Origin of the sequence: uncultured Ruminococcus sp. (genome assembly GCF_934476685.1) — a bacterium.
In the GTDB taxonomy this organism is placed as follows: Bacteria; Bacillota; Clostridia; order Oscillospirales; family Ruminococcaceae; genus Hominimerdicola.
The window spans coordinates 57,282-114,952 of record NZ_CAKSNX010000003.1 but is presented as its reverse complement, the minus strand read 5'-3'; the positions used below and the strand labels follow the sequence as shown (position 1 = coordinate 114,952).

The 57,671-nt window shown below is 44.0% G+C and carries 48 protein-coding genes (2 of these 48 cut by a window edge); 16 read left to right on the top strand and 32 right to left on the bottom strand.

Annotated features, from left to right (window positions below):
• Both Q0E19_RS04965 and Q0E19_RS04960 read right to left on the bottom strand, forming a co-directional pair.
• Nucleotides 1-426: the start of a hypothetical protein gene (locus Q0E19_RS04965; RefSeq protein WP_294407948.1), read on the bottom strand. It extends 444 nt beyond the left edge of the window; only the first 426 of its 870 coding nucleotides appear in the window; it begins with the start codon at nt 424-426; the stop codon falls past the left edge of the window.
• Nucleotides 419-970: an RNA polymerase sigma factor gene (locus Q0E19_RS04960; protein WP_294407946.1), complete on the bottom strand. Its 552-nt coding sequence runs from the start codon at nt 968-970 to the stop codon at nt 419-421. Before Q0E19_RS04960 ends, Q0E19_RS04965 begins: the two co-directional genes overlap by 8 nt.
• 324 nt (nt 971-1,294) lie before the next feature.
• Between Q0E19_RS04960 and Q0E19_RS04955 the strand changes: the two genes are divergently transcribed.
• Nucleotides 1,295-2,107 (top strand): Mrp/NBP35 family ATP-binding protein, encoded by an 813-nt coding sequence (locus Q0E19_RS04955; RefSeq protein ID WP_294407945.1) that lies wholly within the window; start codon nt 1,295-1,297, stop codon nt 2,105-2,107.
• 71 nt (nt 2,108-2,178) lie between these two features.
• On the opposite strand, the gene argF is transcribed toward Q0E19_RS04955, so the two are convergent.
• From argF to Q0E19_RS04890, 13 genes are all read right to left on the bottom strand, one after another.
• On the bottom strand, nt 2,179-3,096 hold the full coding sequence (argF, locus tag Q0E19_RS04950) for an ornithine carbamoyltransferase (RefSeq protein WP_294407943.1): 918 nt from the start codon (nt 3,094-3,096) through the stop codon (nt 2,179-2,181).
• Between the two features lie 37 nt (nt 3,097-3,133).
• Nucleotides 3,134-4,312, bottom strand: a complete 1,179-nt coding sequence (locus Q0E19_RS04945) for an aspartate aminotransferase family protein (protein ID WP_294407942.1) — start codon at nt 4,310-4,312, stop codon at nt 3,134-3,136.
• A gap of 40 nt (nt 4,313-4,352) precedes the next feature.
• Nucleotides 4,353-4,748, bottom strand: coding sequence for a hypothetical protein (locus Q0E19_RS04940; protein ID WP_294407940.1), 396 nt, complete (start codon nt 4,746-4,748; stop codon nt 4,353-4,355).
• A gap of 218 nt (nt 4,749-4,966) precedes the next feature.
• Nucleotides 4,967-5,824 (bottom strand): acetylglutamate kinase, encoded by an 858-nt coding sequence (gene argB, locus Q0E19_RS04935; protein ID WP_294407939.1) that lies wholly within the window; start codon nt 5,822-5,824, stop codon nt 4,967-4,969.
• Between the two features lie 33 nt (nt 5,825-5,857).
• Nucleotides 5,858-6,490: a hypothetical protein gene (locus tag Q0E19_RS04930; protein ID WP_294407938.1), complete on the bottom strand. Its 633-nt coding sequence runs from the start codon at nt 6,488-6,490 to the stop codon at nt 5,858-5,860.
• 23 nt (nt 6,491-6,513) lie between these two features.
• The gene (argJ, locus tag Q0E19_RS04925; protein WP_294407937.1) at nt 6,514-7,800 is read right to left on the bottom strand and encodes a bifunctional ornithine acetyltransferase/N-acetylglutamate synthase; all 1,287 of its coding nucleotides are present in this window, start codon (nt 7,798-7,800) and stop codon (nt 6,514-6,516) included.
• Between the two features lie 36 nt (nt 7,801-7,836).
• Entirely contained in the window at nt 7,837-8,307 is a 471-nt protein-coding gene (locus Q0E19_RS04920; RefSeq protein ID WP_294407936.1) for a prolyl-tRNA synthetase associated domain-containing protein, read from the bottom strand.
• Between the two features lie 5 nt (nt 8,308-8,312).
• Complete coding sequence (locus Q0E19_RS04915) at nt 8,313-9,659, bottom strand: glycoside hydrolase family 3 N-terminal domain-containing protein (RefSeq protein WP_294407934.1); 1,347 nt, start codon at nt 9,657-9,659, stop codon at nt 8,313-8,315.
• Between the two features lie 32 nt (nt 9,660-9,691).
• Nucleotides 9,692-10,639, bottom strand: coding sequence for an N-acetyl-gamma-glutamyl-phosphate reductase (gene argC / locus Q0E19_RS04910; RefSeq protein WP_294407933.1), 948 nt, complete (start codon nt 10,637-10,639; stop codon nt 9,692-9,694).
• A gap of 29 nt (nt 10,640-10,668) precedes the next feature.
• Entirely contained in the window at nt 10,669-11,124 is a 456-nt protein-coding gene (locus Q0E19_RS04905; RefSeq protein WP_294407932.1) for a hypothetical protein, read from the bottom strand.
• 19 nt (nt 11,125-11,143) lie between these two features.
• A complete protein-coding gene (argH, locus tag Q0E19_RS04900; protein ID WP_294407930.1) occupies nt 11,144-12,523 on the bottom strand; it encodes an argininosuccinate lyase in 1,380 nt (459 codons plus the stop codon).
• 93 nt (nt 12,524-12,616) lie between these two features.
• Entirely contained in the window at nt 12,617-13,054 is a 438-nt protein-coding gene (locus Q0E19_RS04895; RefSeq protein WP_294407929.1) for a pentapeptide repeat-containing protein, read from the bottom strand.
• Nucleotides 13,055-13,095: 41 nt separating this feature from the next.
• The gene (locus Q0E19_RS04890) at nt 13,096-14,328 is read right to left on the bottom strand and encodes an argininosuccinate synthase (RefSeq protein ID WP_294407928.1); all 1,233 of its coding nucleotides are present in this window, start codon (nt 14,326-14,328) and stop codon (nt 13,096-13,098) included.
• 392 nt (nt 14,329-14,720) lie between these two features.
• Between Q0E19_RS04890 and Q0E19_RS04885 the strand changes: the two genes are divergently transcribed.
• Nucleotides 14,721-15,293 (top strand): flavin reductase, encoded by a 573-nt coding sequence (locus Q0E19_RS04885; RefSeq protein WP_294407926.1) that lies wholly within the window; start codon nt 14,721-14,723, stop codon nt 15,291-15,293.
• 60 nt (nt 15,294-15,353) lie between these two features.
• Here Q0E19_RS04885 and Q0E19_RS04880 read toward each other — a convergent pair whose 3' ends face one another.
• Together Q0E19_RS04880 and Q0E19_RS04875 are read right to left on the bottom strand one after the other, a co-directional pair.
• Nucleotides 15,354-15,986, bottom strand: a complete 633-nt coding sequence (locus Q0E19_RS04880; protein ID WP_294407924.1) for a helix-turn-helix domain-containing protein — start codon at nt 15,984-15,986, stop codon at nt 15,354-15,356.
• Nucleotides 15,987-16,176: 190 nt separating this feature from the next.
• Nucleotides 16,177-17,523 (bottom strand): citrate/2-methylcitrate synthase, encoded by a 1,347-nt coding sequence (locus Q0E19_RS04875; protein WP_294407923.1) that lies wholly within the window; start codon nt 17,521-17,523, stop codon nt 16,177-16,179.
• Nucleotides 17,524-17,844: 321 nt separating this feature from the next.
• On the opposite strand from Q0E19_RS04875, the gene spoIID reads away from it, so the two are divergent.
• Entirely contained in the window at nt 17,845-18,813 is a 969-nt protein-coding gene (spoIID, locus tag Q0E19_RS04870) for a stage II sporulation protein D (protein ID WP_294407921.1), read from the top strand.
• A gap of 65 nt (nt 18,814-18,878) precedes the next feature.
• Here spoIID and Q0E19_RS04865 read toward each other — a convergent pair whose 3' ends face one another.
• From Q0E19_RS04865 to Q0E19_RS04820, 10 genes are all read right to left on the bottom strand, one after another.
• Nucleotides 18,879-21,077, bottom strand: a complete 2,199-nt coding sequence (locus Q0E19_RS04865; protein ID WP_294407920.1) for a right-handed parallel beta-helix repeat-containing protein — start codon at nt 21,075-21,077, stop codon at nt 18,879-18,881.
• A 668-nt stretch (nt 21,078-21,745) separates the two neighbouring features.
• The gene (locus Q0E19_RS04860) at nt 21,746-22,492 is read right to left on the bottom strand and encodes a YebC/PmpR family DNA-binding transcriptional regulator (RefSeq protein ID WP_294407918.1); all 747 of its coding nucleotides are present in this window, start codon (nt 22,490-22,492) and stop codon (nt 21,746-21,748) included.
• A gap of 64 nt (nt 22,493-22,556) precedes the next feature.
• Nucleotides 22,557-22,946, bottom strand: coding sequence for a ribonuclease III domain-containing protein (locus Q0E19_RS04855; RefSeq protein WP_294407917.1), 390 nt, complete (start codon nt 22,944-22,946; stop codon nt 22,557-22,559).
• Nucleotides 22,947-22,958: 12 nt separating this feature from the next.
• Nucleotides 22,959-24,236: a GTPase ObgE gene (gene obgE, locus Q0E19_RS04850; protein ID WP_294407916.1), complete on the bottom strand. Its 1,278-nt coding sequence runs from the start codon at nt 24,234-24,236 to the stop codon at nt 22,959-22,961.
• Nucleotides 24,237-24,265: 29 nt separating this feature from the next.
• Nucleotides 24,266-24,877: a hypothetical protein gene (locus Q0E19_RS04845; RefSeq protein WP_294407915.1), complete on the bottom strand. Its 612-nt coding sequence runs from the start codon at nt 24,875-24,877 to the stop codon at nt 24,266-24,268.
• A gap of 69 nt (nt 24,878-24,946) precedes the next feature.
• The gene (rpmA, locus tag Q0E19_RS04840; RefSeq protein WP_294407914.1) at nt 24,947-25,228 is read right to left on the bottom strand and encodes a 50S ribosomal protein L27; all 282 of its coding nucleotides are present in this window, start codon (nt 25,226-25,228) and stop codon (nt 24,947-24,949) included.
• Between the two features lie 47 nt (nt 25,229-25,275).
• Nucleotides 25,276-25,596 (bottom strand): ribosomal-processing cysteine protease Prp, encoded by a 321-nt coding sequence (locus tag Q0E19_RS04835; RefSeq protein WP_294407912.1) that lies wholly within the window; start codon nt 25,594-25,596, stop codon nt 25,276-25,278.
• Nucleotides 25,596-25,907: a 50S ribosomal protein L21 gene (gene rplU / locus Q0E19_RS04830; RefSeq protein WP_294407911.1), complete on the bottom strand. Its 312-nt coding sequence runs from the start codon at nt 25,905-25,907 to the stop codon at nt 25,596-25,598. Before rplU ends, Q0E19_RS04835 begins: the two co-directional genes overlap by 1 nt.
• A gap of 156 nt (nt 25,908-26,063) precedes the next feature.
• Nucleotides 26,064-27,431: a DNA repair protein RadA gene (gene radA / locus Q0E19_RS04825; protein ID WP_294407909.1), complete on the bottom strand. Its 1,368-nt coding sequence runs from the start codon at nt 27,429-27,431 to the stop codon at nt 26,064-26,066.
• 31 nt (nt 27,432-27,462) lie between these two features.
• Nucleotides 27,463-28,092, bottom strand: coding sequence for a GNAT family protein (locus Q0E19_RS04820; RefSeq protein ID WP_294407908.1), 630 nt, complete (start codon nt 28,090-28,092; stop codon nt 27,463-27,465).
• Between the two features lie 122 nt (nt 28,093-28,214).
• Between Q0E19_RS04820 and glpK the strand changes: the two genes are divergently transcribed.
• The 5 genes from glpK to Q0E19_RS04795 all read left to right on the top strand — a co-directional run bounded on the left by glpK (nt 28,215) and on the right by Q0E19_RS04795 (nt 38,456).
• Nucleotides 28,215-29,735: a glycerol kinase GlpK gene (glpK, locus tag Q0E19_RS04815; RefSeq protein ID WP_294407906.1), complete on the top strand. Its 1,521-nt coding sequence runs from the start codon at nt 28,215-28,217 to the stop codon at nt 29,733-29,735.
• A 179-nt stretch (nt 29,736-29,914) separates the two neighbouring features.
• Nucleotides 29,915-32,122, top strand: coding sequence for a polyphosphate kinase 1 (ppk1, locus tag Q0E19_RS04810; RefSeq protein ID WP_294407905.1), 2,208 nt, complete (start codon nt 29,915-29,917; stop codon nt 32,120-32,122).
• A gap of 188 nt (nt 32,123-32,310) precedes the next feature.
• Nucleotides 32,311-34,050: an ABC transporter ATP-binding protein gene (locus Q0E19_RS04805; protein ID WP_294407904.1), complete on the top strand. Its 1,740-nt coding sequence runs from the start codon at nt 32,311-32,313 to the stop codon at nt 34,048-34,050.
• 70 nt (nt 34,051-34,120) lie between these two features.
• Nucleotides 34,121-35,812, top strand: a complete 1,692-nt coding sequence (locus tag Q0E19_RS04800; protein ID WP_294408076.1) for an ABC transporter ATP-binding protein — start codon at nt 34,121-34,123, stop codon at nt 35,810-35,812.
• Between the two features lie 208 nt (nt 35,813-36,020).
• Nucleotides 36,021-38,456, top strand: a complete 2,436-nt coding sequence (locus tag Q0E19_RS04795; RefSeq protein WP_294407903.1) for an EAL domain-containing protein — start codon at nt 36,021-36,023, stop codon at nt 38,454-38,456.
• An 89-nt stretch (nt 38,457-38,545) separates the two neighbouring features.
• Here Q0E19_RS04795 and Q0E19_RS04790 read toward each other — a convergent pair whose 3' ends face one another.
• The 4 genes from Q0E19_RS04790 to Q0E19_RS04775 form a co-directional block, all read right to left on the bottom strand.
• On the bottom strand, nt 38,546-38,791 hold the full coding sequence (locus Q0E19_RS04790; protein ID WP_294407902.1) for a TIGR03905 family TSCPD domain-containing protein: 246 nt from the start codon (nt 38,789-38,791) through the stop codon (nt 38,546-38,548).
• 43 nt (nt 38,792-38,834) lie between these two features.
• Nucleotides 38,835-40,007: a malic enzyme-like NAD(P)-binding protein gene (locus tag Q0E19_RS04785; protein WP_294407901.1), complete on the bottom strand. Its 1,173-nt coding sequence runs from the start codon at nt 40,005-40,007 to the stop codon at nt 38,835-38,837.
• Nucleotides 40,008-40,086: 79 nt separating this feature from the next.
• On the bottom strand, nt 40,087-40,959 hold the full coding sequence (locus Q0E19_RS04780; RefSeq protein ID WP_294407900.1) for a PHP domain-containing protein: 873 nt from the start codon (nt 40,957-40,959) through the stop codon (nt 40,087-40,089).
• Nucleotides 40,960-41,134: 175 nt separating this feature from the next.
• The gene (locus Q0E19_RS04775) at nt 41,135-42,106 is read right to left on the bottom strand and encodes an RluA family pseudouridine synthase (protein WP_294407899.1); all 972 of its coding nucleotides are present in this window, start codon (nt 42,104-42,106) and stop codon (nt 41,135-41,137) included.
• Between the two features lie 186 nt (nt 42,107-42,292).
• On the opposite strand from Q0E19_RS04775, the gene uvrB reads away from it, so the two are divergent.
• The 8 genes from uvrB (at nt 42,293) to Q0E19_RS04735 (ending at nt 56,138) form a co-directional block, all read left to right on the top strand.
• Nucleotides 42,293-44,263 carry an excinuclease ABC subunit UvrB gene (gene uvrB, locus Q0E19_RS04770; protein WP_294407898.1) on the top strand — a complete coding sequence of 657 codons (1,971 nt, stop codon included), beginning with the start codon at nt 42,293-42,295 and terminating at the stop codon, nt 44,261-44,263.
• Nucleotides 44,264-44,291: 28 nt separating this feature from the next.
• Nucleotides 44,292-47,114, top strand: a complete 2,823-nt coding sequence (uvrA, locus tag Q0E19_RS04765) for an excinuclease ABC subunit UvrA (protein ID WP_294407896.1) — start codon at nt 44,292-44,294, stop codon at nt 47,112-47,114.
• 60 nt (nt 47,115-47,174) lie between these two features.
• Nucleotides 47,175-47,741 carry a site-2 protease family protein gene (locus tag Q0E19_RS04760; RefSeq protein WP_294407894.1) on the top strand — a complete coding sequence of 189 codons (567 nt, stop codon included), beginning with the start codon at nt 47,175-47,177 and terminating at the stop codon, nt 47,739-47,741.
• A gap of 116 nt (nt 47,742-47,857) precedes the next feature.
• Nucleotides 47,858-48,142: a hypothetical protein gene (locus Q0E19_RS04755; RefSeq protein WP_294407893.1), complete on the top strand. Its 285-nt coding sequence runs from the start codon at nt 47,858-47,860 to the stop codon at nt 48,140-48,142.
• Nucleotides 48,143-48,169: 27 nt separating this feature from the next.
• Nucleotides 48,170-49,582 carry a helix-turn-helix domain-containing protein gene (locus tag Q0E19_RS04750; protein ID WP_294407891.1) on the top strand — a complete coding sequence of 471 codons (1,413 nt, stop codon included), beginning with the start codon at nt 48,170-48,172 and terminating at the stop codon, nt 49,580-49,582.
• A 180-nt stretch (nt 49,583-49,762) separates the two neighbouring features.
• Nucleotides 49,763-52,207: a cellulase family glycosylhydrolase gene (locus tag Q0E19_RS04745; protein WP_294407890.1), complete on the top strand. Its 2,445-nt coding sequence runs from the start codon at nt 49,763-49,765 to the stop codon at nt 52,205-52,207.
• A gap of 146 nt (nt 52,208-52,353) precedes the next feature.
• Entirely contained in the window at nt 52,354-54,336 is a 1,983-nt protein-coding gene (locus Q0E19_RS04740; RefSeq protein WP_294407888.1) for a cellulase family glycosylhydrolase, read from the top strand.
• 167 nt (nt 54,337-54,503) lie between these two features.
• Complete coding sequence (locus Q0E19_RS04735; RefSeq protein WP_294407887.1) at nt 54,504-56,138, top strand: class I adenylate-forming enzyme family protein; 1,635 nt, start codon at nt 54,504-54,506, stop codon at nt 56,136-56,138.
• A 79-nt stretch (nt 56,139-56,217) separates the two neighbouring features.
• On the opposite strand, the gene Q0E19_RS04730 is transcribed toward Q0E19_RS04735, so the two are convergent.
• Nucleotides 56,218-57,671 carry the 3' portion of a heavy metal translocating P-type ATPase gene (locus tag Q0E19_RS04730; RefSeq protein ID WP_294407886.1) on the bottom strand. Its footprint extends 1,114 nt past the window's final position, so only the last 1,454 of its 2,568 coding nucleotides appear in the window; its start codon lies off the right edge, out of view — the gene reads right to left on this strand; the stop codon is at nt 56,218-56,220.

Genomic DNA, 57,671 nt, shown 5'->3' with positions numbered 1-57,671 from the left:
ACCGTAAGCGGTGTAATCCTCCTTGTATGCAGCCGTCGAGGTGCTGCTGAGTTCAAGGGAAGAGTAGTTCAATATCTCATCGGGGTCTATCTTTATGCTTTCGGAAGAGTTCGTTCTGTTATTGCTGCCGTCAAAGTCTGCGGCGGAGTTTTCTTTTCCTGTTCTGAGGTTTTCGCTCATGTGTACTGCACCCACAGCTATAACTATTGCAGCGGCAGCCGCCGTCATTGCTGTGAAAATGCTTTTCTTTACATTTGCCTGTTTAACATTCGTCCTGCTGTAAGTTATGTTCGGCTGCTGAGCCGAAACGTTTTCCTTTTTGTCTATCTCGCTTTCGATCCTGTTCCACAGCTTATCCATATCGGGTGCAGTATCATGGATATGCTGTTTGTATTGATCTTTTATATCTTTGATATTTCTAGCCATAAATACTGCCCTCCTTTACTGTATGTTTAAGCTTTGAAATAGCTTGTCGGTATTTCCACGTTACAGTACCAAGAGGTTTTCCCAGCGTTTTGCTTATCTCTTTAAATGTAAGCTCAAATCCCAGCCGCAGATTTATTATCTCTTTCTCGGCAGGGTCAAGTGTATCGAGAGCCTGTTTAAAGCTTATGCCGCCGATGACTTCATCATCTGTGAGCCTGCTGTCCGCCTGCTCCTCATGGAAAACCTCGTCGTCGTCAAGTGTATAGCTTTCGTGCTTTCGTTTCCTCAGAAAGTCGATAGCCATATTCCTTGCCATTACTGTTAAGTATCGTTTATGTCCGCTGCCTTGGCGGTACATACCTGCGGTCTCCCACAGCCTTAAGAAGAAATCCGATGTAAGATCCTCAGCGTCCTGAGGACTTTTCACCACGCTCAGCATTTGCTGATATATCAGCCTGCCGTAAGCGTTGTATATCTCCCTAAGACCGTTTTTGTCATTGTTCAGGATCAGCTGTATCCTGAAGTCGAACTCATTGTCGGTCATTAGCCTTCACACCCTTCGATATTTTATATACGTTTCTGACTGTGCGATTTTATGGCGAAATACTGTACAAATTTTTCGATTATATTTTGTGTAGTATCAACAAACCACAAAAGTCAGAATTTTTAATAATTATAGCATATTTTCTGCCATTTTGCAAATTTTGCAGATGTCTGCTTAAAGTTTCCCTCGCTTGACTATATTATAATAAAGTGATATAATTAAAGCAACACCGCATGATCCTTGTGCGGTGCTGCTTTGATAACAATAATGCCGCATAGATTTGTCTTAACTGTTTTGCGGCTTACCGAAAGGAATGTATTTTTTATGAGCGAATGTACACACGATTGCTCCAGCTGCTCCTCAAACTGTTCTCAGCGCAGCAGAGAGAGTTTTCTTGCGGCTCTTAACCCGCAGTCCAGCGTGAAAAAGGTCTATGCGGTTATGAGCGGAAAGGGCGGAGTTGGAAAGTCGCTGGTGACAAGTATCCTTGCCGTCCTTGCACAGCGCAGCGGCAAACACGCAGCTATCCTTGACGCAGATATCACAGGTCCGTCTATACCAAAGGCTTTCAATATCCATGAAAGAGCCGTTTCCACAGATGAGGGACTTATCCCTGCCACAAGCAAAAGCGGTATCGACGTGATGTCGCTTAATCTTCTGCTGGAAAATGAAACTGACCCTGTTATATGGAGAGGTCCCGTTATCGCAGGGGCTGTAAAGCAGTTCTGGACAGATGTTATATGGAAAGATGTTGACTATATGTTCGTTGATATGCCTCCTGGAACGGGCGATGTTCCGCTGACAGTGTTCCAGTCATTGCCTGTTGACGGAATAATCATTGTTACCTCTCCGCAGGAACTTGTTTCGATGATCGTTGAAAAAGCTGTCCATATGGCAGATATGATGAATATACCTGTTGTGGGTATAGTTGAGAATATGTCATATTTTGAATGTCCCGACTGCGGAAAGAAGCACAGCATTTTCGGTGAGAGCCATATTGATGAGCTTGCCGCAAAGTTCAAGATACCGAGCGTTTCAAAGATCCCTATCGACAGCAGTCTTGCCCAGAAGGTAGACGCAGGTCAGATAGAGCTTTTTGACGGCGGCTGGCTTGATTCACTTTCCTCAACTCTTTAATAAATGAATACCGCAAAAAGAAAACCTCAGCAGGTCATATGATCCGCTGAGGTTTGTTTATATTGTAATTATTATTCCTTGTTGTCTGACATTACCTTGACCATAACAGCCTTCTGAGCGTGAAGTCTGTTTTCAGCCTCTTCAAAGATCTCATTTGCGTGAGCCTCGAATACCTTTTCTGTGATCTCTTCCTCACGGTGTGCAGGCAGGCAGTGCTGAACCATAGCGTCGCTCTTAGCCACAGCCATGATATCATCATTTATCTGATATCCTGCGAAAGCGATCTTTCTCTTTTCAGTTTCAGACTCTTCGCCCATTGAAGTCCATACGTCTGTGAAGAGAACGTCTGCGTCCTTTGCAGCCTCAAGCGGCTTGTCTGTCATAGAGAACTTGTCGCCGTAAGCCTTTGTGAATTCAAGTACCTCAGGGTCAGGCTGATAGTCCTTAGGGCAAGCGATAGAAACTTCCATACCTACTTTAAGACCGCCTACGATGAGTGAGTTAGCCATATTGTTTCCGTCACCGATATAGCACATCTTAAGTCCGTCAAAACGTCCCTTGAACTCTCTTATAGTCATAAGGTCAGCAAGTACCTGACAAGGGTGGCAGAAATCTGTAAGACCGTTGATTATCGGAATAGAACCGTACTCAGCAAGATCCTCAACTTCCTTCTGCTCGAAAGTACGGATCATAATGCCGTCAAGATAGCGTGAAAGAACTCTTGCAGTATCCTGTACAGGCTCGCCTCTGCCGATCTGAAGATCTCTGTTTGAAAGGAACAGAGCCTGACCGCCAAGCTGATACATACCTGTTTCAAAGGAAACTCTTGTTCTTGTTGATGACTTCTGGAATATCATACCCAGAGTCTTGCCTTTAAGAATGTGATGTTCTATGCCGTTCTTGTTTTCATATTTAAGCTGATCGGCAAGATTAAGGATGTCGATGATCTCTTCCTTTGAAAGGTCGAGCATTTTAAGTAAGTGTTTCATAGTAATTTTCCTCCGTAGTTTTATTTTTATGTTATGATTATGCCAGAAGTTTTTTAAGTATCTCTATGCCCTTGTCGATCTCATCATATGTTATGGTGAGCGGCGGGAGAAATCTCAGCTTTGTCTTTGCGGTAAGGATAAGCAGACCGTTTTCAAGACAAGCCTTGCATATATCGCCTGCCTTTTTGGTTTTAAGACGTACACCGATCATAAGACCAAGTCCGTCAACGCCCTCGACCTCAGGTATCTCGCTGAGTTTAGCTCTGAAATACTCAGCCTTTTTATTTACCTCTGCAAGAAATTCAGGCTTTGTCACCTTGTCAAGAACAACGCTGCCGCCTGCGCAGGCAAGAGGATTTCCGCCGAAAGTTGAACCGTGTGTTCCGGGAGTAAGTACACCGTCGCACTTATCGTCCGCAAGACATACACCGATCGGCACACCGCCTGCAAGTCCCTTTGCAAGAGTTGTTATGTTAGGACGTCTGCCGTAGTTTTCACTTGCGAGCATTTTTCCTGTTCTGCCGACGCCAGTCTGAACCTCGTCGCCGATAGTAAGGATATCCCTCTTTTCGCACTCTTCAAAAATTGCGTCAACAAATTCCTGTGTAAGAGGAACTACACCGCCCTCGCCCTGAACGAACTCGAACATAACAGCGCATACCTTGCCGTCGTTTTCGCTGAGCTTTGCTTTCAGATCGTCGATATTGTTAGCCTCAACGTTTACGAAGCCGCCCACAAATGGGAAGAAGTAGTTGTGGAAAACGTCCTGACCCGTTGCGGAAAGTGTGGCAAGAGTTCTGCCGTGGAAGCTGTTTACAAGAGTGATGATGATATTTCTTTCAGCGTCCTTGCCGTACTTGTCAAAGCTGTATTTTCTTGCAAGCTTTATAGCACATTCATTTGCCTCTGCGCCTGAGTTTCCGAAGAACATTTTGCTGTATCCTGTGGCGCTGCAAAGCTTTTCTGCAAATTCAGCCTGTATCTTTGTGTAGTAGTAGTTTGAGGTGTGCTGTATGCTGTGAGCCTGTCTGCATATAGCGTCTACCCAATCGCTGTCGCAGAAACCAAGGCTGTTTACACCGATACCAGAACCGAAATCTATGTATTCTTTGCCGTTCTCATCAACAGCCGTGCGGTTTTCGCCGCTTTCCAGCACGAGATCATAACGTCCGTATGTACCCATAACGTGTTCGTTGAACTGTTCGATAGTGTTCATTTATATCAACTCTTTCTCTAAATAATGTCTTGTGATGTTGTCAGACTTTGTCTTTAAGTAACGCTCCGACGCCGACAGCTTTCATTATGCCGATGAATTTTTTCTCGCCGCCCTCTGTGAAGCCCGACTTTTTCAGCGTGTAATTTTTATCGCACTTTATCTGATAGCTTGCCCCAGCGTCCCTGACTGAGCTTATCTCGGAGTAGTCTATGGTTTTCTCCTCATCAGTATCGCTGCATTTTACAGTGAAAGCATTTTCGTAGAAATCATAGATCCATTCGGTGCTTTCTCCCGTCTGATAAACCTCCCTGCGGTCTTTCTCCAGAAGGTCAATATCTCTTGGTCCACGCTGTGGTAAAAATATCTTGACAAGGTATATAACAGTAAAACAATAAAGTACGATCCTTACAGCTGTCAGACGACCGGAGCCTGGCATGATCGATGCTGCGACAGATGCAGCTGCGAAGATCAAAAAACATATAACCGCAAGCAGCCTATGTTTTAAAACCAAATCCAGTGAAAAATTACTGCGATCCTTTCTTTCAAAGATCGTTACTTTTTCAATGCAGCTCTTATTTGAAAATAATATTTTATCGTTCATTTTCTTCCCCATAATAGTTTATTTTTGTGTTTGTATCTCTTTTATTTAGCTTATTAGGTGAACTGTGTTCCTGCACCCTCGTTTGAAAGCAGCTCGATAAGGATAGAGTGCGGTATTCTTCCGTCAATGATAGATGTCTTTTTAACTCCACGTCTTACCGCCTCAACACAGCAGTCTATCTTTGGTATCATACCGCCGCTGATTATTCCCGTCTTTTTGAGGTAAGGAACTTCGCTGACGTTTACCTGCGGGATAAGTGTTGAGTCATCGTCCTTGTCTTTCAGCAGACCTACTATATCAGTCATAAGGATAAGATTTTCCGCTCTCAGACAAGATGCTATTCTTGCGGCAGCCGTATCAGCGTTGATGTTGTATGACTGTCCGTCCTCGCCTGTGCCGACTGTGGATATTATAGGAACATAGCCGTTGTTGAGTGCGTCAAGGATAGGCTTTGTGGTTATCTTCTTTATCTCGCCAACATAACCATAGTCGATATCGCCGCCCTTTTTCTCAGCAAGTATCATCTGAGCGTCGCAGCCGCAGAGTCCGAGAGCCTTTCCGCCGTGAAGCTGGAGAGCGCATACAAGCTCCTTATTGACCTTTCCGCAAAGCACCATTTTAACGATGTCGATAGTTTCCTGATCGGTGTATCTCAGACCGTTTATGAACTTGCTCTCAATGCCCACTCTTTTGAGCATTGCATTTATCTCAGGACCGCCGCCATGAACTAGAACGACCTTTATGCCTACCTCGCTGAGCAGCACGATGTCGCTCATAACGGCTTCTTTAAGCTCGTTATTGGTCATTGCGTTTCCGCCGTATTTTACAACAACGATCTTATCGTGATATTTCTGTATGTACGGCAGAGCGTCAATAAGTATCTGACTTCTGATTTTGTTGTTGATTTCCATTTTAATTCTTCCTTTATATTGAATTTTGCCGACTTAACGTCCCTGTGCAGCCGCTGCCGCATTGCTGAGAATGTTATAAACAGCCTGCGGGTCGTTTATGTTCGCCAGCACCTCAGTTTCCTCATATCTGTGAGTACCATTTGCGTCTTTTGTCACAATGGTAGTTTCAAAGCTTACTGTCCCCAGATCCATATTCTTTCTGTCCATTACAAAATTAATATTATGCAGAGCAGTAAGTGGTATTGTCTTTGTATTCTTGATGTTTGAAATAATAACGTGGCTTTGGGTTATCTTATAGCGGAACTTTTCATTGCTTCTGGCAAGCATAAAGATACCTATGAAAATGAAAGGCAGTCCGAAAAGTGCAAACAATACACTGCCCATCATTGCAAAGAAAGTCCACACAAGTGAAAATCCCAGCCAGTATATAGCAAATAACTTAGGCACAGCCCCTGCACCCTTTGCGCTCATACCTTCCCATAGGACATCACCGCTGTACTGCTGCTGTGCGCTGCCAGCCGCCTTAGCGTACTTATTATATTCAGCCTGTGCATCGAAATCGTCCGACTTTTCGTCTGACATTTCATCCGGAACACTGCTGCTTTCCTGACCGCTGTAATAGCTGTCAAGTTCGTCCTGAAGATCGTCATGTCTTTTCCCGAACATCATGCTTCTCCCGCTGTATCAAATCAGCTTCTGTAATCTCCGTTTATCTTAACGTAATCATATGTGAGGTCGCAGCCCCATGCGGTAGCCTCGCCGTTTCCGTCGCCTATGGAAACGCTGATAGTTATTTCGTCCTCAAGAAGAACTTTCTTTGCCTCATCTTCTGAGAACTCGATGCCTGCGCCGTTTGTGCAGACGTGTATCGAACCTGCCTTTGAGGAAAGTGAAACGTCTACCTTGTTTATATCAAAGTCAGCGTCAGCATATCCTACTGCGCAGAGTATTCTGCCCCAGTTTGCGTCTGCGCCGAACATTGCACACTTGAAAAGCGGTGAGCATATAACGCTCTTTGCAACTGTGATAGCTGTGTCAAGGTCCTTTGCTCCTGTGACCTTGCATTCCAGCAGCTTTGTTGCGCCCTCGCCGTCCTTTGCAAGCATTTTTGTAATGTTCATCATAACTATGTAAAGTGCTTTTTTGAATACTTCAAAATCATTTCCCTCAGCATTTATCTCAGCATTTTCTGCCAGCCCGTCAGAGAGAAGCACTACCATATCGTTTGTTGACTGATCTCCGTCAACTGAAAGGCAGTTGTATGTTATCTTAACTACCTCGCTCAGTGCTTTCTGGAGCATTTTTGCTGAAACAGCGCAGTCGGTAGTGATAAAGTTCAGCGTGGTAGCCATATTCGGGTGTATCATTCCGCTGCCCTTGCCCATGCCGCCTATGCGGCATATCTTTCCGCCAACTTCAAATTCAACGGCAACTTCTTTCTTCACCGTGTCGGTAGTCATAATTGCTGTTGCAGCCTTTTCATTTCCGTCATATGCAAGACCTGCCGCAAGTTCGCCTATGCAGTTCTCGATAGGCTCGATAGGGAGGATCTGTCCGATAACGCCTGTTGACGCAACCACAACTTCCTCAGGCTTGATGCCGAGCTGACCTGCTGCAAGCTCGCACATTCTCATAGCTTTCTGCTCACCGTCAGCATTGCAGGTGTTTGCGTTCTTTGAGTTCACGATAACAGCCTGTGCTTTTCCGCCTGTCTTTTCAAGGTTAGCCTTTGTAACTGTAACAGGCGCACCCTTAACCTTATTCTGTGTATATACTGCCGCAGCGCTGCACATTACATCAGCCTTGATAAGACCGATATCATTCTTGTGCTTTGCAGCAGGGGAGTCGCTGCCGTCAGTATTTTCTGACTTCTTTATTCCGCAGTAAAGACCGTTAGCCTTAAAGCCCTTAGCTGCGCAAACTCCTCCGTCTATATATTTATAGCCGTCAAACTGAGTCTTTGTGATCTCTTTCATAGTGATCCTGCTCCTTTAAAATTTTATAGGAAATTTTTATACCAGAGCGTAGTCATTGCGCTCATACTTTATAAACTTTATCAAGTCGTCAAATTCAAGTGAAACCGTAGCCGTGTTCGTGTTTGGGTGAAGAAGAACTTTTTTGCCCTCAAGGTCTTTGCTCAGCAAAACCTTTACAGCTGAATTTTCATCATTTATTATCCCCAGCGGAGTTACCCCGCCTGTTTTCAGCTTTAGCATATCCCACAGATCCTGTTCGCCTGCAAAGGAAAGATTTCCGAGTCCGTTTTCTTTTCCCAGTTTTTTAAGATCAGCTCTCTGATCGTCGGGCAGAACGTATAGAAAATACTCATGCTTCTTGTTTTTCAGAAACAGGTTCTTGCAGGCTGTACCGTCTATAAGACCTTTCACAAACTCTGCCTGCTCACAAGTGAACACAGCCTCGTGATCTACCATTTCATACTTTATATCAAGCTTTTCTAAAGTGTCGAATAATTTGTTTTCCATATATATCAGCCTATAAGTCCGTATTCTGCTTTCAGTGTAAGTATACGCTGGATACTTTCGTCAAGTCTTTCCTCGCTGATCGTTCCGCTGTTTACCGCATCAAGAACAGCGTTGTATGCGCTGTCAAGATCGTAAGGTGTAAGCACGATATCAACGCCTGCCGATATTGCCCTCACTGCACTTTCGCCCGAATTGAAACTTGCCGTTACAGATGCGTCAGCCATTGAGTCGGTTATTACAACTCCGTTATAGCCAAGCTCTCCACGCAGCTTGTCGGATATAAGCTCTTTTGACATTGATGCAGGCATACCGTCTTTTGTTGCCTTTGGTGCGGTGATGTGACCTGCCATTATCATATCGGTCTGCTTTATCGCCTCAGTGAAAGGTATCATATCGCATTCCATAAGCTCTACCCAGTTCTTTGAGGTGCTTGCCATTACTCCGTTTATTCCGCCGCTTACGTCGCCGAAACCGGGGTAATGCTTTACCGCTGTCATAATATTTTTAGAATGGAGACCCTTTATCTCCGCTGTCACCATTTTTGAAACTATCTCAGGCTTTGAGGAGAATGAGCGGTCGCCGATTATCTGATTTTCTGCATTTGAGTAAACGTCAGCAACAGGAGCAAAATTCAGATTGAAACCGAGATCTGAAAGATATGTACCGATAGTAGTTCCGACCTTTTTCGCCTGATCTGTGTCCTCCGTTTTGCCAACGGCAGCCATGCTCTCGAAAGTTTTCAGCTTAAGATCCTCATTTGAGGCAAGAGTGCTGGTGCGTCCGCCCTCTTCATCAACTCCCACAAAAAGTGTGATGTCACTTTCTTTCTGCAGATCCTTAATGAGTGATTTCAGCTGATCCTTTGACTCAACGTTTTTCTCATAGACCACAACACCGCCAACGTGGTATTTGTCTATGCTTTGTTTCATTATATCGTCAACGAATGTAACGCCTGCTGCGTCATCATCATTGACTGTATCAGCAGAGAAGTCTGATTCAAGTGCGTCTGCACGGACGATAAACAGCTGACCGACCTTTTCTTCCACGGTCATATCCTTCATTGTGCTGTTTACAGCCTTCTCGATCTTCTCCTGCTTTTCTTTTTCCTTCTTCTCTTTTTCTATCTCTTCTTCAGACTTCTCTTTAGTGGAAGAGCTTTCGTCAGCCGAACTGTCCTGATCAAAAGCGCTTTCATCTGTGTCGGAAGAATCATCAAAGCTTTCAGTATCGCTGTTATAGCGCTGCTGATCTTTTCTTGTAATAGTTGTGGGGTCGGGTCTTCCTACCGTTCCGCAGGAGGACAGCGCCAGAATTGCTGTGATCGCAGCCGCAGCTATTATTTTTCTTTTCATATTTTCATACGTCTTTCCCTTATTTAATAAATTTATTCCAGACCTGTCGCCTCGTCGATACCGAGCATAATGTTCATACTCTGTACGGCTGCGCCGCTTGCGCCCTTGCCGAGGTTGTCAAATCTTGAACAAAGCAGTATCCTGTCATCATTTCCCGTAACGAAGATCTGCATATTATTGGTGTCTGCAAGTGTGTTTGCCGCAAGGAAACCGTCGGGCAGCGTTTCAGTTCCGCCCAGCTCCATTACCTTTACGAAATGCTGACCCGCATAGTGTGCGCTCATTATCTCGTGGATATCGGCAGGAGTATATTTCTTTGTCAGACATCTTGTGATAAGCGGTACGGAAACTACCATTCCGCTGAAATAATCGTCAACGATAGGGTTGAACATAGGCGCATATTTAAGTCCGCATACCTTCTGCATCTCAGGGAGGTGCTTGTGTGTCTGACCGAGAGCATACTGTCTTGGAGAATACATCTCCTTTGTCTTGTCGCTGCTTTCCATTACTGCGATAGCCTTGTTTCCTGCACCGCTGTAACCCGAAACCGCATGACAGGTGATAGGGTAGTCCTCAGGGAGAACTCCAGCCTGAACCAGCGGGTAAACAAGTGAGATAAATCCGCTTGCATAGCAGCCCGGATTAGCAACTCTTTTTGAATTTCTTATATTCTCTCTATGCTTTTCCGAAAGCTCAGGGAAACCGTAATCCCAGTCGGGAGATGTTCTGTGAGCTGTCGAAGCATCGATTATCCTTACATCAGGGTTTGTGCAGAGCGCAGCTGCCTCTCTTGCAGCGTCGTCAGGCAGACAAAGGAAAACTATATCTGCGCTGTTGATAAGTCTTGCTCGCTCATTTACGTCCTTACGCTTATCTTCATCTATAAGAAGTATTTCTATATCGTCACGGCTGCCAAGTCTTTCGTATATTTTAAGACCTGTTGTGCCTGCTTTTCCGTCTATAAATACTTTTTTCTTCATTTTACAAGTTCATTCCTTTCCTGTTCAGCTCAGGGTCTGCGCTGTTTCTTGCTGCGCTTCCTGTTCTGATCTTCCTGCGGCTTGCTGTTAAGTATCCCCGTGTACGGCTTATCCTCGCCAAGCTTATGCATACGTCTGCGTTCCTTTTCAGCCTTTATAGCGTCATTGTCCGCAAAGCAGCTGCCTATCCCGCAGCCGAAAACAAGGCAGAGTATAGTGCATACGATTATGTTGGGCGAGATAGCGTTAAATCCGCTGACAAGAAAATATTCCGCCGTTACGGCAGCAATGACCGCCGCATAAAAGTACCACAGCAGACCATGCCTTTTCGCCAGCCTGTAAAATATAACAAGTGAAACTATGGGGTATATCAGTCCGAAGGAAATAAACAGCATGAATACGCTCACCAGTATCTTATCCGATAGCACGAAAAGTATATTCGCTGCTGCCGCCCACAATATCAGCGTGTATACCGCCGATTTCACGGGACTTTCCTTTATTCCGTTAAATATTTGCCTTAGTTTTGACATATTCGATCTGAGCCTTTACAGATTCAGGAGCAGGACCGCCTGCCGCCTTTCTCTGCATTACGCAGGTTTCAAGGCTGATAGCCTCATAAACGTCCTCATCAAAGTTTTCTGTCAGCTTCTTGTACTCTTCGATAGGGAGAGTTTCAAGTGTGCAGCCCTTTTCGATACAGGTGTGAACGAGTGTGCCTGTTATCTTGTAAGCATCTCTGAAAGGCATACCCTTCTTAACGAGGTAGTCTGCACAGTCGGTAGCATTTATAAATCCCTTAGCTGCTGCGGCTCTCATATTTTCAGGTATAACTGTCATAGTCGCAAGCATAGGATCAAAGGTCTTAAGGCAAAGCTTTACTGTGTCGATAGCGTCAAAAATTGCCTCCTTATCCTCCTGCATATCCTTGTTGTATGCAAGCGGTATACCCTTCATCATTACGAGCAGGGTATTGAGGTCGCCGTAAACTCTGCCCGTCTTTCCTCTGATAAGTTCTGTAACGTCAGGGTTTTTCTTCTGCGGCATGATAGAAGAGCCTGTTGCATAAGCGTCGTCAAGCTCGATGAATTTGAATTCCCATGAACACCACATAATGATCTCTTCAGAAAATCTTGAAAGGTGCATCATAAGAATGGATATTGCAGACGCAAGTTCGATGCAGAAATCTCTGTCCGAAACGCCGTCCAGTGAATTCTGTGTTATCTCGTCAAATCCGAGAAGATCGCATACTCTCTGTCTGTTGATAGGGTAGGTGGTAGACGCAAGCGCACCGCTTCCAAGAGGCATAATGTTCGTTCTCTTGTAACAGTCCTCAAGTCTGCCAAGATCCCTCAGCAGCATATTTGCATACGCCATAAGGTGATGTGCGAATGTGATAGGCTGCGCTCTCTGCATATGAGTATATCCCGGCATAACAGTTGTAAGATTTTTCTCGGCGAGAGAAACGATAGTAGCCTCCAGCTTTTTAACAAGCCCGATTATTTCAACGATCTCAACTTTAAGGTTCATTCTCACGTCAAGAGCGACCTGATCGTTTCTTGATCTTGCTGTGTGAAGTCTTTTTCCTGTGTCGCCAAGTCTGGCGGTAAGTTCAGCCTCAACGAACATATGAACGTCCTCGGCTGTCGGGTCAAACTGAAGCTTTCCGCTGTCGATATCTGCAAGAATGCCTTTAAGTCCCGCAACGATCTTCTTGCTTTCTTCAAGGTCGATTATACCGCATTCGCCCAGCATAGTTGCGTGTGCGACTGAGCCTTCGATATCCTGTCGGTACATTCTTGCATCAAAGGAAATAGACGAATTGAAATCATTTACTCTCTCATCAACTTCCTTTGTAAATCTTCCTGCCCACATTTTGCCTGCCATTTTTATACCACCTTACTTATAATTATATAAATATGTATGGGCAAAATAACCCCGTTAAGGATTATCCTGCCCGTATACATAATTTAAGTTTCGTTATGACTGTTCTTTCTCATGCTGCTCCAGCAGCTTCTGAATGTCAACGCCGTTGATCTTAAGACCGTCGATCTTGCAATCGTTGATCTCAACACCTGAAAGATCGCAGTGAACGAACTGCGAATTTTTAAGGTCAGGGTTTTTGAATTCAACATTGTTCATTATCGAGCAGCCGAAGCGTGAACCGCTGATGTTTACTCCAAGAAATCTTGAATTTACCATGTACATATCAGTGAATACGCCCTGCTGCATACTGATGTTGTCAAAATTGACCTCGTCCATGTTTACGTCCTCGAAGTTTGCGCCCTTGAGGTTTACGTTGTTGAACTTAGCGCCGCCGAGGTTAACGTCCTCGAAAGAGGAGTTCGGCAGGCTGTCGTATGAGATCTCAACCTTTTTATCAAAGCCCTGCTCAAAAATATCGTTCATATCTGACATATCAAAAACCTCCCAACATAAATCTGATTACTTTATGACGCTTACTTGCCTGCGTTTCTCTTCTGCTCGAGCTTAGCTCTTACCTTGATCGGCAGACCGAACAGATTGATGAATCCGGCTGAATCAGCCTGATTGTAAACATCGTCCTCATCGAATGTAGCAACTTCCTCATCATAGAGTGTGTATGGTGAAGTAACGCCTGCGTTGATGATGTTGCCCTTATAGAGCTTAAGCTTTACATCGCCGGTAACAGTCTTCTGTGTTTCTGTTACGAATGCGCTGAGAGCCTCTCTGAGAGGAGTGAACCACTGACCGTTGTAAACAATGTCAGCAAACTTGATCGAGAGGTACTGCTTGATCCTTGATGTTTCCTTATCAAGTGTGATAGTTTCAAGAATTTCGTGAGCCTTGTAAAGGATGGTTCCGCCAGGAGTTTCATAAACGCCTCTTGACTTCATACCAACGAGTCTGTTCTCAACGAGGTCAGCAAGTCCGATACCGTTTGCGCCGCCGAGTTCGTTCAGCTTAGCAACAAGCTCCTTGCCGTTCATCTTAACACCGTCGATAGAAGTAGGGATACCCTGCTCAAAGTGGATAGTGATGTAAGTAGGCTTGTCAGGAGCCATGATAGGTGAAACGCCCATTTCAAGGAAGCCGGGCTTTTCATACTGCGGCTCGTTTGCAGGATCCTCAAGGTCAAGACCTTCGTGTGAAAGGTGCCAGAGGTTCTTATCCTTTGAATAGTTTGTTTCTCTGTTTATCTTAAGAGGAATGTTGTGTGCCTCTGCATACTCGATCTCCTGCTCTCTTGACTTAAGATCCCAGATCCTCCAAGGAGCGATTATCTGCATATCAGGAGCGAAAGCCTTGATAGCAAGCTCAAATCTTACCTGGTCGTTGCCCTTGCCTGTGCAGCCGTGGCAGATAGCGTCAGCGCCTTCCTTGATAGCGATCTCTGCGATCCTCTTTGCAATGATAGGACGAGCGAATGAAGTACCGAGGAGATACTGATTTTCATAAACAGCGCCTGCCTGAACGGTAGGGTAAACATAATCCTCGATGAACTCTTCTGTAAGATCCTCGATGTAGAGCTTTGAAGCGCCTGTCTTGATAGCCTTTTCTTCAAGTCCGTCAAGCTCTGTGCCCTGTCCTACGTCGCCTGAAACTGCAATAACTTCGCAGTTGTTGTAGTTTTCCTTAAGCCACGGAATAATGATAGAAGTATCAAGTCCGCCTGAATAAGCAAGTACAACCTTTTTGATTTCTTTTGCCATGATCTATTCCTCCAATTAGTGAAATTCTTGTATAAAGGTTTTTTAATACATCAGATATTTATATTATACACCTTTATACGGTATTGTCAAGGGCTTTTTGCATAAAATTTTATGATTATACATCAAAGTCAGCCAAATAGTGCATAAAATCATATAATATGCATTAAAATATACATTTTATACATACACACCGATTATGACCGAAACAAACCCCCGTTTGTGCTGAAAAATACAATCAGAGCCTTTACCAATACTTACTGACATTATACCACAAAAAAAGCAAAAAAGCAACCGCAAAAAGATTGCATTTTTTAAATTTTTGGAGTATAATTATAAATATATTGATGATATCATCATCGGTATAATGCAGCATACAGAAAGGCGGTAATCAAATGAATGATAAAATGAAAGAACTGGGATATACGGAAGTTTCTCCAAGCATACTGGACACCCTTGACTTCAATCCATACAAGAGGATAGGCAAGGACTGGTTCCTTGTAACAGCAGGAAATGAAAGCGGCTGGAACACTATGACAGCATCATGGGGCTTTGCAGGCGTAATGTGGGGAAAGAACACATTCACCACAGTTATCAGACCACAGAGATACACAAAGGGATTTATCGACAAGGCTGAATATTTCACTATCTGTTTCTTCGGCGAGGAGGAGAGGAAGGCTCTCTCATTCTGCGGCTCACACAGCGGAAAGGACTGCGATAAGGCAAAGGAAACAGGACTTTCTCCTGTATTCATCTCCGATAACAGCAGCGCATATGACAATGAATACAGCTTTGATGTAACTGCTTTCGAGCAGGCAAAGCTGGTGCTTGTGTGCAAAAAGGCATATGTTCAGGAAATGAAGCCTGAGTGCTTTGTCGGCACAGCAAATGATGAAAAGTGGTATCCTCAAAAGGATTATCATTTCCAGTATATCGGCGAGATAGTAAAGGCATATACAAAAGAGTAAATTTATTTCTGAAAAAGAAAGACCTGAGCGGGAAATTTCTCCGTTCAGGTCTTTTTCTGTTTATCTTGTCAGTACCTTTTTGTGGTATCCCTTCTTTGAACAGTGAGGGCATTTCATTTTTCTGTCCCTGCCTATGTGGGGAGCGAATACGACTGCCTGCATGGACGGAACATACTTTGCGTGACAGTTCGGACACTCATAGTAGCCTGCGTCATGTTCAAGCCTAAGAGCATATACAATGCCCACAATGAATATTATTGCCGCAAGTATAATAAGCACTATCTGCCACAACAGAGATCTTACCGCCAGAGCCGCTGTGAATATCATAATAAGGAAAGCCGCCGTAGATATAGCTCCTATGACAATTTCCAGCGAGAGCAGCTTTTTGTTGTTGAGTATCTCCTGTTGCTGAAGTTTCAGCAGATTTTCCTCTGCTTTTTCTTTATAATTTTCCATACTGATCTTTTCCCCTGTCAGGAGTTCGTTGACTGTGATGTTCAGTATACTGCAAAGCTCCAGCATTATGGAAACGTCGGGCATACTTTTTCCGTTTTCCCATTTTGAAACTGCACGGTCGGTTATGCCGAGCTTTTCTCCAAGAGCCGCCTGAGTATAGCCTGCGTCTTTTCGGCAGGCTGAAATGAATTTTCCGATTTTTAACTGATCCATAAAATATCCTTTCTCCTGATACATGAGAGGACCTCCTTTCTGAACTCACTATAACATAAGCCGTTCAGAAAAACAACATACTGTCGGTTGAGTCTGCATTTTATCTCCATTTTGTCGGCTCAACCGGCGGTAGAATACGCTGAAAGGCTGCTTTTGACGCATATCATCAAAAGCAGCCTCATTAATTCCTGTTTAATTTTTATCTTTAAAATTATTATCTCTCGTCAAGTGGGATATACTTCTTTTCCCCTGCGATAGCCTTGTATGCAGGACGGATTATCCTCTTGCCTGTAACAAGCTCTTCAAATCTGTGAGCGCACCAGCCAGGCATTCTTGATACAGCGAACATAGGTGTGAACAGATCCTCAGGTATGCCAAGCATTCTGTATACAAATCCTGAGTACATATCAACGTTTGCGCACATTACCTTGTCGCTGCCCTTTACCTTGTAGAAAAGTTCAGGAGTAAGTCTTTCGATAGTTTCAAGCAGACGGTATTCCTTTTCATACTCTGTACCCTCAGCCATTTTCTTTGCGCTTTCCTTAAGAATAACTGCTCTTGGGTCGGAAAGGGTGTAAACTGCGTGTCCCATACCGTAGATAAGACCTGAATGGTCGAAAGCTTCCTTGTTGAGTATCTTTATCATAAAGTCTGCGACCTGACCTTCATCGTCCCAGTCAGCAACATTATCTCTTATGCACTTCTGCATAGCTGCGACCTTGAGGTTAGCACCGCCGTGACGAGGTCCTTTAAGAGAACCGATAGCAGCGGAGTATGCAGAATACGGATCTGTCCCCGAAGATGTAAGAACACGGCAGGTAAATGTAGAGTTGTTACCGCCGCCATGCTCAGCGTGGAGCATCATAAGGATATCGAGGAGCTTTGCTTCCTTATCGGTAAACTTTCTGTCAGGTCTTATAGCCGCAAGGATCATTTCAGCTGTTGAGTGCTTAGGATCGAGCGGGTGCATGAAAAGGCTTTCGCCGTCGAAAGTTCTCTTCTTTACCTGATAAGCCGCAGTCATAATGTTAGGCAGCTTTGATATAATGGAAATAGCGGTAGCCATTTCATATTCAGGTGAGCGGTTCTCAGGGTTATCGTCATAGGAATAAAGCGCAAGCATTGCTCTTGCCATTTTGTTCATTATGTTCTTTGACGGAGCTTTAAGGATCATATCCTCAAAGAAGTTGTCAGGAAGAGGTCTGTTTTCTGCGATCATCGTGCGGAAAACTTCAAGCTCGTCCTTGTTAGGGAGATCGCCCATAAGAAGAAGATAAACTATCTCCTCAAAACCGAAACGATCTTCCTTTATAGCATTTTCAACAAGATCGTTTATGTTGTATCCACGATAGATAAGCTGACCATGGATAGGAGCTTTTTCACCCTCGTTTACAACGTATCCGTGTACGTTACATATATTAGTAAGACCTGCCATAACACCGGTGCCATCGGCGTTTCTCAGACCTCTTTTAACGTTATATCTTTCGTAATATTTAGAATCTATTGTATTATTTGCAATAAAGCGTTCGCAAAGCAGATCTCTTGCGGAATTATTCATCATATAACAAGACCCTCTTTCATAAGTTTTATAAGACTATTCATATATTATAACGTTTTTTTTGCAATTTGTCAAGGACTAAAATTCATATCTTGACACAAAAGCGCAGAATTATCCCGAAAGCGTAATACAGGACGGCATTGCTCGGCTCAAATCCTGCATTATTGTTCTATATAAACAAAAAAATCACAGGAATAAGTATTTTTTTGAAATTTGACTATATTCAAATTTCATAGTAATATTTTCTTTTGCCGCCGCATATAAATAGTAATAAACTTAAACTTTGTTAAAAGTCAGAACATCTGAACTGAAAGGACGATAATTATGAAGGATTACATACAGACGGCGGTCATATTCGTGCTGTTTATGGCATTCATACCCTGCCTTGCCTTTGCGGCGGACAGGACGGAGCTTGACAAGCTGAAAAAGTCATCTGCGTCAGCAGGGGATATTTCTGTGGGGATATATTTTACCGAAGAGAAAAAGTGTGAAAATTATTCACTGGAAGATTATATCATCGGTGCGGTTTTTGCGCAGATGCCTGCGGATTTTGATGAAGAGGCTCTTAAAGCGCAGGCTGTGCTTGCAAGAACGTACATATTAAGGCGCAGTATGAGCGAGGCTGAAAACCCCACCGCCGCACTTCACGGCGCATTGATAAGCGACGATACCTCACTTTATCAGGGCTTTTTTACTGAGGAAAAGGCGAAGGATTTTTACGGCGAGGAATATGAAAGCGCCTATAAAAAGATCAGCGGCGCAGTAAAGGCTGCTGACGGCATACTTACATATGAGGACGAGCCTGTTATAGCTGCTTTTCATGCGGTTTCCTCCGGCTGGACGGAGTCGGCAAAGACCGCATGGGGACAGGATATCCCTTACCTTACTTCCGTTGAAAGCAAGTGGGACAGCGAACTGGAGGGGGCGCAGACAAAGGTAACGCTTTCGGAAGATGAATTTGAAAAGACCGCCTCCGAAACTTTCGGCATAAAGTTTGATACTAGTCCAAAAAAATGGATAGAAATAAAAAATGCCGACAAGCACGGCTACGTCACAAAACTTTCCCTCTGCGGACAGGATATATCCGTATCGGATTTTATATCAGCCTTTGAGATATCCTCACCCTGCTTTGAGTATGAGTATTCAGACGGCAGCTTTGTTTTCACGTCACAGGGCTTCGGACATCTTGTGGGAATGAGCCAGTACGGCGCAAATTCAATGGCTGAAGAGGGGAAAAATTATAAGGATATCCTGCTTTATTACTACAAAGGCTGCGAGATATCCGAATATTGATATATGATTTAAGTGAATTTATGCATATAAAAACAGCTGAGCGTTTTATTCTCAGCTGTTTTCTTTTATTTTACTGTAAATCTTTTCACCGCTGACCAGCTGCCGTATTCTCTGTTTCCGTTTATGGTCTTGTAACTTCTTACCTTAACGTAGTAAGATCTTCCGCTTTCAAGTCCTGAAAGCCTTGTGCAGTATGACGCTGAGTTTGAAAGATCAACTCTCTTGTAATTTTTGAAATCAGGTGAGGTAGAGTAGTCTATCTCATATCCGCTCGATCTTGTATCTTTCTGCCACAGCACTACCGCAGCGCCGCTGAGTGAGCTGGTTTTTGTTATGGTCTGTCTTTTTGGGACAATGCTGAATGTAAGTGTGAAAGAGCCTGAGTAATCGCCCTTGCCCTTTATGGTTGTTGTACCCTCGCCTGTGCTTACATTTGCGCCGTAGGTTACTGTGTAATCCTTGTTTTTCTTTAGTCCCGAAACGGGGTTAGGCTTTATCTGACTTCCTGTGTAAGTCATTTTAGAAGGTATCTTGAACTCAGACGGTTTAAGGCACTTCTTGGATTTTGTAATGGTGGCTTTGCAACCGCTGTCGATCTTTGTCTTGTTCTTGTCCGAGCCGTTGTTGTTGAAAACAACGTTGGTGCTTTTACTGCGGACATGAAGATCATAGCTGCCGTTGCCCGAAATATTGTTGTATGTTATCTTTGCCGCAGATTTTGTTGCTACGGCGAAAGCGCATTTTGCGTTGTGCTTGATGTCGTTTGATGCGGCTGTGACATTTGAACCGTTTGAAATGTAAACTCCGTGGTCGCTGGAGCTTGATATAGAGTTGTCGCTGATAAGCGCCTTTGCTCCTGAGGAGAATGAATATCCGTTGAATTTGCTGCCTGTGATCTTATTGTATTTTGAGTTCACAAGCGTCGAGCCGTTTACATAAATTCCGTTGTCGGAAGAGTTTTTGATAGTGTTTCTCGAACATTCCGTAACAACTGAACTCTGCCTTACGGATACAGCGTTGTTGCCCGAATAGCTTACAGTATTGCGGTTTATGGCGGCTTTGCTGCCGTTCCATACGGCTATGCCGTTTCTTACGCTGTTGCTGACAACATTGTCTGTAAGCGTTACATTTGAGCTTTTAACGTATATTCCGTGGGAGCTTGCACCGTTTATGGTGTTGTTTTTGAAGGTCAGATTAGATTTATTTGAGATCTCCGTTCCGTAGAAGAAAGGAGAGCCGCTGAATTTTCCCTTATCATAATATTTTCCTGTGGGATTTTTCACAAGTGACGCTGTGTTTGAGTAAACTGTGCCGTCAACACGTCTTGCCACAAGAAATCCGCCGCACTTCACAGCCTTGTTGTTATAGCATTTGAAGTTCCTGAAACTTGCCGCATTTATGCAGTCATATGTGCAGTTTTCAAAGTAATTGTCGTATACGGAAATATTGTCCTGACTCATATAATCGAAAACGTGGTGTGTGCCAAGTCCCGAAGTCAGATTTTTAAATGTACAGCCTGAAACTGTAACGTTCTTGCAGGGGATATATGGTCTGCCGTTGAGGAGCGAGGAGCTTTTATCGAGAAAATCAATATGCAGAGCCTCGCATGACCAGTAATTCAGATTGGCGAAAACCTGAGTGCGGTATACTTCCTCAGTGTTGGTGTAGTCGATGAAGTTAGAGAACTCACAGTCCTTTACAGTGAGATCGCTTACTCCGTCAAAAAGCACAAAATGTGTTCCGCATATATTTGTCACAACAGCATTTGTGAAAACAACTTTGTCAGAGTTGTATATCTTTATAACGCCTTTTGATTCCTTTGTGGTGCTTGGAGTGCCGTCCCATGTGCCGCCGTCGATAGTGATATCATGTGAGAGCAGTCTGTCCTTCTGACGCTGTGGAGCGTCCTCACCGCTGACGAGGATATAATCGAGATTATTTGTTCTTCTCATGACCGTTTTCTCATCAAGCCGGAGAGTGGTGTTGGAGTATATCAGCAGTCTGCTGTTCACATAGTAAGTTCCTGCGGGGATATCAACGGTTATCTTTCCATTAGCGTCTTTAGCCATATCCAGAGCGGCTTGTATAGCGGCAGTATCGTCTTTTTTGTCATTGCCGTAAGCTCCGAAATCGCTGACATTATAAACATCACCCACCGCACCTACTGTGTAATCTGCCGAAACGGGCGGCGCACAGTAAGCATAAAAAATCGCCGTACAGGCGGCTGCGGCAGCGAATGCCATTATCTTGAATACTTTCTTCATGTAGTTATCTCCCATACTTCAAATCTGTCTATTCATTTATGTTTATATATATAATCAATTATCATACTGAATCATAAATACAGCACTTAAATCTATAAATTAATTTTACACTAATTTAATAAATTTGTCAATGTACACAAAAAGTACATTAAGATAGACAGAAAACTATACCTAATGCTCCAAAAGTACGGAAACAGGGGCTTTTACAAACATTATCCAATAAAACGTTTAAGCATAGCCGAAATAAGAAAACTGAATTTCTCTTTTTTGCACAAATATGCCAACTATCTATTGGTGAATTTGAATAGGAGAATTTTTGCAATAAAAACAGACTGCACAAGGGACTGTAACAGCAAATAAATGATAATTGCAGAAAACAGTATTTAATGCAGTCTGTAAATTAAAAGGGATTATCAATAGTATAACATCTTTGTTTATATTTGTCAATAGTTTTTGCGTTCTAGTATTTATAAATGTATATATTAATTTTTGTGCATATTTTTGCTTGATAATCAAATTAAAATATGGTATAATCAGTATGTCGCCGTCAAGGCGTTGATTGAAATTAGTATTTATAGATGTATGTCACAAAAACGACCGCCTTGGGAATATCACCCAAGGCGGTCGTTTTTATCTAATATTTGTAAAATATCATATGTTAAATGAAATTAGTCCTCTTCGTCCTCAATAGGCATATTCTCCCAGTTGTGGTAAACGTTCTGAACGTCATCATTGTCCTCAAGATGCTCAAGGAGAAGTCCCATCTTCTTTATCGCATCTTCGTCCTCGATAGTTGTGTAGTTTGAAGGAACTTTCTCAGCCTCTGCTGAAAGTACCTTGTAACCCATTCCCTCAAGAGCCTCTCTTACTGCTGAAACGCTGTTAGGAGCGCATGAGATCTCGATAACGTCGTCCTCAATGTTGAAGTCGTCTGCGCCTGCCTCAAAGCAGTCCTCCATGATCTTGTCCTCGTCAGCGCCGTTGTTTTCTGCAACTACTGTTCCAACGTCTGAGAACATGAATGATACGCAGCCTGATGTACCCATATTTCCGCCGAACTTGTCGAAATAGTGACGGATATCGCCTGCTGTTCTGTTCTTATTGTCTGTAAGACACTCAACGATAACGGCAACTCCGCTTGGACCGTAGCCTTCATACACCATTGACTCGTAGTTGTTCTTATCTCCGTCGCCTGCTGCCTTCTTGATGATCCTGTCGATATTATCGTTAGGAACGTTGTTAGCCTTTGCTTTGGCGATAAGATCTCTCAGCTTTGCGTTTCCTGAAGGATCAGGACCGCCCATTTTAACTACGACTGCGATCTCACGTCCGATCTTTGTGAATACCTTTGCTCTTGCAGCGTCGGTAGCACCCTTTTTTCTTCTGATATTTTCCCATTTTGAATGTCCTGACATCGAAATTCACTCCTTATTAAATACTTATGTCATATCCGTATTGAAAATTTCCGCTGTATTGAAGTCAGTTCTCTTCAATGTTCCAGCATATTTCAAACAGCTCGTCTATCCTGTCATACCTGCCTGTCAGATAGAGATATCCGAACAGACACTCCAGCCCCGTGGCATTTCTGTATTCCACAACAGTAGAATGTTTCGGAGCGTTCATCTTTGTGTTGCGTCCACGCTTGAACACGTCCGTTTCCTGTTCAGACAGGATACCGCTGTCTAATATTTTAAGCATACAGACCGATTGATACTCTGCACACACTCTTTTAACAGCCAGCTTGTGCAGTGCATTGGCAGGCATATTTGCTGAAAGTATCAGCCTTTCCCTGACCTTTTGTTCGTATACAGAATCCCCTAAAAAAGCCAGCGCAAGAGGGGAGTACTGATTAGCTTCACGATCTGTCATTTGTCACATTCCTTATCTTATATATTCAAATTCAAAGTCGAAAATCGCAACCGTATCGCCTTCGTTTATTCCCATTTCTTCAAGCTTTGCGATTATGCCGCTTGAAACAAGCACGTTCTGGAAATACTGAAGTGATGAATAGTCGTCCATATTTGCCGTTCTGAGGATATCATATAGCCAGTCTGCCTCGACGAAATAAACATTATCCTCCACAGTAACGGAGAAGTCCTTATTCGTGAGCAGCTTTGCGTCAAGCTCTTCCTTAGTAAGCGGCTGAGCCTCAAACCTCTTGACAGGCGGAAGCTTTTCAAGCTCCTCCCATATGCCGAAAGTAAGCTCTTTCGTACCCATTGTAGTAGCCGCAGATATCTCATAGAATGGAAGTCCCTGCTTTTCGATATATTCCCTGAACGCAGCGATCTGCTCAGGTGTTGCCATATCGGACTTGTTTGCAGCAACTATCTGCGGAGCGTTTGCAAGCTCTTCCGAGAAGCTGGAAAGCTCCTTGTTGATAGTTTCAAAGTCCTCCACAGGATCTCTTCCCTCGATACCTGAAACATCTACCACATGAACGATAAGACGGCAGCGTTCAACGTGTCTTAAAAATTCATGACCAAGACCGATGCCCTCGCTTGCACCCTCGATAAGTCCTGGAATATCCGCCATAACAAAGGATTTTCCGTCATCTATCTTGACAACGCCCAGCACAGGTGTAAGGGTAGTGAAGTGGTAGTTTGCGATCTTAGGCTTTGCAGCAGAAACTACCGAAATAAGCGTGGATTTTCCCACATTCGGGAATCCCACAAGTCCGACGTCAGCAATAAGCTTGAGTTCGAGCTGAACTTCATACTCATCGCCCTTGAAACCCGGCTTTGCGAATTTAGGTATCTGTCTTGTCGGTGTGGCAAAGTGAGCATTTCCTCTGCCGCCCTTTCCGCCGTGGGCAACGATAACAGGTTCGTCCCCCGACATATCCGCCAGTATCCTGCCGCTGGAAACTTCCTTTATGACCGTTCCTCTCGGAACTTTGATAACAAGGTCAGGGGCGCTCTTGCCGAAAGAATTCTTTGAAGAGCCGTTCTGTCCCTTTTCAGCGGTGTATTTTTTCTTGTAGCGGAAATCTATAAGGTTGGAAATATTATCGTCAACCTGAAAAACGATATCTCCGCCTTTGCCGCCGTCGCCGCCGTCTGGTCCGCCTGCCGCAACGTATTTTTCACGGTGAAAGGAAACAGCTCCGTCGCCGCCGTCACCTGCTTTGATGTATATTTTTGCGGAATCGACAAACATATTTCAAACCTCCCTGTCAGTAAATAATATCATTTGTAAGTTTTGTTTTTGTATTTTCCGTATTTGTCCTCAGCCAGTATCCTGTCTATCTCATCACACATTTCCTTTTGTTCAGCGGTAGGCTTTTTTATCTCAGGGGTATTTTTATAGTTCGCAGCCGTGTGGTTCGCTTTAAGTCCCATAGTGATAAATGCCACAGATAAAATTGCACCAACAGTATATAGGTAATACCATAAAGTCGGCGGATCTATATGCCTGTATTCGATCTCAGCCTCATGTTCATCAGCGTGAAGCTTGTGTACAGGGAAAATAATGCCGCTGTCTGTCTTATAAAAGCTCAGCTCAACATTCTTTCCGTTGTAGTCCAAAAAGTCTTTATAATAACGCTTGCTGCATCGAAAAGACTTTGAATAATTGTCAAGCTCTTTACATTCGACCGCCACATTATAATAATAATGTTCATTATAATATGTTCTCTCCACTTTTACATGGCAGTCTGAAAAATCGCCCACATAGGTAACATCATTATATCCGGTAAAATGCTTGAACAGAAAAAGCGTCAGCGTAAGCACACCGACAACGATGCCGAAACTGAGGAATTTATATGCAAATGATGAGTGAATACGGAAACTCTCGTTCATATTATACCCCATTTTCCCCCACTTAACAAAAAACCCCAAGCCTAAGGCTCAGGGTCATATGTTACAAAATTAAGCCTGTGGATAAACTGAAACCTTCTTACGGTCTTTACCAAGTCTTTCAAATCTTACAACACCATCGCTGGTAGCGAAGAGTGTGTCGTCTGAACCACGCTTAACGTTCTCGCCCGGATGGATGTGTGTACCTCTCTGGCGAACGAGGATGTTGCCTGCGAGTACGAACTGACCGTCAGCTCTCTTTACGCCAAGTCTTTTTGACTCAGAGTCACGTCCGTTCTTTGTAGAACCCATACCTTTCTTATGAGCGAAAAACTGCATAGAAATCTTTATCATTACAATTACACCTCCATAAATGTAATTAACCGAGCTTCGCAGCCTTGTCAGGCAGCGTTGACTCTTAACTTGATATGTCCCGGAAATTCATCGCACAGCAGATCGAGGTGAGTGAGCAGTCCTAAAATAAGTCTGTCGCCGTCCCCATTTTCATCGCTGCCGAGCCTTAAAGCGATCTCGTTCTCATCAACCGTGACCTCAGCCGTAAGCTTGTATATCTCGGTAATGGTGTTAGCCGTCATCATAACAGCTGACGAAACGCTTGCACAGCATACGTCCGACCCGAAGTCAGCCATACCTGCGTGGCCTTTTACTGAAAACCCAGTGAGCATATCCCTTGAATTTCTGAAAAAATCAGCACGAATCATTATGCGTTGATAGCTTCGATAACTACCTTTGTGTAAGGCTGTCTGTGACCGATCTTTGTCTTCTCGCCCTTCTTTGGCTTATAAGTGAAAACTGAGATCTTCTTAGCCTTGCCGTTCTTGAGAACCTTTGCGGATACTGTTGCGCCGTCAACATATGGAGCGCCAACCTTGATACCGTCATCTGATCCAACGACCATGACCTTGTCGAAAGTTACAGCGTCATCAGCGTTTACGTCGAGCTTTTCGATGAAAACTTCGTCGCCTGCCTTGACCTGATACTGCTTTCCGCCTGTTTCAATTACTGCGTACATTATATATGCACCTGCCTTTTTATAAAACTCGCTGCGCACGGTGCCGTTAAAAACGGACTTTCAAACCGTAAACATGCGGCTTTAATAGCATAACATATTTCATTTCAAAAGTCAAGAATACCAACAAAGTTCACAAAAGTTTTACATTTATTTATGCTATATTTCCTTAAAAGCGTCTTTTATTGACCTTACGCCTACTATTTTAATGTTATATCTGTTTACATCAATAGCTTTCAGAGCGTGGGCGGGGAGGATGCATTTTTCAAATCCCATTCTTTCCGCCTCGGCGATACGCTGTTCAGCGTGTGAGATAGTGCGCAGTTCGCCGCCAAGACCTATCTCTCCGAAAGCAATGGTCTTGTCGCTGACTACCTTATCCGTAAGACTTGAAAACAGTGCGAGCGCAACGGAAAGATCCGCCGCAGTATCGTCTAGCTTCAATCCGCCTACGATATTTATGTAAACGTCAAGTCCGCCGAAGAAATATCCAAGCCGTTTTTCAAGTACTGCAATGATTATCGCCATTCTGTAATAATCTATGCCTGTGGCGGTGCGTCGTGGGGCAGAAAAGCTGCTTTTTGAAACCAGCGCCTGAACCTCCGCCATGATAGGACGTGAACCCTCCATTATGCAGGCAACGCAGGTTCCCGAAACGTTTGTCGGTCTGCCTTCAAGCATCATCATCGAGGGGTTTTCCACCTCCATAAGTCCCGAATCAGCCATTTCAAAAACGCCTATCTCATTGGTCGAGCCGAATCTGTTTTTGACCGCCCTTAAAATACGGTAGCTGAGATTTCGCTGTCCCTCAAAATAAAGTACGCAGTCCACAATATGTTCCATTACCTTTGGACCTGCGATAGCGCCGTCCTTGTTGACGTGACCTACGATGAACATAGGCACTTCCTCAGATTTTGCCGTGTGCATAAACAGGTTAGTACATTCTCTCACCTGCGTGATAGAACCCTGCGCAGAGCTTATCTCTGAAATGCTCATTGTCTGTATCGAGTCGATTATGACTATCTCAGGCTTTTCCTTTACAATGGCGGCGCATATCTTTTCGCAGTCATTTTCTGCAAGAAGATAGAGATTTTCGCTGTTTACGCCAAGCCTGTCCGCACGGAGCTTTATCTGCCTTATGGATTCCTCTCCCGATACATATAATATTGTATGGTCGTCACCCATGCTCTGGCATATCTGGAGCAGCATAGTTGATTTTCCTATGCCCGGTTCACCGCCGAGAAGCACCAGCGAGCCTTTGACAAGTCCTCCGCCGAGAACTCTGTCAAGCTCCTTTAACCCTGTCGCATATCTTATCTCATTGTAACTTGCGTCAACGGAACAGACATTGACTATGTTGTCCGATATATCTTTTATCGTCCCTGCACGAGCCTTTGAGGCGCTTTTTACTGCGACTTCTACCTCCTCAAGGGTGTTCCATTCGCCGCAGTTGGGACATTTTCCGTTCCATTTGCTTGTTTCGTATCCGCAGTTTGCGCATACATATGAAGTTTTTACCTTTGCCATAAATCTGTTTAGCTCCTTAGCTTACCTTCAGTCAGAACTGCTTGCCTTGTAAAATGTACACTTTTTTGGACTTGTATAGATCTTTTGTATCCTGCGGCTCTTCATTCGGATAAAGATCCGACCTCAGCAGACCGTAGAGATTATAATTTGCATACATATGTACAAATTTACCCTGCCTTATCGTACCCTCTTTTATAAAGCCGCATTTGACAGCGACCCTGTTCGATGCCTCGTTTGCAGACATCGCCCTCAGCTCCAGCCGCTGGAGAGATGTATCTTCAAAGCAGAATTTTATTATCCTTTTAACTCCCTCGGAGCAGTAGCCTCTGCCCTGCCTGCCGAAAGCGATACGGTAGCCGATTTCCCCCATTCGGCTGTTCTGGATATTGAAAAGGTTTATTTCTCCGATTATCTCGTGGGTGCTTTTGACCTCGATGCCCCAGCGTATGCAGTCGGGCTGCTTGTCCTTACGCACCGTTCGGAACATTTCCGACGGGTCACGCTCCTTATAGCTCATACGCCTGCCCCAATAGGTGTAGAGCCTGTCATCAGCCGAGTATTTTTTTATATCATGCACATCGTAAGCCGTCAGCTTGCGAAGAATAAGCCTTTCAGTTTCAAGTCTGGGGAAATGATGGTAGTAGTACTCAATATCTTCCACATTCTCACCTCGCTTATGTTAGTATATCACAAAAAATAGTATTTGACAAGAGCAAATTTTAGTAGTATTATAATGTTAGGTTTCAGAACGATAATAATTTGCAGGGAGGTCAAAAGGCATATATGGTAAATGGAAAAATTTCAAAAGACAAAAAATACATTCTTTCACTGGATCAGGGAACAACTTCTTCAAGAGCGGTAATATTTGACCGCAGCGGCACAAAAATATGCTCTGCGCAGAAAGAATATCCTCAGATATTCCCCAAAGGCGGCTGGGTGGAGCATGACCCCGAACAGATATTTTCATCTCAGCTCCAGTCGGCAAAGGAATGTATCGAATACATAGAGAAATTAGGCGGCAGTGTGTCCGAAATTGCCGCCATAGGCATAGCAAATCAGCGTGAAACTGTTATAATGTGGGATAAGAACACGGGAAAGCCTGTTTACAACGCTGTCGTGTGGCAGTGCAGACGTACCGCCGACTACTGCCGCAGACTTGAAGAGCAGGGACTTTCAAAATTCTTTCAGAGTAAGACAGGACTGCTCATCGACCCTTACTTTTCCGCAACAAAAATAAGGTGGATACTTGATAATGTCCCCGAAGCAAGGGAAAAGGCTGAAAGGGGAGAGCTGCTGTTCGGAACGGTAGATACATGGCTCATATGGCGGCTGACAGGCGGAAAGGTACACGCAACGGACTATTCCAATGCGTCAAGAACCATGCTGTTCAATATCCATACTCTCGAATGGGATAGGGAGATACTAGGTCTGCTCGGTATACCGCAGTCGGTCCTGCCGCAGGTCAGAAATTCGTCTGGAGATTTTGGTGTAACTGATAAAAGCTTTTTCGGTGCGGAGATACCGATATGCGGTTGTGCAGGAGATCAGCAGGCAGCGTTGTTCGGTCAATGCTGTTTCCTCAAAGGCGATGTAAAGAACACCTACGGCACAGGCGGATTTCTGCTTATGAACACAGGTGAAAAGCCTGTTCAGAGCAAGCATGGACTTCTGACCACTATTGCGTGGGGCATAGACGGAAAGGTCACATATGCCCTCGAAGGCTCTGTTTTCGTGTCGGGCGCAGTTGTAAAATGGCTTAGAGATGAGCTTGGTATCATAAAGACCGCCGCCGAAACGGAGGCTCTTGCAAGGAGCGTTCCCGATACGGCAGGAGTATATTTTGTGCCTGCCTTTGTTGGACTTGGAACGCCTTATTGGAACACCGCCGCAAGGGGAGCGCTGTTCGGTCTGACGAGAGGTGCGTCTAAAGCGCATATCGTCCGTGCGGCACTGGAGGCTGTGGCATATCAGACCGCTGACGTTATCAAGGTCATGGAGGAGGATACCGATTCGCTTAATCTTATAAAGGTAGACGGCGGAGCGTCACAGAACGATTTCCTTATGGAATTTCAGGCGAATATCCTCGGCAGAAGTCTTATACGGCCTGAAAATGTGGAATCGACCGCCATGGGCGCAGCTTTTCTTGCAGGACTTTACTGCGGAATGTGGAAGAGCCGTGAAGAACTCAACGGAGTATCAAAAGGCTTCCGTGAATTTATTTCCGATATGGATAACGCAAAGCGTGAAAAGCTTATAAACGGCTGGAAAAAGGCTGTCAGCCGCTCCCTCGACTGGGAAGAATGAATAAAAAGAATGTAAAATATAATATACGATAATTACGAAGTTTTTACAGCTGTTTTATTGACAATCCGACATAAATACTATATAATTAGTATAAATTAATAATGTCTTTATATTTTCATATTTACGGCATTTTTTATGAGGAAAAGTTAGAAAAACACAAAATAAAGGAGAAAACTGCCATGAAAAACAAGGTTTATGACAACAGAGAATTGTCATGGCTAAAATTTAATGAAAGAGTGCTGGAGGAGGCTCGTGACGAAAGCGTACCGCTCCTTGAAAGACTGCTTTTCCAGTCTATCTACGCAAGCAATCTCGATGAGTTTTTTATGGTGCGTGTGGGTTCGCTTTATGACGCTTCACTGGTGGACGATTCGCATAAGGATAATAAATCCCAGATGCGTCCGTCGGAACAGCTTGCGGCTATATATGCAAGGGTGAGAGAGCTTATTTCCGTCAAGGACGAAAGCTTTAAGACTATATCAAAGGCACTGGAGAATGATGGGATATACTACCGCTCGGTAAAATCACTTTCAAAAGAACAGCATGAGTTCCTTGAGGCTTACTATGCCTATGAGATAAAGCCGTTTTTGAGCGCACTTATCATAGACAAGCGTCACCCGTTCCCGTTCCTGCCCAACAAGAGTATTTATACTGTGGCAAGGCTGTCCTCAAAATCGGGTGTAACACTGGGACTTATAAGCTGCAGCGAAAAGTTCAAGCGTGTTATATTCCTGCCTGAAAATGATGACGGAGTGATAAGCTTTGTGCTGGCGGAGGACGTTATATCTCATTTTGCCGACAAGGCATTTGAGGGGTACAAAATAGAAGAAAAAGCGCTTATGCGCATCACAAGAAATGCGGATATAGATGTTGACGAGGGCTTTGACAACGAACTTGATTTCAGACAGAATATGTCTGTGCTTATCAATAAGAGAAAAAGACTCTGCCCTGTAAGAATGCAGCTTTCAAAGCAGATATCGGATCATATGCTGAAAGAGCTTTGCGACAGACTTGATCTTTCGCATAAGCAGGTCTTTGTTGAGAAAGCGCCGCTGGACTTCTCTTATGTATTCTCAGTGTTCGACAAGGCAAAGGACAAGAAAAATCTGTTCTTTACACCACAAGAACCTCAGCGTTCGAGAATGGTGGACGATAGTCTGCCTATGATAGATCAGATAGATAAAAAGGATATATTCCTTTCATACCCATATGAATCCATACAGCCGTTCATAAGACTTTTGAACGAGGCTGCAAAGGACGAAAGCGTTGTTTCGATAAAAATGACGCTGTACCGTGTGGCTAAAAATTCAAAGGTAGTCAAAGCACTTTGCGCAGCTGCCGAAAACGGCAAGGAAGTCGTTGTGCTGGTAGAACTTCGTGCAAGATTTGATGAAGAGAACAATATCGGCTGGTCAAAGCAGCTTGAAGAATCCGGCTGCCGTGTAATGTACGGTCCGCAGGGACTCAAAGTTCATTCAAAGCTTTGCCTTATCACGAGAAAAACAGAAAGCGGTGTAAAGTATACCGTTCAGATAGGTACGGGTAACTACAACGAAAAGACCGCAGGACTTTATACCGACCTCTGCCTTATGACATCGAATAAGGAGATAGCCGACGATGCACAGGAGGTTTTCAGAACTCTTTCCATGGGCGAGCTTGTGGAAAACAGCAAGCTGCTATTAGTTGCACCGCATTGCCTGCAAAACAGGGTCATTGAAATGATGGATAAGGAGATAGCCATTGCGAAAGCAGGCGGCGAGGGATATGTTGGCGCAAAGCTGAATTCTCTCACCGATAAGGTGCTTATCGACAAGATCATCGAGTGTTCACAGGCCGGTGTTAAGGTGGAAATGGTCATCAGAGGAATTTCCTGTCTTGTGGCTGGAGTTGAGGGCGTTACGGAAAATGTAACGATTCGCTCTATCGTAGGAAGATATCTTGAACACGCAAGAATCTATATTTTCGGCGAGGGTGTGAGAAAAAGCGTTTATATCTCATCTGCCGACTATATGACAAGAAATACCACAAGACGTGTCGAGGTGGCAGCACCTGTGTTTGATGAGGATATCAAAAAGCGTATACTCGACCTTTTTGAAACTCAGATGACAGACAACGTAAAAGCAAGAGTGCAGCAGCCGGACGGAACTTATATCAAGCAGCAGCCTGAGGGTGTGGAGATAGACGCTCAGAAACGTCTTTTTGCTGAGGCTTACGCAAACGCACCAATAGCACAGTCTAAGCCTGCGAAAAATGAAAAGCAGGAAAGCACAGCTGCGGAAAAGACAGCTGACGCTGATAAAGGGGCAGACGCTCCCGTTAAAAAAAAAAGCTTGTGGTCAAGGTTCATCGGTTTGTTCAGGCGCAAAAGTAAAGGTGAGAAAGGCTAAAGCTTTTAAGAAAATTTAAAACGAAGATAATATTTATCACAGCGAACGGTTTTATATGAGCCGTTCGCTTTTTATTTTATGTATATTAATTGTTTGGACAAGAAAACTAATGCAAAAAATGATAAAATAAAAAATAGCTATGTATTTATAAGTATTTTTATTTGTAAAATCGAAAAGGAAGTATGTGTATGTTTAAGCTTTTCAGGTATCTGAAAAATTACAAGAAGGAAAGTATCATAGGTCCGCTTTTCAAGCTTATCGAGGCTTGCTTTGAGCTTGCTGTGCCTATCGTCATGGCGAACATAATCGACATAGGCATAAAGAACGGCGAAAAGACCTATATATGGAAAATGGGCGGAGTAATGGTCCTGCTGGGAGTGCTGGGATTAAGCTGCTCGCTGACGGCACAGTTCTTTGCGGCGAAAGCGTCCCTCGGTTTCGGAACTGCCCTCAGACGTGATCTGTTCAAGCATATAAATACGCTTTCATATGCTGAAATAGACAAAGCAGGCAGCCACACCCTCGTTACAAGAATGACTGCGGATATAAACACCGCTCAGTCGGGCGTAAATATACTTCTCCGATTGCTGCTGCGTTCGCCTTTTATCGTTATCGGTTCGATAATCATGTCGTTTACAATATCGGTAAAGCTTACGCTGATCTTTCTTGTTATTGCACCGTGCCTTGCTTTTGTTATCTATAAGATAATGAGCATAACCATACCACGTTTCAAGACCATACAGAAAACACTTGACCGCACAAATCTTATGACCAGCGAAACTCTTACAGGTTCAAGAGTTATAAGAGCTTTTTCCCGTCAGGACGATGAGGAAAAGAATTTCAGAGATAACACGGACAAGCTTACTGCGCTCCAGATAAACGCAGGACGTATCAACGCTCTTATGAACCCGATGACATACGTTATCGTAAACCTTGCTATCGCAGCGATCATATGGTGCGGAGGAAAGGCTGTTTTCGGCGGCTCTATCACACAGGGCGAGGTCATCGCACTTATCAATTATATGAATCAGATACTTCTTGCCCTGTTGGCAATGGCTATACTCGTTACAAACATAACAAAGATGCAGGCTTCTGCCTGCCGTATAAACGATGTTTTTGATATAAAGACATCTATCTCCGATGAGGGGAATACTCAGGTGGAAATGAACGAAAGCGCACCATGCGTTGAGTTTAAGAACGTTGATTTTTCATATCAGTCCTCGGATGAAAATGCGCTGGAGGGAATATCCTTTACCGCTGAAAGAGGAGAAACTGTCGGCATAATCGGCGGTACAGGTTCTGGTAAAACTTCCGTTATCAATCTTATCCCAAGATTTTATGACAGTACAAAGGGCAGCGTGCTTGTGGACGGAACTGACGTAAGAAAGTATCCGCTGAAACAGCTCAGAGGAAAGATAGGCATAGTCCCTCAGAAGGCGGTGCTTTTCAAGGGTACTATCAGAGATAATATGAAATGGCGTGACAAGAACGCCTCGGACGAAGAGATCTGGCGTGTGCTTGATATTGCGCAGGCGGCTGACTTTGTAAAGGAAAAGCCTTCACAGCTTGATGAAATGATACTTCAGGACGGTAAAAACCTTTCGGGCGGTCAGCGTCAAAGACTTACTATTGCAAGAGCGCTGGCAGGAAATCCTGAAATACTCATAATGGACGATTCAGCCTCAGCTCTCGACCTTGCAACAGACGCAGCTCTCAGAAAAGCTATTGCGGAAAAGACTCAGGGTATGACAGTATTCATCGTTTCGCAGAGAATATCGTCTATCAAAAATGCTGACAAGATCGTCGTTATGGACGACGGAAAGATAGCGGGCATAGGCACTCACAGAGAACTTTACAAGTCCTGCGAGGTCTATAAAGAAATTTGCCTGTCGCAGCTTTCAGAAAAGGAGGTGCAGGACATTGGCTAAAATAAAAAACGCTCAGAATACTCAGAGCAAGCCTGTGCTTAAAACATTAGTGAAGTTTGCAAAGCCTTATATGTGGCTGTTTGTGCTGTCAATGGTCTTTGCAGTTATAACGGTAGCTTCAACACTCTATGCGCCTATCCTTACAGGTCAGGGCGTCGATCTTATTATCGAAAAAGGAAAAGTAGATTTTGACGGACTTGTGCCTATACTTGTAAAACTCTGCATAATGGTTGCGATAACAGGCATTTCTCAGTGGCTCATGTCCCTTTGCACAAACAAAATAACTTACAACGTAACAAGAGATATAAGAAACCTTGCTTATTCAAAGCTCAATAAGCTGCCGCTTTCCTATATCGACTCACACCCTCACGGCGATATAATCAGCCGTATCATTACAGATATAGATCAGATCTCTGACGGTCTGCTTATGGGATTTGCTCAGTTCTTTACGGGAATTTGTACAATTTTCGGTACACTTGGTTTTATGCTCTCCATAAACGTCAAGATCTCGCTGATAGTTGTTATCCTTACTCCGCTTTCTCTGTTCGTGGCAAGATTTATCGCTAAGAACACATTTGATCTCTTCCATATACAGTCGGTTGCAAGAGGAGATATGACCAGCCTTGTTGAGGAAATGACAGGCAATCAGAAAACCGTTGCCGCTTTCGGCTATGAGCAGGAGGCGGAGGAGAGATTTGAAGAAGTCAACCTCAAACTGCAGGACGTTGGCGTAAAGGCTGTGTTCTTCTCATCATTGACAAACCCATGCACAAGATTTGTAAACGGACTTGTTTATACTTCTGTCGGCATTATCGGTGCGCTTTCAGTAATCGCAGGAGGCGGATTTACAGTAGGTAATCTTTCCTGCTTCCTCACCTATGCGAACCAGTATACAAAGCCGTTCAACGAAATATCGGGTGTTATCACAGAACTTCAGAGCGCATTCGCCTCCGCAAGACGTGTCTTTGACATAATCGAGGAAACTGAGGAGATACCGGACAGCGCTGACGCAGTTAAGCTTGAAACCGTTGACGGAACAGTGGATATCGACCACGTTTATTTCAGCTATAACCATAAGGTAAAGCTTATCGAGGACTTTAACCTCCATGTTAAGCCGGGCGAAAGAACAGCTATCGTAGGACCGACAGGCTGCGGAAAAACTACGATGATAAATCTTCTTATGAGATTTTATGACGCAGACAGCGGTGAGATAAAGATAAGCGGAACGCCGATAAAGGACTGCACAAGGGGTTCAATGCGTTCGATGTACGGTATGGTTCTTCAGGAAACATGGCTCAAAACAGGCACTATCCGTGAGAATATCGCATACGGCAAGCCTGACGCTACCGATGAAGAGATCATCGCCGCAGCAAAATCTGCGCACTGCCACGGCTTTATAAAGCGTCTGCCGCAGGGATATGATACGATCATATCAGATGAGTTCAGCACTATTTCCGCAGGTCAGAAACAGCTGCTCTGTATAGCAAGAGTAATGCTTTCTCTGCCGCCTATGCTTATCCTTGACGAGGCTACCTCATCAATAGATACCCGTACGGAAATATTGGTACAGAGAGCGTTCACGAAGATGATGGAGGGCAGGACCTGCTTTATCATCGCCCACAGACTTTCTACTATCAAAGAAGCTGACAACATCATCGTTATGAAGGCAGGAAAAATAATCGAGCAGGGTGACCACGCTCAGCTTATGGCAAAGAACGGATTTTATGCTGAACTTTATAATTCACAGTTCGCAGCAAAGTAAAAACAGTAAAATAATAAAGTATCCGATATCGTCAGCGGTATCGGATATTTTTATGTCCCAAAGTATATATTTTGTGTCAGTAAGTCAGTATTTTAATATTAATTAATTCATAAAATATAGGTGTACTTTTTGTGTTATTTATATAAAATAGATGTTAATACTTGACGTGTATTTGATAATATGGTATAATATCCATGAGGTGAGAAACGTGGATAAAGTCAAATCTGTTGTTTACGGCGAATATTTCGCAGATATGTCTAAAGGTGGTGTGGTTTACAGCGCCAATGACGGATTTATGCTTATTTCGGGATATGACCAACAGGATATTGATGACGGAAAGGTAAATCTTTTTGATTTTATCCCTGAAGAGCTTCTTGCTAAGTATAAGGGGCTTGTCAGTAAGTCAACTGACGGTATGAAGCCTGTGCTTATACAGCATCCGCTCATAAAAAAAGACGGCTCTGTCATTACTGTTCTTTGCTATGGTTTTCCGTTTGAAGAGGACGGGATAGGTAAGGCGAGGATACTTATTACAGACTATACAGAGCATATGAATTTAATATCAAAGTATAACAGCTCCCAGTCTGAACTTGATGCGCTTATTTCAGCCGTCCCGGGCGGAGTTGTTATCCTTGAAATAAAAAACGGGGATCTTTCTATATTCAAGACAAATGACGAGTTCCTCAATATGATGGAGAGCGACAAGAACCTTGCGGGCAGCTCTTTCAGATCGTTGATGGACGAGGAAAGCTTTGAGGGACTTTATAAAAAGGTCTGTATATGCGCCGAAAATAACGGCTCGCTGGATTTTGAGCTCAAGCGTCAGCAGACGGACGGAACTTATAAGTGGTTCAGGATATATGGAAACCTCTATAAACATTCCAACGGTCTGCCGCTGTTCTATACAGTTGTTATGGACATCACAAATGATATCAGACTGTGCAATGAACTCAGCGTTGAGATAGAGAAGTTCAAGGTCATAGCCGATAATACCGATGAGCTGTATTTTGAATATGACGTTGAAAATGACAGTATGCGCCTTACGACTACGCTCAGCAGATATATGGTCAACGATCAGAACTGTATCGAAAATTATCTTGCCAGCGATCGTCCGAGGGAGTTTGTTCACCCTAAGGAGTATGATAAGTTTATTACTGAATACAAGAAATTCCTTGAGTCGGCAAGACGTGGCAGCTTTGAAGTGAGAACAAAAGCCTATGACGATGATTATACATGGTATAATGCTGCCTGTGTAAGCTTTGAAAATGAACAGAACAAGGTCGTAAAGGTGTTCGGCAGGCTTGCCTGCATACAGCATTTGAAATCACTTAAAAAGAAAATAGACAAAGATTCAAAATACATAACCTACCTGCTTGAAACGGACAGCCTTACAGGTCTGCTCAACAGGCATACCTTTGTTAAAAAGGCGGAAGAGGTCTTGAACAGTCCCGACCACAACTGCGTTTACGGCTTTGTCTATTCGGATATAAACGAATTTTCCTATGTCAACGAAAACTTTGGTTTTCAGGCGGGCAATGATATGCTGAAAGATCTGGCGGAATGTGTTTTGGATCTTGATACGAATGTGCTGGGCTGCCGTATCTATTCGGACTTTTTCATCGGTCTGTATAAAGCGAATACCCGTGAAGAACTTATTTCCAGTATAGAGAAGAGAAATATCGAATTTACAAATAAGCAGAAGATAAAATATCCTGCCAGTGATATAAGGATATCCTGCGGAATATATGTTGTCACCGATACGCTTATTGATGTAAACGTTGCTATCGACAATGCAAACCTTGCAAGAAGAAGCGTCAAGAACAACAGCAGCGTTATATACGGAATATATTCTGGCAGAATGAGAACTCAGCGAGCATATGAACAGTCTATATGCAGCGAGCTGCACCCTGCTATCGACAACAGGGAGATAGAAATGTTCCTCCAGCCTAAGTTCAACCTTGTGGACAGAACTATAATCGGAGCGGAGACCCTTGCCAGATGGCGCAACAAGGACGGCAGCTATAAAATGCCGTTCGAGTTCATACCTGTGCTTGAAAAGGTAGGGTATATAGACGAGCTTGACTTTTTCATTTTTGAAGAGGCTCTGAGTACGCTTGAAAAGTGGAAAAAGCAGAACAAAAAGCTGCTGCCGCTGTCGGTGAATTTTTCTCAGAAGCATATATTCAGACCTGATTTTGCCAAGAATATCATAAGCACAGCTCAGAAATATGACGTTGATCCGTCACTTGTGGAGCTTGAAATAACCGAGTCGAGCTTTTCGGGAGATACTGCGGCACTGTTCAATGTAATGGACAAACTGCGCAGCTATGGCTTTATGATAAGCATAGATGATTTCGGAATAGGTTATTCTACACTCAGCGTTCTTATGAAAGCCCCTGTGGATATAGTCAAGATAGATAAGTCATTTATCGACAATATAGCGCAGAATAAAATGGAACGCAGCTATGTTTCAAATATGTGCAAGCTTATAGAAACGGCGCAGAAAGATGTTATTTTCGAGGGCGTTGAAACCGAGGATCAGGCTAAGATACTTAGCGAAAGCGGTTATACCAAGGCGCAGGGATATCTCTTTGAAAGACCTATACCGCTGAATGATTTCAACAAAAAATTTATGTCTGACTGATCTAACTAAAAATGATAAAATAAAGGACGGGTGCATCTGAACCCGTCCTTTTTGTCTGTAAATCGAATTTTATCTGTTTAATCTGTTTATCAGATGTTTGCTTTAAGAGCCTTTGCCAGCTGGTCAGGACATGATGTGCCTCTGCCGTTGCAGTTAAGACCTTCAAGTCTTGCGATAACGTCCTGTACCTTCATACCCTCACAGAGCTTTGCAATACCCTGTGTGTTTCCGTTACAGCCGCCTGTGAACTTTACGCTCTTTATAACATCGCCCTCGACTTCAATGTCGATCTTTCTGGAACAGACTCCTTTCGGAGTATAGGAAATAGTTTTCATATGTAAAACTCCTTTCAGTATTTATTTTTAAATCAAATTCTTGTTAGATCCTTGCGCAGCCTGTTTTTCTTGCCGCATCAGCAACAGCCTTTGCCACAGCCTCAGGAATAGCTCTGTCGAAAGCGTTAGGAAGAATAAAGTCAGCGCAGAGCTTGTCATCAGGAACGCAGCTTGCGATAGCCTTTGCCGCAGCCATCTTCATCTCTTCATTGATGTCAGACGCTCTTACAGCCAGCGCACCCTTGAAAATTCCGGGGAAAGCAACAACGTTGTTTATCTGGTTCGGGAAGTCTGAACGTCCTGTGCCTACGATAAATGCGCCTGCTGCCTTTGCCTCGTCAGGCATTATCTCAGGTGTCGGGTTAGCCATTGCGAAAAGGATAGCCTTGTCGTTCATCGACTTGACCATATCTGCTGTTACAAGACCGGGCTTTGAAACGCCGACAAAAGCGTCCGCACCCTTGAGTGCGTCTGCAAGTGAGCCGTGGAGCTTGTTCTTGTTTGTTACAAGAGCCATTTCAGCGTGAGCCTCGTTAAGGTAATCGTCACCCTCGCAGATTATACCCTCTCTGTCTACCATGATAAGGTTTCCGACGTTAAGTGAGAGCAGCAGCTTTCCGATAGCACAGCCGGCTGCACCTGCACCGTTTATAACGACTGTGATATCCTCTATCTTCTTTCCTGCGACCTTGCAGGCATTCATAAGAGCAGCACCAACAACGATAGCAGTACCGTGCTGGTCATCATGGAATACAGGGATATCTACTTTTTCTTTAAGCTTTGCTTCTATCTCAAAGCATCTCGGAGCGGCGATATCTTCAAGGTTTATTCCGCCAAAGCTGTCTGAGATCATAGCGATAGTGTTTACGATCTCATCAACGTCATTTGACTTTATGCAGAGCGGGAAAGCGTCAACGTCAGCAAATTCCTTGAAAAGAGCGCATTTGCCCTCCATAACAGGCATACCTGCCAGACCGCCGATATTTCCAAGACCGAGAACGGCAGAACCGTCTGTGATGACTGCCACAAGATTTGCACGTCTTGTCAGCTCATATGAAAGATCGGGATCTTTCTGTATTTCAAGACAAGGCTGTGCAACGCCGGGAGTATAAGCCATTGTAAGATCCTCAGCATTGTTGATGTGAGTTCTGGAGCAGACCTCGATCTTGCCTTTCCATTCCTTATGCTTCATAAGTGATTTTTCCATTACTGTCATATTTTTAACATTCCTCTCATGTAGTTTTACATAATTATAGGAACACCGACTAAGCAATGTTCCTATTAATTATACTATATTAATTTTCTGATTTAACAGTATTTTTATTAGCTTTCTGTGAATTTATATGAATAAGTTTAAAAAGCTTGTCAAGATTTTCCTCGTCAGTAAAGTTGCTGCCTATGTGAGTCATGGTGCTGTTGTAAAGACCATGAAAGTCAGAACCGCCTGTTACGATAAGGTCATTGTCCTTTGCGAACTGTTCAAGCGCTCTCTGCTGTATCGGCGTAGCAGAGTAGTGATAAGCCTCTATTCCGTCCAGCTTTCCAGCCTCGGTAAGCTCATGCATAAGCTCGATATTGTTGAACATATGGGGGTGGGCCATAACTGCAACGCCCTTTGAAGAGTGTATAAGATCAAGCACAAAGTTCACATCGGGATATTCTCTCGTCACAAGACATTCGCCGTTAGGGTATGAGAAAAGCTTATCGTTCACATATCCGTAAAGCTCGGTGGCATATCCGTAGTTCACCAGCGCTCTCATTATATGCTGCTTGTATATGCTCTTTGAACCTTTTGTGTAATGTTTTACAGCGTCCTTAGGGATAGGATATCTCTCCATTACCTTTTCGATCATATCCTTTGCACATTCTGTTCTTATGGAGCATGATTTAAGGCACAGTCCCTCCAGTCTGTCAGGCTTCTGAGGAGCGTAGCAGAGAATATGCACCTTTGAGTTGCGCTTTTTGTCCCACGCTGAAAGCTCTACCGCAGGTATCACCTTTACGCCGTAACGGTCGCCAAGTATCTGCGCTCGGCTGTATGATGAAAGGGTGTCGTGATCGGTTATGGCAAGAAAATCAAGACCCATGCGCTTAGCCTGCACGATGACCTCTTCTATTCCAAGAGAACCGTCGGAAAGGGTTGTGTGACAATGTAAATCTCCAATCATAGTAAAACCTCCGATATGTTGAACAGTATGGTCCGCATGACATATAATGCATTAATTATAACATAAATTTTCTACAAATGCAAGCTTTTTTAACATTTTTACACAAATATCGACTTTACAGGTGCATATTTTACAAATTGTTGACACGGATTTTGTATATTTTTCTGTGTGTTTCTTATTTCCCGAAGAACTTGTCCCTGAACCAGACGTCGTTTACCTGAAAACTTTTGCCGTCAAGGTAGCTCAGAATTCCTGCGTCGGTGGTAAATCTGAAAGTAAGCTTGTACGAGCAGAGTGCCTGCGTTTTTACATTGTATGCACGGTTTATCTTGTTTATGCCGTATTTTCCGTCTCCAAGAAGAGGGTAGCCCTCATAGGCAAGATGCGCCCTTATCTGATGCGTCCTGCCTGTCACAAGCTCCACTTCAAGGAGAGCAAGGTTTTCTGCCATGTTTTCAGCAATGACCTTGTATCTTGTTATCATCGTCTTGTTGTCGGGAGTTTTTCGGTCGGATATCTTTACCGTTTTGGTCTGCTCGTTGCGCTGATGATATGCTTTCAGCTCGGCGGATTTTTTCTGTGGTATGCCGACTGTAACGCAGAGATAATTTTTCTCCATCTCTCTGTCCTTTACCTTCTGATTGAGTATGCGCAGGCTTTCCGCATTCTTTGCGCAGATAACTATTCCGCAGGTGTTCCTGTCTATCCTGTTGCAAAGCGCAGGGGCAAAGGATCTTTCCTGCGCAGGGTCATATTCACCCTTATCGTAAAGATAATGCTGTATGCGGTTGATGAGCGTGTCCGCACCGCCGCTTTCGTCCTCATGAACTACAAGTCCGCACTTTTTATCGCAGAGTATAATATTTTCGTCCTCGTATACAATATTAAGGCTTGCAGGAGCGGAGAGAAAAGCAGGTCTGCCGCTGTTTTCATTGCTTTCACCGAAAAATTCATCATTTATATAAAGCTGCATTACATCATTTTCATTGAGCCTTGTGGAGATCTCGCAGCGCTTTCCGTTGACCTTTATGCGTTTGAGCCGTATATATTTGTAAAGCAGATTTTTTGGCAGGGCAGGAACAGCCTTTGTAAGAAACTTGTCCACACGCTGACCTGAGTCATTTTTGTTGATGATAAATTCTTTCATATTTTATTTTTCCTTTATAATTATGTTTTATTATAATTATATATCATAGACGGCGGCTTTGCAAGCTGTTTTTCGGCATAAACACAAAATTGCCGAAAGCACTTTACATTAAAAAATATTTGTGATATAATTATAGAAACTATTGTTCGATAACTGAACCGTTTGTGAGAAAGGTATGGTATTGCTATGGACAGATTTCAGCTGGTATCAGATTATAAGCTTTCGGGAGATCAGCCTGAGGCGGTGGACGCTCTCGTAAAGGGCGTTGAAAGCGGTATGAAGGAGCAGACACTTATGGGTGTAACAGGCTCAGGCAAGACCTTTACAATGGCGAACGTTATCCAGCGTTTAAACAGACCTACCCTTGTGCTTGCGCATAATAAAATACTTGCGGCTCAGCTCTGCTCAGAGTTTAAGGAGTTCTTCCCGAACAATGCGGTGGAGTATTTTGTCAGTTACTATGACTACTACCAGCCGGAGGCATATGTGCCGAGCAAGGACGTTTATATAGAAAAAGACAGCTCGGTAAATGATGAGATAGACAAGCTGCGCCATTCCGCTACCTCAGCCATTGCGGAAAGACGTGACGTTATTATCGTTGCCAGCGTGTCCTGCATATATTCTCTCGGTGATCCGCAGGAATATAAATCAATGATGGTATCCGTGCGAAAGGGTATGGAGAAATCAAGGGATCAGCTTGTGGCGGAGCTTGTGGGAATACAGTACGAGCGAAACGACATAAATTTTGTCAGAAACAAGTTCAGAGTAAGAGGAGATGTGGTGGAGATCTTCCCTGCAAACTCCACAGATACCGCCGTAAGAGTTGAATTTTTCGGCGATGAGATAGACAGGATATGCGAGATAAATGTGCTGACGGGAGAGGTGCTTTCCACCCTCAGCCACGCTGTAATATTCCCAGCCTCACATTATATCGTAGGCAAGGAGAAGATGCGTGACGCTATCGAAGAGATAAAGGAAGAGCTTGACGAGCGTATAAAGTATTTCAAGGATAACGATATGCTTATCGAGGCGCAGCGTATCGCACAGCGTACAAATCATGATATAGAAATGCTGGAGGAGATAGGCTTCTGCAGCGGCATAGAGAACTATTCGAGAGTGCTGGCAAGACGTCCGAAAGGGGCTGTGCCGTTCACGCTGCTTGACTTTATGCCTGAAGATTTTCTGCTTATGGTGGACGAGTCCCACGTTTCTCTGCCGCAGGTAAGGGGAATGTATGCAGGCGACAGGGCGAGAAAGCAGACGCTTGTGGACTACGGTTTCAGACTGCCCTCTGCGCTGGACAACAGACCGCTTAAATTCGATGAGTTTTACAGCCATATCAATCAGGCTATATTCGTTTCCGCTACCCCGGGACCTATCGAAAAGGAAAAATCAGAGCAGATAGTTGAGCAGGTAATACGGCCGACAGGACTTCTCGATCCGCTCATATCCGTCCGCCCGTCAGAGGGACAGATAGAGGATCTGCTCAGCGAAATAAATCAGAGGATAGAGAAAAACGAGCGTGTGCTTGTTACTACGCTTACAAAGAAAATGGCGGAAGATCTTACTGCTTATCTGAAAAATTTCGATATAAAGGTAAGATATATGCACCACGATATAGACACTATCGAGCGTATGGAGATAATAAGAGATCTGCGACTGGGCGAGTTTGACGTGCTGGTGGGAATAAACCTGCTGAGAGAGGGACTTGACCTGCCTGAGGTATCTCTTGTGGCAATACTTGACGCAGATAAGGAGGGCTTCCTGCGTTCGGAAAGCGCATTGATACAGACCATAGGAAGAGCCGCAAGAAACGCAGGCGGTTCGGTAATAATGTATGCAGATACCGTAACACGTTCTATGGAGAGCGCAATAACCGAAACGGAGCGCCGCCGTGCAATACAGATGAAGTTCAACGAAGAGCATGGAATAGTGCCTAAGACGATCGTCAAGGAGATAAGGGACGTTATCGAGATATCCACAAAGGAAGAAGTGGAGTATTCGGCAAGGCAGAAAAGCAAGCTGACAAAGCAGGAAACTGCACAGCTTATAGACAAGCTGACAAAGGAAATGAAAGAGGCTGCAAAGCTGCTTGAATTTGAACACGCCGCATTCCTCCGTGATAAGATAGCGGAGCTGAAAGGTGAAAAGAAATGACGGAAAATACAAAAAAGGAGAGTAAAAGATGCCGATAAATGAAATAGTTATCAAAGGCGCAAAGGAACATAATCTTAAAAATATAGATATAACCATTCCCAGAGATAAGCTTGTGGTAATGACAGGCCTTTCGGGTTCGGGAAAATCTTCCCTTGCCTTTGATACCATATATGCAGACGGTCAGAGAAGATATGTTGAATCGCTTTCTTCCTATGCAAGAATGTTCTTAGGTCAGATGGATAAGCCTGACGTGGAGAGCATAGAGGGACTTTCCCCTGCGATATCCATAGATCAGAAAACAACTTCCAAAAACCCACGTTCTACCGTCGGTACTGTTACGGAGATATATGACTATCTTCGACTGCTTTACGCAAGGATAGGCGTTCCGCATTGTCCTGTCTGCGGAAGAGAGATAAAACAGCAGACAATAGATCAGATAGTCGATCAGATAATGTCACTTGAAGAGGGTACAAAGATACAGCTCCTTGCACCGATAGTAAGGGGCAGAAAGGGTACTCACGTCAAGGAACTTGAACAGGCGAGAAAGTCGGGATATGTTAGAGCGAGAGTTGACGGGATAACATACGATCTTTCCGAAGAGATAAATATTGAAAAAAACAAAAAGCATACCATTGAGATAGTTGTGGACAGACTTGTTATAAAGGACAGCATAAAATCACGTCTGACGGACAGTATCGAAACGGTTTCATCGCTTACTGGCGGACTTGTGAACGTTGACGTTATCGGCGGGGAAGAGATGATGTTCTCCCAGAATTATGCCTGCCCCGAACACGGAGTTTCCATTGAGGAGCTTACACCGAGAATGTTCTCTTTCAACAATCCTTACGGAGCTTGTGAAAAATGTACAGGTCTTGGAGTATTCAAGAAAGTCGACCCCGATATGGTCATACCCAATAAGGAACTTTCCATTATGCAGGGTGCGATAAAGGCAAGCGGCTGGAATTCCCTTGACGAGGGTTCTATTGCAATGATGTATTTCAAGGCGATATCAAAGACTTACGGCATACCTCTTGACGTGCCTGTAAAGGATCTCGATCAGGACGCTGTGGATATCTTCCTTTACGGAACTCAGGGACAGAAGCTTAAACTCAGCAGAGGATCGAAATTCTATAAGGCTGAATATGAAGCGGAATTTGAGGGCGTTATCCCAAACCTTGAAAGACGTTATAAGGAGTCGAACAGCGATTGGTCAAAGGCGGATATCGAGGCTAGTATGTCTGACGAAAACTGTCCGTCTTGCCATGGAAAAAGACTTAAAAAGGAAAGCCTCAGCGTTACTGTCGGCGGACTTAATATAGCGGAGCTTACCGACCTTTCAGTTACGGAGGCTATAAAGTTCTTTAAGGATCTGGAGCTTTCAAACAGGGATAAAATGATAGGCGAACGCATTATAAAGGAGATAAATGACAGACTGGGATTTTTGCAGAGCGTAGGACTTGAATACCTCACTCTTTCACGTTCCGCAGGAACGCTTTCGGGCGGAGAGAGCCAGCGTATAAGACTTGCCACCCAGATAGGTTCTTCACTTGTGGGAGTGCTTTATATCCTCGACGAACCGTCTATCGGACTTCATCAGCGTGACAACGATAAGCTTATCGCAACGCTGAAAAGACTGCGTGACCTCGGAAATACGCTGATAGTCGTTGAGCATGACGAGGATACCATGTATGCGGCGGATTATATCGTAGATATCGGTCCAGGAGCGGGCATACACGGCGGAGAAGTAGTTGCAGCGGGAACGGTTGAGGAGATAAAAGCCTGCGAACGTTCCATAACGGGACAGTATCTCAGCGGAAAGCGCAAGATACCTGTGCCGACGGAAAGACGAAAGGGCAGCGGAAAGTTCCTTTCTGTAAGAGGCGCAAAGCAGAACAATCTGAAAAATGTTGACGTTGATATACCGCTGGGTACGTTCACCTGCGTTACAGGTGTTTCGGGTTCGGGAAAATCCTCACTTGTTAATGAGATAATATACAAAAATCTCGCAGGAAAACTCAATAGAGCGAAAACACGTCCGGGCGAGTTCAAGAAAATGCTGGGACTTGAAAATCTCGATAAGGTCATAGATATAGACCAGTCGCCGATAGGCAGGACCCCACGTTCAAACCCTGCCACATATACAGGCGTTTTCACTGATATAAGAGAGCTTTTTGCACAGACGCAGGAAGCTAAGATGAAAGGCTACGGCGCAGGAAGATTTTCGTTCAATATCAAAGGCGGACGCTGTGAAGCCTGCGAGGGCGACGGCATACTGAAAATAGAAATGCATTTTCTGCCTGACGTTTATGTCCCATGCGAAGTCTGCGGCGGAATGAGATACAACAGAGAAACGCTGGAGATAAAGTATAAGGGCAAGTCGATATATGATGTGCTTGAAATGACAGTTGAAGAGGGAGTAGAGTTCTTTGCGAACCACCCGAAGATACAGCGCAAGCTCCAGACCTTGTTTGAAGTCGGACTCGGCTATGTAAAGATAGGTCAGCCTGCAACAACACTTTCGGGCGGCGAGGCTCAGAGAGTAAAGCTTGCCACAGAGCTTTCAAAGAGGGCGACAGGCAAGACGATATACATTCTTGACGAACCGACAACAGGACTTCATACGGCTGATGTACACAAACTTATCGAGGTGCTGCAAAAGCTTGTTGACACAGGAAATACTGTGCTTGTTATCGAGCATAATCTGGACGTTATCAAGACGGCAGACCATATAATCGACCTCGGTCCTGAGGGCGGCAGCGGGGGCGGAACGATAGTATGCACAGGTACGCCTGAAGAGATCGCAGCCTGCGAGCAGTCATATACAGGACAGTATCTTAAAAAGATGCTCTGAAAATTCAAGTAAAGATTTCATATTTTTCGCCCGTAAGCATATAGTTTACGGGTGATAATTTTGTTTGGAATAAAGATAAAGGGAATAGAACTAGGGGTATCGTTCAGCTTTTTTGCGGTTATTGCGCTGCTTTTTGTGTGCGGCGGTGCGCAGACGGAAAATATTTTTACCGCTCTGCTTTGCTGTGCGCTCCATGAAATGGGGCATCTTATGTTTATGTTCCTGTTTGCGAATAAGCCGCAGAGCATAATCCTTTACGGCGGCGGTATAAGGATAAGACCGTCGGTCGGGAAAATGATGTCCAAAAATCAGGACATTATTATCCTGTTGGCAGGCTGCGGAGTGAATTTTATCTGCGCTTTGGTGTGGTATATGCTGTACGGAGCAGACCTGTTTTTCGGGATAAATATGCTGCTCGGAGTGTTCAATCTGCTGCCGTTCGGATACTTTGACGGCGGAAGAGTGCTGAAGATAATACTTGATGACAGCCCAGCCTGCGATATAATAAAAGCGGTTTTCATTTTTATGTCAGCCGTATGCATTATCCTTATGAACCTTAACGGGGTATTGAGCATATCGTTTATGCTGACATTCTGCTTTGTGGCAGCCTCTGAACTTGTGCATTGATCCTATCGGATTGATAAAAATATGCATTAAACGAAAATTCTTGACAAATTTGTGTACAAATAGTATAATATATATGAAACAAAATGCATATTTATATTGATCGGGTGAAAGTCAAAATGAAAATTCGTGATTATGACGATGCCAGACGGCTTTGCGATTATATAGCTTATTTACTTAAACAGCAAGTCATCTTGGAGGAGATCTGCTATAAAAACAGCGGATATTATTTCAGAGTCAGAACAGTAAAAAATGAGATCACATACAGGGATACCCTTTATGTGAACGGGAAAGCGGTAAGCACGGAGGAGCATAATATAAACAGTCCTGCGGAGCTTTTTGTAAAGCTGCCCGAACTTCTTGATCTCTATGCAAGAGAATATAAAAGGAACGAGTTCCTATAAAAAATCGTAGGGAAGGATAGAAAACTGATGATAAAATTCGGAAAACAGCTGGAGCATTACATCAAAAGAAGAAATCTTACAATAAAATCTGCGGCGGAAATGTTCGGAATGGACAGAGCCACTCTGCATAAAATACTCAGCGGTCAGAGAAAGCTGAAAAACGAGCAGACGCTTGAAAGTATATCCGAGGCACTTATGCTGACATCTGACGAGTACAGCGATCTGCTGAAAAAATACAGGATAGGTCTTATGGGAGAGGACGTTTTTGAAAGACGAAACAAGGTGTCTGACGTTATCTCATACCTTTCTGAAAATGAGCAGAACAAAGTGCTGCTTGATTATCATATGACGGAGGAGGACGAGCTTGAAGAGCTGCCGGAGGTCATGGTGGTCAACGAGCATCTTGCACTTTTAAAGAACATTTCGACCTTGCTTATGAAAGAAAGGCTGGAGGGCGGAGATGTTCTTTTCATTGCGCAGCCTTCGGCTATGCTCAATGAGATAATATTCAACGTCTGTACAGATGAGGGCAGCGGGTATGTAAAGCATATTTTCTGTATGGATAACAACTGCAGTGAATCCTGCGCCAATGAATATAACCTTGATATTCTGAAATATGTCTGTAAGATGTCCTCGCTGAAACAGAAATATATTCCGCAGTATTACTATGATAATGCGGCAGGCTGTTTCAGTCAGGGTGCGCTGCTCAGTGATACGATAATCACGGATCATTTCTTTATCAAGCTGGATAATAAGTTCAACGAGGGAGTTTTCTGCAGCAACGAGGCGGCGGTAAAGCTTTATCGTCAGAAAGCTGAGGTACTTGAATCACGTTCCCATGCGTTCCTTTACCCTGTGGATGGCTTTAAATCGCTGATAGATTATTACTATGAGCTTAATACCCTTGATTATATCTATTATTATCAGCCATGTATGGTTTTCGCAAGTCCTGATGATATAATGAGAAAATATATGAGAATGCCTAAGGAGATAGAGGGAACGTTTCTTGCGAAAATGGGCGAATTTAAAAGCGCAGCTATAAGCCGCAGCGTTATAGATATTTTCAGCGAGGCAGGTCTGAAAGAGTTTATGGAAACGGGTCTTATTGCAGAAGTCCCAGATGTGCTTTATGAAAGACCGGCTTTAGAGGACAGAAAGAGTATTCTCAGAAATATGATATATCTTGCGGAAAGTGATGTTTTCAGATACAGGATACTAAAGCCTGAGCTTTGCAGCTATGAAAAAGGATTTCATATGCACGGCACATCTGAGCTGCTGAAAGTTTCCCCTGCAAAGAACGAACCGCAGAATATGACTTTTGTAAATATCAGAGAGAAAAGTATCCTCAATGCTTTTAAAGATTACATCAATTATCTTATAGAGTCCGATCTTACATACAGTAAAAGCGAAACTATCGACATACTGAAAAAATATCTTTAATATTCTATTGTTGTTTAATATACTGTAATTTTAGTCGGGGAAGTTGTGTAAATTAACTAAATATAAACTGGTATTAATGTTTATATGTCCTATTGATATCTTAACTGGAATATGTTAAAATATTTATATACTAAAGCCTGCGGCAGTTCTGCGGGATTAAAAAGAAAGGTTGGTAAGGATATGAAAAAGTATACCAAAAAGCTTTGCGGTCTGCTTATGGCAGGCGCTGTGGCAGCAGGTACTGTATCTGCTGCGGCTATGACCGCCGAAGCGGCAAATAACGATATTTCGGATTATACAGCCGCCGAGATATGTTCCGATATGGGTATCGGCTGGAACCTCGGAAACTCACTGGATTCAAAAGGTTCTTCCGGACTTGACACAGAAACATCATGGGGAAATCCTAAGACCACTAAGGCTATGATCGACGCTGTAAAGGCTAAGGGATTCAACTGCGTGAGAATACCTGTGACCTGGTACAAGCATATGGACAGCAATTATACTATTGACGAGGTATGGTTTGAGAGAGTTCAGGAGGTCGTTGACTACTGTATCGACGACGGAATGTACGTTATCCTCAACTCGCATCACGATGAGTGGAACAGACCGACAGACGCTAACTATTCTGCTGCAAGCAAGGAACTGAAAATAGTTTGGAAGCAGATCGCAACACGTTTCGAGGATTATGACAAGCACCTTGTTTTCGAGGGTATGAACGAGCCTAGAAATTACAGCGGTTCACACGAGTGGGACGGCGGCGACGATGCTATGAGAGCTGTTGTCAACAAGCTGAACGCTGACTTTGTAAGCACAGTAAGATCAACAGGCGGAAACAACTCCAACAGAGCGCTTATGGTACCGACATATGCGGCTTCTATGGAGTATGCGGCAATGAGCGCACTTGAACTTCCTGATGACGATAATCTTATCGTTTCGATCCACGCATATTCACCATATAACTTCACAATGAACACAGGCTCAGGCAGCACAAGTACATACACAGACGCTATGAGAAGTGAGCTTGAAGCTATATTCAAGAACATAAGCAACGTATTCATTTCAAAGGGCATTCCTGTTTGTATCGGTGAGTTCAGCTCCTCAAACAAGAACAACCTTTCTGAAAGAGTAAAGTGGGCAGAGCATTATGCAGCCTGCGCAAAGAAACTTGGCATCTCATGTGTGCTTTGGGATAACAACGTTATAAACTACACCTCAAACGGTGAGTCACACGGATATCTCAACAGAAGCAGCTGCACATGGTACAGCCAGTCTGAGGCTGTTGTAAACAAGCTTATCTCAACATACAACAGCACAAAGACAGAACTTCCTGAGATCGTTAAAGTACCTGACCTCTCAAAGGCTAAGTGTACAACAATTTCAAACACAACATCAAATATCTCAGGCTATAACGCTACATCGGGCGTAAGATTTGACTTTCCGAATATGAGCACAAAGGGCTATATCGCTGTTAAGTATACAGCAGCCTCCGCTCCGACACTCATTCTTCAGGACAGCTCATGGAAGGTATGGTGCAAGGTAACTCCTACTATTGCAGAAAACGGCGTGGCTTATTACAGCTATAAGGATATCGTTGCAGCATACGAAGCATCATATCAGAGCACACACGGCTCAAAGCCTGCATCAGCTCTCTACAACGCTGTACAGCTTTGCGTTTCAGCCGAGGGCGGTTCAGCAACTATCAAAGAGATCATCTATGCTATCGTTGAAACTTCAACTTCCACAAAGATCTCAGACTGCACAGTAACTATATCTTCCACAGGCGCAGGCTATACAGGCGAGGAGATAAAGCCTTCATTCACAGTTAAGAGCGGCAGCAAGACTCTTACAGCAGGCACAGATTACACATATGAATACAAGAATAACATCAAGGCAGGTACTGCACAGATCGTTATTACAGGTAAGGGCAGCTATACAGGCTCAGTTACAAAGAACTTTACTATCGCAGCAAGAACACTCAATAACTGCACAGTAACACTTGCTTACAACAGCAGCTATTTCAGAGGCACAAGAGTTAAGCCGGCGGTTACAGTAAAGATCGGCGACAAGGTAGTTGATCCAAGCAACTACACACTCAGCTATACAGACAACCTTATGGTAGGTACAGCTAAGGTAACAATAACAGGTAAGAACAACCTTGCCGGTTCAACTGTAAAGGCTTATCAGATAATCCAGCGTTCAGTAGGAAACTGCGATATCACACTCGGCACAACATCTGCTTATTTCAGCGGTTCAAGAATAAAGCCTTCTGTAAAGATCAGCTGCAACGGTATGGATCTTTACAGCGGAAACTACACAGTAGAGTACAAGAACAACCTTTCATCAGGTACAGCAACTGTAACTATCACAGGTAAGAAAAACCTTAAGGGTACAGCTGTAAGAACATTCAAGATACTGCCAAGAAGCATAAAGAACTGCACAGTTGAACTTGTGGCAGATCCTGCAAATCCGGAAAAGCCAGTTGTTGAGGTATACTGCAACGGTACAAAGCTTTACAGCGGAAACTATACTGTAAAGTATTCAGCTAACACAAACGGTACAGTAAAGGTAACTGTTACAGGCAAGTCGAACCTTAAGGACACAGTAACCCTTAACTACACAGTTTAAGAATATCTGATGATCTGAAACTGAATAATCCTTATAAGGAGTCGGATATCTCTTCCGGCTCCTTTTTTGCGGCATAAGTGTTATTTTGCTTGCTTTTTTATTTGTTTTATGGTATAATTAATTTAATTAATTATAGGAGGGCAGCTATGGGAAACGATATAGAAAATATAAATCAGAATAATGCAGATCCTCAGGGCGGAAAGCCGCAGAAACCAAAGCTGAACAAAGGGATATTGTTCGGTTTTATCGGTATGGGTGCGGTGATATGCGCTCTGGCGGCTGCACTTATTATCGTAAGCCTTAAAGGCGGAGATGATAAGAATGACAGCAGTTCAGCTGCGGCGGATACTTCTATTTCACAGGGCAGCGTGGCTGACGAAAGCTCGGGAGAGGAGAGCGAGGCTGAGGAGGACAGCTCGGAGGAGGAAGAGTCTGAGGCTGATGAAAGTTCCGAAGCTGAAAAGGAAGAGGATGAGGTAAAGGACGGATTTGTTTTCACCTACTCGGCAGGCAATGGCTGGGAGGACGGCGACAAGAAAATGTGCGGTCTTGAAATGGGTGTGACAAACTATACCGACAGCGCTGTGGACAGCTGGACGCTTGAACTTGAAGTCGATGATCTTAGATCCTGCGAGGGCTGGAACGGAAATTATAAGGTAAGCGGCAATAAACTGACGATAACCAATGTTGACTATAACGGAGCGGTGGCAAAGAGCGCAAGCGTTACTTTCGGCTGCAATATCGGAACAGGCAAGGATCTGAACATCAAGTCTGCAAAGTTCAACGGCGTTGAGTGTACGATCAAAAAGGGCAAGGTAGCTCAGAACACAGGAAACAACGGAAATGACCAGAACAGCAATAGTGAAAAGACTGCTGATGTTTCCGAACTGTTGAAAAGAACTTCAAAGGCTAAGCAGGGCGACGACTGGCTGCATACAGACGGAAACAAGATACTGGATAAGGACGGCAAGCAGATATGGCTGACGGGAGTAAACTGGTTCGGCTATAATACAGGTACAAATACCTTTGACGGATTGTGGAACAGTGAGCTTGTATCCTCTGCTGAAGCAATAGCAGATCACGGATTTAACCTTATCCGTGTGCCTATGTCTGCGGAACTTATCAACCAGTGGGCGAATGGGGAATATCCTCAGGCAAACTATAATAATGCTTACAACACAGACCTTAATTCAATGAATTCTCTTGAGATATTCGACTATTTCCTTAAGCTTGCTGAGGAAAACGGCATAAAGGTAATGCCTGATATACATTCTGCAGAAACAAATGCCTCAGGTCATACTGTAAATCTGTGGTATACGGATAAGGTCTCGGTAAAGGATTATTATGCGGCTCTCGAATGGATGGCTGACCGATACAAGGATAATGATACTATCATTGCATACGATCTGAAAAATGAACCTCACGGCAAGCCGAACGAGGGAGATTCTGCCGCAATATGGAACGATTCAAAGGACGCAAACAACTGGAAGTATGTTGCTGAAACTGCGGCAAAGAAAGTTCTTAATAAAAATCCGAATGTACTTATAATGGTAGAGGGTATAGAGATATATCCAAAGAACATAAAGAAGAACGGAGATTTTTCATCAACTGATTCAGGTGATTACTACTTCAACTGGTGGGGCGGAAATCTGAGAGGTGTAAAGGACTATCCTCTTGATCTCGGAAAGTATCAGGATAAGCTGGTGTATTCACCGCATGACTACGGCCCGACAGTATATGAGCAGCCTTGGTTCAAGGACGGCTACGATTACAACAGTCTTGTAAAGGACTGCTGGGAAGATAACTGGCTCTATATCCATAAGGATAACACAGCTCCTCTGCTTATCGGCGAATGGGGCGGATTTATGAAAGATCCTAACCTTAAATGGATGAAGTGTATGAAAAAGCTGATAAAGACATATCACCTCAACCACACGTTCTGGTGCTTCAACGCAAACTCAGGTGACACAGGCGGACTTGTGCTTGACGATTTTGTGACATGGGACGAAGAGAAATACGATTTTGTCAAGGAAGTCCTGTGGCAGGAAAGCGGCAAGTTCGTAGGTCTGGATCATCAGATACCGCTGGGTGATAACGGTATAACGCTTTCAAAGGCTAAGGGACTCTGATAGATCGTTTAGTCATAATGCATTAATCGCTCTGTTGTTTTTTGTTTAAAACGGCAGGGCGTTTTGCTTTACTTTTTGTCGTTTATATGCTAAAATATTAAGTAATTGCTTTTATGCTTTTAAGCTTTGACGCTTTTGCACTTTTAATTACGAAAGGATTTGTAATAATGCCTATTACTGAATTTTTGGAAAGAAATGCCGAACTGTACGGCGATAGAGTGAGCCTTGTAGAGCTTAACCCCGAAATAAGGGAGAAACGCAGGGTGACATGGAAGGAATATGAGCTTATCGAGCCTAATCCCGACTATCCGTACAGACGTGAGATAACATGGCACGTTTTTAACGAAAAGGCTAACAGATTTGCTAATATGCTCCTGTCAAGAGGAGTGAAAAAGGGCGATAAGGTGGGCATACTGCTGATGAACTGCCTTGAATGGCTGCCGATATATTTCGGTATCCTCAAAGCAGGCGCACTTGCCGTTCCTCTTAATTTCAGATATACCGCAGACGAGATAAAATACTGCGTTGACCTTGCGGAAGTCGATGTTCTTGTGTTCGGTCAGGAGTTTATCGGCAGAATAGAGGAGATAGCTGAGGATATAAGCCGCAACAGACTGCTTTTCTATGTCGGTGAGGGATGTCCTACCTTTGCTGAGCATTATGACAGGCTCGCTGTCAATTACTCCAGCAGGAATCCAGATATAAAGCTTACCGATAAGGATAATGCGGCTATCTACTTCTCTTCGGGTACAACAGGTTTCCCGAAAGCTATTTTACATAACCACGAGAGCCTTGTTCATGCCTGTCGTGTGGAGCAGAATCACCACGGTCAGACTATTGATGACGTTTTCCTTTGTATCCCGCCGCTTTATCATACAGGCGCAAAGATGCACTGGTTCGGCAGCTTGTATACAGGCGGCAAGGCTGTTATACTCAAAGGTGTAAAGCCAAAGACCATAATCGAGGCTGTTTCACAGGAAAAATGTACAATCGTATGGCTGCTCGTTCCTTGGGCGCAGGATATCCTTGACGCAGTTGACAGGGGAGAGATCAATCTTGCAGATTATCAGCTTGACCAGTGGAGATTGATGCATATAGGCGCACAGCCTGTTCCGCCGTCACTTATCGCAAGATGGAAAAAGCTCTTCCCGAATCATAAATATGATACCAACTACGGACTCAGCGAGTCTATCGGACCAGGCTGCGTCCACCTCGGCGTAGACAATATAGATAAGGTCGGCGCTATCGGTAAAGCAGGTTTCGGCTGGGAAGTAAAGATATGCGACGAGAACGGAAACGTTGTCAACAAGGGCGATGTTGGCGAGCTTTGCGTTAAAGGTCCAGGTGTTATGACCTGTTATTACAGAGATGAAAAGGCGACCGCCGAAACTCTGAAAGACGGCTGGCTCTTTACAGGGGATATGGCGCAGGAGGACGAGGACGGATTTATCTATCTCGTTGACCGTAAAAAGGACGTTATCATCAGCGGCGGAGAAAATCTCTACCCTGTACAGATAGAGGACTTTTTGAGAAGTCATCCTGCCGTAAAGGACGTTGCGGTTATCGGTCTTCCTGATAAAAGACTTGGCGAGATAGCGGCTGCGATAATTTCCATAAAGGAAGGCTGCGAATGTTCTGAGGAGGATATAAATGCCTTCTGTCAGAAACTGCCGAGATATAAAAGACCTCATAAGATCATCTTTGCAGACGTTCCGAGAAACCCCACAGGCAAGATCGAAAAGCCAAAGCTTCGTGAGATCTACTGCGGCGAAAGCGTTGTTGCAAAACAGAATAAATCATAAAATTTAATAGTCATAATAAAAAACGACAGATCGTAAATGGTCTGTCGTTTTCTTTGCTTTTTAGTTATCTGTCATGATATCAGCTGAAATCTCCCGGTGTGTATCCTGCCTCAGCCACGATATCCTTGATAAGATCTTCGTCTACCTCTTTATCAAAAGTGATAACAGCATTGTTGTTTTCAAGGCTTACATCTGCGCTGCGTACACCGTCGATAGCTTCAAGATTTTTTCTGACGTGATCCACACAGTGCTGACACATCATTCCTTTAACTTCAAGAGTTTTTGTCATTGCGTTTACCTCCGTTTTGTTTGAATTTGATCTATCGTTATTGCTGAAAAGTTTTTTCGGCAGAATAACCTTGTGTTTGCCTGCAAGCGGCTTGTCCTTTCCCGAACGGCATGGATCGAAAAGATTTATCCTCAGAGCGTTTGTTACTACGCAGAAGCTTGAAAGGCTCATTGCTGCAGCACCGAACATAGGGTTAAGCTCCCAGCCCAGTATCGGTATGAACAGACCTGCCGCAAGCGGAATACCTATGCAGTTGTAGAAGAATGCCCAGAACAGGTTTTCGTGTATGTTTTTAAGCGTCTTTCTCGAAAGCCTTACCGCCGCCGCAGCGTCAGTCAGCTTTGAGTTTATAAGCACAACGTCCGCAGCCTCTACCGCAACGTCTGCTCCCGCACCGATAGCTATTCCTGTATCCGCTCTTGTGAGGGCAGGTGCGTCATTTATTCCGTCGCCGACCATTGCTGTTTTGCCGTGTTCAGAAAGCTTTGCTACAACGGCTTCCTTTTCCTGCGGAAGAACGTCTGAGATTATGTTTGTTATGCCGACCTGTCCGCCGACAGCCGCAGCCGTCCTTGCGTTGTCACCTGTAAGCATAACTACCTCGATACCCATTTTTCTGAACTGCTCCACAGCAGCCTTGCTGTCAGCCTTCACAACGTCCGCCGCAGCGATTATGCCCAACGGCTTTCCGTCAAGGGCAAAGTAAAGAGGAGTTTTTCCCTCTCCCGAAAGCTTTTCGCCCAGAGCTTTCATCTCATCTGTAAGCAGTCCGTTCTTTTCCATAACTGCTGCGTTTCCGCCGAGAGCCTGTCTGCCGTTTATTATGCCCTTTACACCGCTGCCCGGAAGAGCGGTAAAGCTTTCAGCAGGTTCGTATGATATTCCTGTTTCCTCAGCTTTGAGCATTACTGCCTTTGCAAGAGGGTGTTCGGACTTGTCCTCAAGAGCGAAAGCGGTTTTGAGAAGTGTATCTTCATTTGTTCCTGCCGCAGGGATAATATCCGTTACCAAAGGCTTGCCCTCTGTTACAGTTCCCGTTTTGTCAAGGATAACGATATCTGTTTTTCCTGCCGCTTCAAGGGCGGAGGCTGTTTTAAAGAGAACTCCGTGCTTTGCACCCTGTCCGCTGCCCACCATTATAGCCACAGGTGTTGCAAGTCCCAGCGCACAAGGGCAGCTGATAACAAGAACGCTTATTGCTCTTGCAAGAGCGTAGCCGAATGTCTGTCCCGAAATGAGCCATG

Excerpts from the sequence above, each read along its gene's own strand:
- Q0E19_RS04860 (WP_294407918.1), bottom strand. The coding sequence starts at position 22,492 with ATGTCAGGACATTCAAAATGGGAAAATATCAGAAGAAAAAAGGGTGCT.
- ppk1 (WP_294407905.1), top strand. The coding sequence starts at position 29,915 with ATGAAAAACAAGGTTTATGACAACAGAGAATTGTCATGGCTAAAATTT.
- Q0E19_RS04875 (WP_294407923.1), bottom strand. The coding sequence starts at position 17,523 with ATGATGAATAATTCCGCAAGAGATCTGCTTTGCGAACGCTTTATTGCA.
- rplU (WP_294407911.1), bottom strand. The coding sequence starts at position 25,907 with ATGTACGCAGTAATTGAAACAGGCGGAAAGCAGTATCAGGTCAAGGCA.
- Q0E19_RS04835 (WP_294407912.1), bottom strand. The coding sequence starts at position 25,596 with ATGATTCGTGCTGATTTTTTCAGAAATTCAAGGGATATGCTCACTGGG.
- argB (WP_294407939.1), bottom strand. The coding sequence starts at position 5,824 with ATGGAAATCAACAACAAAATCAGAAGTCAGATACTTATTGACGCTCTG.
- glpK (WP_294407906.1), top strand. The coding sequence starts at position 28,215 with ATGGTAAATGGAAAAATTTCAAAAGACAAAAAATACATTCTTTCACTG.
- Q0E19_RS04885 (WP_294407926.1), top strand. The coding sequence starts at position 14,721 with ATGAATGATAAAATGAAAGAACTGGGATATACGGAAGTTTCTCCAAGC.
- Q0E19_RS04780 (WP_294407900.1), bottom strand. The coding sequence starts at position 40,959 with ATGATTGGAGATTTACATTGTCACACAACCCTTTCCGACGGTTCTCTT.
- Q0E19_RS04800 (WP_294408076.1), top strand. The coding sequence starts at position 34,121 with ATGTGGCTGTTTGTGCTGTCAATGGTCTTTGCAGTTATAACGGTAGCT.
- Q0E19_RS04855 (WP_294407917.1), bottom strand. The coding sequence starts at position 22,946 with ATGACAGATCGTGAAGCTAATCAGTACTCCCCTCTTGCGCTGGCTTTT.
- Q0E19_RS04880 (WP_294407924.1), bottom strand. The coding sequence starts at position 15,986 with ATGTATCAGGAGAAAGGATATTTTATGGATCAGTTAAAAATCGGAAAA.
- Q0E19_RS04775 (WP_294407899.1), bottom strand. The coding sequence starts at position 42,106 with ATGAAAGAATTTATCATCAACAAAAATGACTCAGGTCAGCGTGTGGAC.
- Q0E19_RS04865 (WP_294407920.1), bottom strand. The coding sequence starts at position 21,077 with ATGAAGAAAGTATTCAAGATAATGGCATTCGCTGCCGCAGCCGCCTGT.
- uvrB (WP_294407898.1), top strand. The coding sequence starts at position 42,293 with ATGGACAGATTTCAGCTGGTATCAGATTATAAGCTTTCGGGAGATCAG.
- Q0E19_RS04930 (WP_294407938.1), bottom strand. The coding sequence starts at position 6,490 with ATGTTCGGGAAAAGACATGACGATCTTCAGGACGAACTTGACAGCTAT.
- argJ (WP_294407937.1), bottom strand. The coding sequence starts at position 7,800 with ATGAAAGAGATCACAAAGACTCAGTTTGACGGCTATAAATATATAGAC.
- Q0E19_RS04745 (WP_294407890.1), top strand. The coding sequence starts at position 49,763 with ATGAAAAAGTATACCAAAAAGCTTTGCGGTCTGCTTATGGCAGGCGCT.
- Q0E19_RS04945 (WP_294407942.1), bottom strand. The coding sequence starts at position 4,312 with ATGAACACTATCGAACAGTTCAACGAACACGTTATGGGTACATACGGA.
- argH (WP_294407930.1), bottom strand. The coding sequence starts at position 12,523 with ATGGCAGGCAAAATGTGGGCAGGAAGATTTACAAAGGAAGTTGATGAG.
- Q0E19_RS04845 (WP_294407915.1), bottom strand. The coding sequence starts at position 24,877 with ATGAACGAGAGTTTCCGTATTCACTCATCATTTGCATATAAATTCCTC.
- Q0E19_RS04955 (WP_294407945.1), top strand. The coding sequence starts at position 1,295 with ATGAGCGAATGTACACACGATTGCTCCAGCTGCTCCTCAAACTGTTCT.
- uvrA (WP_294407896.1), top strand. The coding sequence starts at position 44,292 with ATGCCGATAAATGAAATAGTTATCAAAGGCGCAAAGGAACATAATCTT.
- Q0E19_RS04940 (WP_294407940.1), bottom strand. The coding sequence starts at position 4,748 with ATGCCAGGCTCCGGTCGTCTGACAGCTGTAAGGATCGTACTTTATTGT.
- Q0E19_RS04735 (WP_294407887.1), top strand. The coding sequence starts at position 54,504 with ATGCCTATTACTGAATTTTTGGAAAGAAATGCCGAACTGTACGGCGAT.
- Q0E19_RS04790 (WP_294407902.1), bottom strand. The coding sequence starts at position 38,791 with ATGAAAACTATTTCCTATACTCCGAAAGGAGTCTGTTCCAGAAAGATC.
- Q0E19_RS04890 (WP_294407928.1), bottom strand. The coding sequence starts at position 14,328 with ATGGCAAAAGAAATCAAAAAGGTTGTACTTGCTTATTCAGGCGGACTT.
- radA (WP_294407909.1), bottom strand. The coding sequence starts at position 27,431 with ATGGCAAAGGTAAAAACTTCATATGTATGCGCAAACTGCGGATACGAA.
- obgE (WP_294407916.1), bottom strand. The coding sequence starts at position 24,236 with ATGTTTGTCGATTCCGCAAAAATATACATCAAAGCAGGTGACGGCGGC.
- Q0E19_RS04755 (WP_294407893.1), top strand. The coding sequence starts at position 47,858 with ATGAAAATTCGTGATTATGACGATGCCAGACGGCTTTGCGATTATATA.
- Q0E19_RS04915 (WP_294407934.1), bottom strand. The coding sequence starts at position 9,659 with ATGAAAAGAAAAATAATAGCTGCGGCTGCGATCACAGCAATTCTGGCG.
- argF (WP_294407943.1), bottom strand. The coding sequence starts at position 3,096 with ATGAAACACTTACTTAAAATGCTCGACCTTTCAAAGGAAGAGATCATC.
- Q0E19_RS04920 (WP_294407936.1), bottom strand. The coding sequence starts at position 8,307 with ATGGAAAACAAATTATTCGACACTTTAGAAAAGCTTGATATAAAGTAT.
- Q0E19_RS04785 (WP_294407901.1), bottom strand. The coding sequence starts at position 40,007 with ATGACAGTAATGGAAAAATCACTTATGAAGCATAAGGAATGGAAAGGC.
- Q0E19_RS04750 (WP_294407891.1), top strand. The coding sequence starts at position 48,170 with ATGATAAAATTCGGAAAACAGCTGGAGCATTACATCAAAAGAAGAAAT.
- Q0E19_RS04805 (WP_294407904.1), top strand. The coding sequence starts at position 32,311 with ATGTTTAAGCTTTTCAGGTATCTGAAAAATTACAAGAAGGAAAGTATC.
- spoIID (WP_294407921.1), top strand. The coding sequence starts at position 17,845 with ATGAAGGATTACATACAGACGGCGGTCATATTCGTGCTGTTTATGGCA.
- argC (WP_294407933.1), bottom strand. The coding sequence starts at position 10,639 with ATGAAGAAAAAAGTATTTATAGACGGAAAAGCAGGCACAACAGGTCTT.
- Q0E19_RS04740 (WP_294407888.1), top strand. The coding sequence starts at position 52,354 with ATGGGAAACGATATAGAAAATATAAATCAGAATAATGCAGATCCTCAG.
- Q0E19_RS04895 (WP_294407929.1), bottom strand. The coding sequence starts at position 13,054 with ATGTCAGATATGAACGATATTTTTGAGCAGGGCTTTGATAAAAAGGTT.
- Q0E19_RS04960 (WP_294407946.1), bottom strand. The coding sequence starts at position 970 with ATGACCGACAATGAGTTCGACTTCAGGATACAGCTGATCCTGAACAAT.
- rpmA (WP_294407914.1), bottom strand. The coding sequence starts at position 25,228 with ATGATAAAGATTTCTATGCAGTTTTTCGCTCATAAGAAAGGTATGGGT.